General features: G+C 62.4%; 46 protein-coding genes and 1 riboswitch (2 of these 47 only partly in view). Of the genes, 15 read left to right on the top strand and 31 right to left on the bottom strand.

Annotated elements, in window-relative coordinates:
• Nucleotides 1-1,075, bottom strand: partial view of a GGDEF domain-containing protein gene (locus HNE05_RS05885; protein ID WP_240008822.1) — the 5' portion only. It extends 44 nt beyond the left edge of the window; only the first 1,075 of its 1,119 coding nucleotides appear in the window; the start codon lies at nt 1,073-1,075; the stop codon falls past the left edge of the window.
• Nucleotides 1,076-1,319: 244 nt separating this feature from the next.
• On the opposite strand from HNE05_RS05885, the gene HNE05_RS05880 reads away from it, so the two are divergent.
• Nucleotides 1,320-2,843, top strand: coding sequence for a fumarate hydratase (locus tag HNE05_RS05880; protein WP_173204269.1), 1,524 nt, complete (start codon nt 1,320-1,322; stop codon nt 2,841-2,843).
• A 302-nt stretch (nt 2,844-3,145) separates the two neighbouring features.
• Here the strand turns inward: HNE05_RS05880 and HNE05_RS05875 are convergent, their stop codons facing one another.
• Both HNE05_RS05875 and HNE05_RS05870 read right to left on the bottom strand, forming a co-directional pair.
• Nucleotides 3,146-4,924 carry an acyl-CoA dehydrogenase C-terminal domain-containing protein gene (locus HNE05_RS05875; protein WP_173204267.1) on the bottom strand — a complete coding sequence of 593 codons (1,779 nt, stop codon included), beginning with the start codon at nt 4,922-4,924 and terminating at the stop codon, nt 3,146-3,148.
• Nucleotides 4,925-5,212: 288 nt separating this feature from the next.
• On the bottom strand, nt 5,213-6,157 hold the full coding sequence (locus HNE05_RS05870; RefSeq protein WP_173204265.1) for a MerR family transcriptional regulator: 945 nt from the start codon (nt 6,155-6,157) through the stop codon (nt 5,213-5,215).
• Between the two features lie 246 nt (nt 6,158-6,403).
• Between HNE05_RS05870 and HNE05_RS05865 the strand changes: the two genes are divergently transcribed.
• The 7 genes from HNE05_RS05865 to HNE05_RS05835 all read left to right on the top strand — a co-directional run bounded on the left by HNE05_RS05865 (nt 6,404) and on the right by HNE05_RS05835 (nt 11,066).
• The gene (locus HNE05_RS05865; RefSeq protein WP_173204263.1) at nt 6,404-6,970 is read left to right on the top strand and encodes an antibiotic biosynthesis monooxygenase; all 567 of its coding nucleotides are present in this window, start codon (nt 6,404-6,406) and stop codon (nt 6,968-6,970) included.
• Nucleotides 6,971-7,481: 511 nt separating this feature from the next.
• The gene (gene folM, locus HNE05_RS05860; RefSeq protein ID WP_173204261.1) at nt 7,482-8,192 is read left to right on the top strand and encodes a dihydromonapterin reductase; all 711 of its coding nucleotides are present in this window, start codon (nt 7,482-7,484) and stop codon (nt 8,190-8,192) included.
• Nucleotides 8,193-8,213: 21 nt separating this feature from the next.
• On the top strand, nt 8,214-8,774 hold the full coding sequence (gene folE, locus HNE05_RS05855; protein WP_173204259.1) for a GTP cyclohydrolase I FolE: 561 nt from the start codon (nt 8,214-8,216) through the stop codon (nt 8,772-8,774).
• Nucleotides 8,775-9,146, top strand: coding sequence for a dihydroneopterin triphosphate 2'-epimerase (gene folX / locus HNE05_RS05850; RefSeq protein ID WP_173204257.1), 372 nt, complete (start codon nt 8,775-8,777; stop codon nt 9,144-9,146).
• Between the two features lie 94 nt (nt 9,147-9,240).
• Complete coding sequence (locus HNE05_RS05845) at nt 9,241-9,531, top strand: DUF1244 domain-containing protein (protein ID WP_173204255.1); 291 nt, start codon at nt 9,241-9,243, stop codon at nt 9,529-9,531.
• A complete protein-coding gene (locus HNE05_RS05840; RefSeq protein WP_173204253.1) occupies nt 9,531-9,869 on the top strand; it encodes a HopJ type III effector protein in 339 nt (112 codons plus the stop codon). The genes HNE05_RS05845 and HNE05_RS05840 overlap by 1 nt, the downstream gene beginning before the upstream one ends.
• A 285-nt stretch (nt 9,870-10,154) precedes the next feature.
• Nucleotides 10,155-11,066, top strand: a complete 912-nt coding sequence (locus HNE05_RS05835) for an acyltransferase (RefSeq protein WP_173204251.1) — start codon at nt 10,155-10,157, stop codon at nt 11,064-11,066.
• Here the strand turns inward: HNE05_RS05835 and HNE05_RS05830 are convergent, their stop codons facing one another.
• The 5 genes from HNE05_RS05830 to HNE05_RS05810 all read right to left on the bottom strand — a co-directional run bounded on the left by HNE05_RS05830 (nt 11,067) and on the right by HNE05_RS05810 (nt 19,690).
• Nucleotides 11,067-13,202, bottom strand: a complete 2,136-nt coding sequence (locus HNE05_RS05830) for a putative bifunctional diguanylate cyclase/phosphodiesterase (RefSeq protein WP_173204249.1) — start codon at nt 13,200-13,202, stop codon at nt 11,067-11,069.
• 55 nt (nt 13,203-13,257) lie between these two features.
• Entirely contained in the window at nt 13,258-17,010 is a 3,753-nt protein-coding gene (locus HNE05_RS05825) for a CHASE domain-containing protein (protein WP_173204247.1), read from the bottom strand.
• A gap of 183 nt (nt 17,011-17,193) precedes the next feature.
• Nucleotides 17,194-17,880, bottom strand: coding sequence for a YiaD family glycine zipper/OmpA-like lipoprotein (locus HNE05_RS05820; protein ID WP_173204245.1), 687 nt, complete (start codon nt 17,878-17,880; stop codon nt 17,194-17,196).
• Nucleotides 17,881-18,003: 123 nt separating this feature from the next.
• The gene (locus HNE05_RS05815) at nt 18,004-18,651 is read right to left on the bottom strand and encodes an MBL fold metallo-hydrolase (RefSeq protein WP_173204244.1); all 648 of its coding nucleotides are present in this window, start codon (nt 18,649-18,651) and stop codon (nt 18,004-18,006) included.
• Nucleotides 18,652-18,661: 10 nt separating this feature from the next.
• Nucleotides 18,662-19,690: an AraC family transcriptional regulator gene (locus HNE05_RS05810; RefSeq protein WP_173204242.1), complete on the bottom strand. Its 1,029-nt coding sequence runs from the start codon at nt 19,688-19,690 to the stop codon at nt 18,662-18,664.
• A 387-nt stretch (nt 19,691-20,077) separates the two neighbouring features.
• Here HNE05_RS05810 and HNE05_RS05805 point away from each other — a divergent pair, with 387 nt between their 5' ends.
• Nucleotides 20,078-20,911: a metal-dependent hydrolase gene (locus HNE05_RS05805; RefSeq protein ID WP_173204240.1), complete on the top strand. Its 834-nt coding sequence runs from the start codon at nt 20,078-20,080 to the stop codon at nt 20,909-20,911.
• A gap of 48 nt (nt 20,912-20,959) precedes the next feature.
• Here HNE05_RS05805 and HNE05_RS05800 read toward each other — a convergent pair whose 3' ends face one another.
• The 4 genes from HNE05_RS05800 to HNE05_RS05785 all read right to left on the bottom strand — a co-directional run bounded on the left by HNE05_RS05800 (nt 20,960) and on the right by HNE05_RS05785 (nt 29,059).
• On the bottom strand, nt 20,960-23,698 hold the full coding sequence (locus tag HNE05_RS05800) for a winged helix-turn-helix domain-containing protein (protein WP_240008821.1): 2,739 nt from the start codon (nt 23,696-23,698) through the stop codon (nt 20,960-20,962).
• Between the two features lie 132 nt (nt 23,699-23,830).
• Nucleotides 23,831-25,198, bottom strand: a complete 1,368-nt coding sequence (locus HNE05_RS05795; RefSeq protein ID WP_173204237.1) for a DUF1329 domain-containing protein — start codon at nt 25,196-25,198, stop codon at nt 23,831-23,833.
• A gap of 32 nt (nt 25,199-25,230) precedes the next feature.
• Nucleotides 25,231-27,159 carry a DUF1302 domain-containing protein gene (locus HNE05_RS05790; protein ID WP_173204235.1) on the bottom strand — a complete coding sequence of 643 codons (1,929 nt, stop codon included), beginning with the start codon at nt 27,157-27,159 and terminating at the stop codon, nt 25,231-25,233.
• Nucleotides 27,160-27,376: 217 nt separating this feature from the next.
• Entirely contained in the window at nt 27,377-29,059 is a 1,683-nt protein-coding gene (locus tag HNE05_RS05785) for a fatty acid--CoA ligase (RefSeq protein WP_173204233.1), read from the bottom strand.
• A 172-nt stretch (nt 29,060-29,231) separates the two neighbouring features.
• On the opposite strand from HNE05_RS05785, the gene HNE05_RS05780 reads away from it, so the two are divergent.
• Nucleotides 29,232-30,407 carry a thiolase family protein gene (locus HNE05_RS05780; protein ID WP_173204231.1) on the top strand — a complete coding sequence of 392 codons (1,176 nt, stop codon included), beginning with the start codon at nt 29,232-29,234 and terminating at the stop codon, nt 30,405-30,407.
• 151 nt (nt 30,408-30,558) lie between these two features.
• Here the strand turns inward: HNE05_RS05780 and HNE05_RS05775 are convergent, their stop codons facing one another.
• Nucleotides 30,559-31,188 (bottom strand): LysE family transporter, encoded by a 630-nt coding sequence (locus HNE05_RS05775; protein ID WP_173204229.1) that lies wholly within the window; start codon nt 31,186-31,188, stop codon nt 30,559-30,561.
• Nucleotides 31,189-31,267: 79 nt separating this feature from the next.
• Between HNE05_RS05775 and HNE05_RS05770 the strand changes: the two genes are divergently transcribed.
• The 4 genes from HNE05_RS05770 to HNE05_RS05755 all read left to right on the top strand — a co-directional run bounded on the left by HNE05_RS05770 (nt 31,268) and on the right by HNE05_RS05755 (nt 34,715).
• Nucleotides 31,268-32,236, top strand: coding sequence for a 2-hydroxyacid dehydrogenase (locus HNE05_RS05770; RefSeq protein WP_173204227.1), 969 nt, complete (start codon nt 31,268-31,270; stop codon nt 32,234-32,236).
• Nucleotides 32,237-32,270: 34 nt separating this feature from the next.
• Complete coding sequence (locus tag HNE05_RS05765; protein WP_173204225.1) at nt 32,271-33,269, top strand: class I SAM-dependent methyltransferase; 999 nt, start codon at nt 32,271-32,273, stop codon at nt 33,267-33,269.
• Between the two features lie 109 nt (nt 33,270-33,378).
• Nucleotides 33,379-33,493: riboswitch (yybP-ykoY riboswitch) on the top strand.
• 89 nt (nt 33,494-33,582) lie between these two features.
• Nucleotides 33,583-34,167, top strand: a complete 585-nt coding sequence (locus HNE05_RS05760) for a TMEM165/GDT1 family protein (protein ID WP_420826989.1) — start codon at nt 33,583-33,585, stop codon at nt 34,165-34,167.
• A gap of 104 nt (nt 34,168-34,271) precedes the next feature.
• On the top strand, nt 34,272-34,715 hold the full coding sequence (locus HNE05_RS05755) for an ester cyclase (RefSeq protein WP_173204223.1): 444 nt from the start codon (nt 34,272-34,274) through the stop codon (nt 34,713-34,715).
• A gap of 34 nt (nt 34,716-34,749) precedes the next feature.
• Here the strand turns inward: HNE05_RS05755 and HNE05_RS05750 are convergent, their stop codons facing one another.
• Nucleotides 34,750-35,571, bottom strand: coding sequence for a M48 family metallopeptidase (locus tag HNE05_RS05750; RefSeq protein WP_173204221.1), 822 nt, complete (start codon nt 35,569-35,571; stop codon nt 34,750-34,752).
• A gap of 180 nt (nt 35,572-35,751) precedes the next feature.
• Between HNE05_RS05750 and HNE05_RS05745 the strand changes: the two genes are divergently transcribed.
• The gene (locus HNE05_RS05745; RefSeq protein ID WP_173204219.1) at nt 35,752-37,890 is read left to right on the top strand and encodes a methyl-accepting chemotaxis protein; all 2,139 of its coding nucleotides are present in this window, start codon (nt 35,752-35,754) and stop codon (nt 37,888-37,890) included.
• A 111-nt stretch (nt 37,891-38,001) separates the two neighbouring features.
• Here the strand turns inward: HNE05_RS05745 and ispD are convergent, their stop codons facing one another.
• The 17 genes from ispD to ispC all read right to left on the bottom strand — a co-directional run.
• A complete protein-coding gene (ispD, locus tag HNE05_RS05740) occupies nt 38,002-38,712 on the bottom strand; it encodes a 2-C-methyl-D-erythritol 4-phosphate cytidylyltransferase (RefSeq protein ID WP_173204218.1) in 711 nt (236 codons plus the stop codon).
• Nucleotides 38,709-38,990 (bottom strand): cell division protein FtsB, encoded by a 282-nt coding sequence (gene ftsB, locus HNE05_RS05735; protein WP_173204216.1) that lies wholly within the window; start codon nt 38,988-38,990, stop codon nt 38,709-38,711. The genes ispD and ftsB overlap by 4 nt, the downstream gene beginning before the upstream one ends.
• A gap of 107 nt (nt 38,991-39,097) precedes the next feature.
• The gene (gene eno / locus HNE05_RS05730; RefSeq protein ID WP_173204213.1) at nt 39,098-40,387 is read right to left on the bottom strand and encodes a phosphopyruvate hydratase; all 1,290 of its coding nucleotides are present in this window, start codon (nt 40,385-40,387) and stop codon (nt 39,098-39,100) included.
• A gap of 42 nt (nt 40,388-40,429) precedes the next feature.
• On the bottom strand, nt 40,430-41,275 hold the full coding sequence (gene kdsA, locus HNE05_RS05725) for a 3-deoxy-8-phosphooctulonate synthase (protein ID WP_173204211.1): 846 nt from the start codon (nt 41,273-41,275) through the stop codon (nt 40,430-40,432).
• A gap of 10 nt (nt 41,276-41,285) precedes the next feature.
• Entirely contained in the window at nt 41,286-42,914 is a 1,629-nt protein-coding gene (locus HNE05_RS05720; protein WP_173204209.1) for a CTP synthase, read from the bottom strand.
• Between the two features lie 160 nt (nt 42,915-43,074).
• Nucleotides 43,075-44,391 (bottom strand): tRNA lysidine(34) synthetase TilS, encoded by a 1,317-nt coding sequence (tilS, locus tag HNE05_RS05715; RefSeq protein WP_173204207.1) that lies wholly within the window; start codon nt 44,389-44,391, stop codon nt 43,075-43,077.
• 56 nt (nt 44,392-44,447) lie between these two features.
• Nucleotides 44,448-45,398 (bottom strand): acetyl-CoA carboxylase carboxyl transferase subunit alpha, encoded by a 951-nt coding sequence (gene accA, locus HNE05_RS05710; RefSeq protein WP_173204205.1) that lies wholly within the window; start codon nt 45,396-45,398, stop codon nt 44,448-44,450.
• 118 nt (nt 45,399-45,516) lie between these two features.
• A complete protein-coding gene (gene dnaE / locus HNE05_RS05705) occupies nt 45,517-49,035 on the bottom strand; it encodes a DNA polymerase III subunit alpha (protein WP_173204203.1) in 3,519 nt (1,172 codons plus the stop codon).
• Between the two features lie 158 nt (nt 49,036-49,193).
• On the bottom strand, nt 49,194-49,790 hold the full coding sequence (rnhB, locus tag HNE05_RS05700; RefSeq protein ID WP_173204201.1) for a ribonuclease HII: 597 nt from the start codon (nt 49,788-49,790) through the stop codon (nt 49,194-49,196).
• Complete coding sequence (lpxB, locus tag HNE05_RS05695) at nt 49,790-50,923, bottom strand: lipid-A-disaccharide synthase (RefSeq protein WP_173204199.1); 1,134 nt, start codon at nt 50,921-50,923, stop codon at nt 49,790-49,792. The genes rnhB and lpxB overlap by 1 nt, the downstream gene beginning before the upstream one ends.
• A 3-nt stretch (nt 50,924-50,926) precedes the next feature.
• A complete protein-coding gene (gene lpxA, locus HNE05_RS05690) occupies nt 50,927-51,703 on the bottom strand; it encodes an acyl-ACP--UDP-N-acetylglucosamine O-acyltransferase (RefSeq protein ID WP_173204197.1) in 777 nt (258 codons plus the stop codon).
• Nucleotides 51,700-52,140 (bottom strand): 3-hydroxyacyl-ACP dehydratase FabZ, encoded by a 441-nt coding sequence (gene fabZ, locus HNE05_RS05685; RefSeq protein ID WP_173204195.1) that lies wholly within the window; start codon nt 52,138-52,140, stop codon nt 51,700-51,702. Before fabZ ends, lpxA begins: the two co-directional genes overlap by 4 nt.
• Nucleotides 52,141-52,187: 47 nt before the next feature.
• The gene (gene lpxD, locus HNE05_RS05680; protein ID WP_173211611.1) at nt 52,188-53,249 is read right to left on the bottom strand and encodes a UDP-3-O-(3-hydroxymyristoyl)glucosamine N-acyltransferase; all 1,062 of its coding nucleotides are present in this window, start codon (nt 53,247-53,249) and stop codon (nt 52,188-52,190) included.
• Nucleotides 53,249-53,752, bottom strand: a complete 504-nt coding sequence (locus HNE05_RS05675) for an OmpH/Skp family outer membrane protein (RefSeq protein ID WP_173204193.1) — start codon at nt 53,750-53,752, stop codon at nt 53,249-53,251. Before HNE05_RS05675 ends, lpxD begins: the two co-directional genes overlap by 1 nt.
• Before the next feature lie 42 nt (nt 53,753-53,794).
• A complete protein-coding gene (gene bamA / locus HNE05_RS05670) occupies nt 53,795-56,200 on the bottom strand; it encodes an outer membrane protein assembly factor BamA (RefSeq protein ID WP_173204190.1) in 2,406 nt (801 codons plus the stop codon).
• Between the two features lie 74 nt (nt 56,201-56,274).
• Nucleotides 56,275-57,627: an RIP metalloprotease RseP gene (gene rseP, locus HNE05_RS05665; protein WP_173204188.1), complete on the bottom strand. Its 1,353-nt coding sequence runs from the start codon at nt 57,625-57,627 to the stop codon at nt 56,275-56,277.
• 15 nt (nt 57,628-57,642) lie between these two features.
• Nucleotides 57,643-57,671 carry the final stretch of a 1-deoxy-D-xylulose-5-phosphate reductoisomerase gene (gene ispC / locus HNE05_RS05660; protein ID WP_173204186.1) on the bottom strand. Its footprint extends 1,162 nt past the window's final position, so only the last 29 of its 1,191 coding nucleotides appear in the window; its start codon lies beyond the right edge, outside the window; the stop codon is at nt 57,643-57,645.

Below are 57,671 nucleotides of genomic sequence, written 5' to 3'. Positions count from 1 at the left end.
CGCCACGCTTGGCCCGGTACAAGGCCTGGTCGGCCCGTTGCAGGGCCACATCGAGGTCATCACCTTCGCTGAGCAGGGTCATCCCGGCGGACAGGCTCAGGCTGGCCACCTGCACGCCCAACGGCTCGGCCGCGGCAAAGGCTTCGCGCAGGCGCTCGCAGCAGGTAGTCAGGCGATCGGCGTCGGCATTCGGCAGGAGCAGGACGAACTCTTCGCCACCGTAACGCGCCAACACGTCACCATCGCGTACGCAGGCCCGCGCCACCGCGGCAAACGTCTGCAGCACGCGGTCGCCGGCGGCATGGCCGTGCACATCGTTGATCCGTTTGAAATAGTCGAGATCGATCAGGGCCAGGCCGTGCTGGCGCCCAGGGCCGAGGTTCTCCAGCTCACGCAGGGCCAGACGCAGGAAGTGGCGGCGGTTGAACAGGCCGGTCAGCTCGTCGGTGGCCACCAGGTCCTCGAGCTGACGCATCATGCCGCGCAGGGTGTCCTGGTGCGCCTGCAGGGCGAAGCTGCGTTGGCGCATGCGCTGGCGCAAAGCTTGGATGTAACTGGCAAACAGGCTCTGCCAGGCGAGCGCGAGGAACAAGGCGCAGCACTGCAGCAGCGCCAGCCCCGGATCGGCCAGACGCATCTCATAGCCCTCCCACAGATTGAGGCTGGCAAAGGCGAAGAAGGCGAAGAAGGCACAGCGCACGAAGACTCGCGGCTGCAGCTGGAAAATGCCGAACAGCAGGATGATCAGGTAGAACATCAGCAGGCTGCCACGGGCGCTGTCGAAGCTGGCCAACACAAACGTATGCAGGGCCAGGGCGACCAGGATCTGCGCTTCCGTCAGGCTGGGATCGCGAAAGCGCAGGTTGTAACCCGTGCGAAACAGCAGCAGGAAGCTCAGCTGGGAAACAATCACCAGCCCGCTGCAGAACAGTGCCCAGGCTATCTGGCCACTGAACAGGTCGCTGAATACAGCCAGCCACAGCAACGCCAGAGCAAGCCCGTGGGTGGCTGCCGCCATGCCGAAACGCTTCAGCAACAGGCTTTGCAAGGTTCGTCTGGTTACCCGATGAGTCATTGTGCTCTGGGCTCCGTCCCGTACTGGCACCTGGCCTCACTCTACCCCCGCGGGCACAAAAAACCTAGGGTCATTGCACTGTGTCCGGCGCCTGAAAAATGGCGTCCATACGACCAGGGTCGACTGCCGGCGACTGTGCCGCAGCCCTCTACCGCGCTATACTTTGGCGCCTTTTTTGATGCAGTGCGCCGGGTCGTGGTCCGGCGCTTCCCTACCGATGTTCCCGTACTAGAGGAGCGCTTGCATGACCGTGATCAAGCAGGATGACCTGATTCAGAGCGTCGCCGACGCCCTGCAGTTCATCTCCTACTACCACCCCGTCGACTTCATCCAGGCCATGCATGAGGCCTACCTGAAGGAAGAATCGCCCGCCGCGCGCGATTCCATGGCGCAGATCCTGATCAACTCGCGCATGTGCGCCACCGGCCACCGGCCGATCTGCCAGGACACCGGTATCGTCACCGTGTTTATCCGCGTCGGCATGGACGTGCGCTGGGATGGCGCGACCATGAGCGTCGACGACATGATCAACGAAGGCGTACGCCGCGCTTACAACCTGCCGGAAAACGTCTTGCGCGCCTCGATCCTGGCCGACCCAGCCGGCGCGCGTAAGAACACCAAGGACAACACCCCGGCGGTCATCCACTACTCCATCGTCCCCGGCGACAAAGTGGAAGTGGACGTCGCAGCCAAGGGCGGCGGCTCCGAGAACAAGTCGAAGATGGCCATGCTCAACCCGTCCGACTCGATCGTCGACTGGGTGCTCAAGACCGTCCCCGAGATGGGCGCCGGCTGGTGCCCGCCGGGCATGCTCGGCATCGGCATCGGCGGCACCGCCGAGAAGGCCGCGGTGATGGCCAAGGAAGTGTTGATGGAGTCCATCGACATCCATGAGCTGAAAGCCCGCGGCCCGCAGAACAAGCTGGAAGAAATGCGCCTGGAGCTGTTCGAAAAAGTTAACCAGCTGGGCATCGGCGCCCAGGGCCTGGGCGGCCTGACCACCGTGCTCGACGTCAAGATCATGGACTACCCGACCCACGCCGCCTCCTTGCCGGTGTGCATGATCCCCAACTGCGCCGCCACCCGTCACGCCCACTTCGTGCTCGACGGTTCCGGCCCGGCCGAACTGGAAGCGCCGCCCCTCGACGCCTACCCGGAAATCGTCTGGGAAGCCGGCCCGAGCGCGCGCCGCGTCAATCTGGACACCATCACCCCGGAAGAAGTACAGAGCTGGAAACCGGGCGAGACCGTGCTGCTCAACGGCAAGATGCTCACCGGCCGCGACGCCGCGCACAAGCGCATGGTCGACATGCTCAACAAGGGCGAAGAGCTGCCGGTCGATCTGAAAGGCCGCTTCATCTATTACGTCGGCCCGGTCGATCCGGTACGCGAAGAAGTGGTTGGCCCAGCCGGCCCGACCACCGCCACGCGGATGGACAAGTTCACCCGGCAGATCCTCGAGAGCACCGGCCTGCTGGGCATGATCGGCAAGTCCGAGCGTGGCCCGATCGCCATCGACGCGATCAAGGACAACAAGGCCGTGTACCTGATGGCCGTCGGCGGCGCCGCCTACCTGGTCGCCCAGGCGATCAAGAAGTCGCGCGTGGTGGCCTTTGCCGAGCTGGGCATGGAAGCCATCTACGAGTTCGAAGTGAAGGACATGCCGGTAACCGTGGCGGTCGACACCAAGGGCGAGTCGGTGCACATCACCGGCCCGGCGATCTGGCAGAAGAAGATCCACGACAGCCTGGCGGTGGAAATCAAGTAACACCGCGCAGCAGTGACGAAGCCCGGCCCAGTGCCGGGCTTTTTCATGGGCCTGTCCCCGTTATGGGTTGAAGGCCTGAACCGTAGGAGCGACCTTGGTCGCGATGCTTTGTATGGCCCCAATCGCGGGCAAGCCCGCTCCTACAAAAGCGGCGGCGCCATTAGCTGGAGACGCTACCTTTCTGCCGGGCAAAAAAAGACCCGTCGGGACGGGTCATAAAGCTAGGCCAGAGACTGGCCGTGCAGGGATAAAAGACCGGCAGCCGAAAGGACAGGGGGAGGTGGCTGCCGGTTGCGCAGACGTTAAGCGGCGAACTCCTCCTCGCTGAAGGCCATCAGGCTGCTCTTGCCCGCCACTACCTCGGCCAGCAGGCTGTCGGTTTCAGTCAGCACGCGTGCCATGTAGAAATCCGCCGACTTGAGCTTGGCTCCGTAGAAAGCGCTTTCGCTGCTGCCCGCGGCCAGCTTGTGCTGGGCAGTCAGCGCCATGCGCGACCAGAACCAGGCCAGGGTGGTCAGGGCGAACAGGCGCAGGTAAGGCACGGAGGCAGCACCTGCCTGCTCCGGATCCTGCATGCCTTCAGTGGCGATCCACATCGTGGCCTGTTGCAGCTGCTTGAGCGCTTTGCCCACAGCCGCGGCGTGCGGCGCGTCAGCATTGGCCTTGAGCCAGCCTTCGACCAGGGCGAAATAGCTGCGCACCGCACGGCCGCCGCCCAGGGCCAGCTTGCGCCCGACCAGGTCGAGGGCCTGAATGCCGTTGGTGCCTTCGTAGATGCGGGTGATGCGGCAATCGCGCACCAGTTGTTCGATGCCCCAGTCTTCGGTGAAGCCCGAACCGCCAAGCACCTGCAGGCCGTCGTTGGCGCAGTTGAAGCCTTCATCGGTGAGGAACGCCTTGACCACCGGCGTCAGCAGTTGCACCAGGTCGTCGGACTGCTGGCGCAACTGCGGGTCTTCATGATCGTGGGCAACATCCAGATGCATGCCGGTGAAATAGGCCAAGGCGCGACAGCCTTCGATCATCACCTTCTGCCGCAGCAGCATGCGCCGTACATCCGGGTGCACGATGATCGGATCGGCCGGCTTGTCAGCCGCCTTTGGCCCGGACAGCGAACGGCTCTGCAGGCGCTCCTTGGCGAACCCCAGACTGACCTGGTAGGCGCTTTCGGCAATGCCGAGGCCCTGCACACCGACCATCAGGCGCGCCGAGTTCATCATGGTGAACATGCACTTGAGGCCCTTGTTCGGCTCGCCGATCAACCAGCCGCGGGCGCCTTCGAAGTTCATCACGCAGGTGGCCGAGCCCTTGATGCCCATCTTGTGTTCCAGGCCGCCGCAGAACGCCGGGTTGCGCGTGCCGTCTGCGAGGAACTTGGGTACCAGGAACAGCGAGATGCCTTTGACGCTATCCGGTGCATCCGGCAACTTAGCCAGTACCAGGTGGACGATGTTGTCGGCCAGGTCATGCTCGCCGCCGGTGATCCAGATCTTGGTGCCGCTGATGGCGTAGCTGCCATCGGCCTGAGGCAGCGCACGGGTGCGGATCAGGCCCAGGTCGGTGCCGCACTGCGGCTCGGTCAGGCACATGGTGCCGGTCCACTCGCCGCTGATCAGCTTGGGCAGGTATTGATCCTGCTGCTCGCGGGTGCCGTGCTCGGTCAGTGCATTGATCGCCCCGTGGGTCAGGCCCGGGTACATGCCCAGCGACAGGTTGGCCGAGCAGACCATCTCCTCGACCATCATGTTCAGCACATGGGGCAGGCCCTGGCCACCGAACTCCGGGGTGCAGGCCAATGCGGTCCAGCCGCCTTCGGCGAACTGCTTGTAGGCCGCCGGGAAGCCGTCCGGGGTTTTCACCGCCTTGCTTTGCGGGTCGTACTGGCAGCCCTGCTTGTCGCCTGGGCCATTGAGCGGAGCGAGGACATTTTCCGCCAGCTTGGCGGCCTCCTCGAGTATGGCGCCACCGAGATCGTTACCGAACTCGCGCTGACTGGGCAGCGACTGCAAGGTGGCATAAGCGTCGAGCACCTCGTCGAAAACGAAGCGCATATCACGTAAGGGAGCACGGTAGGCAGGCATTGATTCGAACCCTTAAGCTGTACAATAAAATTTAATGTACAGCTTTTGTATAGCCACAAGCCTGTGCAGTGCAAGCTTTTTTCGGAAAACAGGCAAAATCCGACGACGCCCCATTCGCTTGGGTCGTTAGCTGTACAAGGGGAAAAGGCTTTTAACGGCTAATTCGGATCGCCCGCAGGGTGCGCCATGTGCAGCAGAAAGCCCGCAGAGCGCACCCTACGGAAAAAGCGCGGTTGCGATGTCGCGCGCAGAAGAATTTTCAGCCCCGCGGAGATCCTGAAGAGGTTCTCAGGTATCCAGATGACCGGCGAGGAATTGCTGCAGCCGCTGGTGCATCAGACGGCCTTCATTGCCCAGGCAGGCAATCGGCGAACCACTGAGCTCATCTTCGATCAGCTCGGAGGCGTCACCGGCCAGCAGCAGCGGACAGGGCAACGCCAGGGCCAAACGACTGAGCTGACGCGGCAGATCGTCGGCCGGCGGTTGGTTGGAGAACAGCACCAGCGCCTGGGGCTGGACCTTCTCGCAGACCAGCGCCAGTTCCTCCAGCGGCTGGCCCAGCGCCAACACCTGTACCCGGCCTTCGGCACCACCCAGCAACAGGCCGGCCACCAGCAGCTCCAGCTCCCGGCAATGCCCGGGCAAGGCCGACAACAGCACCGTGCCCTGCCCTGCGGCAGCCAGTTGCAGGCGCTGCAAGGCGCGCGCACGGAGGAAGGCATCGAGGAACAACCAGGCACTGGCCTGGCCGTAATCGTCACGGTGCAGCAACAACTCCTGCCACAGCGGCACGAAGATATCCTGGAACACCACCAGCAGCGGGTAGGTGGAGAAAATCTGGCCGTACAGCCGCTCCAGCTGCACCCCATCGAATGCCGCCACCGCACTGCGAATACGCGCCTGCCACTCGCCCCACTCGCTGGCGGTGACTTCGACATAGACCGGCGTCGGCATCTTGATCGCGCTGCTGCGGGCGAGGATCTTGCCGACCTTGCTCACCGAGACGCCACGCTCGATCCAGGCGAGGATGCTGCGTACCGATTCGATATCCGCCGCCGAGTACAGGCGATGGCCACTGTCGGTGCGTGTCGGCTGGATCAGCCCGTAGCGTCGCTCCCAGGCGCGCAAGGTGACCGGGTGAACCCCGGTCAGCCGCGAAACCTCGCGAATGGGAAACAACTCTTCCTGTTGCAGGGAGTCGGAGACAAGAGCAGCACCAGCGCGTTCGGTCATGGAATGAATCGCCGAAAGAGAATGCCCGCAGTGTACCTCAGGCAGGGCCCAGGCCTGAAATGCCCAGGCCACATGCGGTGCAGAGCCCGCAACGCGTTCTACTGGCGACCAACGGCAGGCAACCCTCTGGCGTAATCGGCAAAAACCGGAATAATCGCGCCTGTCATTTTGCGCAGTGCCATCACCCCGGTGCTGCGTGATGCGCCAGCCCTATCCGGGCCGGCGTTCGCTGCAAGGAGATACACAATGTCTGCTGATCCCGTCACCCTGATGGTGGCCCGCCGCGTCCATCGCGAGCGCTTCCCCGAATTCCGCACCTGGCTGCATGAAGGCCAGCTGCTCGCCGCCGATTTCGCTGGGTACCTGGGCTCCGGCGTCCTGGCACCACCGGCAGGCGACGACGAATTCCAGATCGTCTTTCGCTTCGCCGACCAGGCCACGCTCGCGGCCTGGGAACACTCGGCCTCGCGCCGCGCCTGGCTGCAGCGCGGCAGCGGCCTGTTCGCCGACCCGCAGGAGCGGCGCATCCAGGGCCTCGACGCCTGGTTCGGCAACAGCCTGCGCCAACCGCCGCGCTGGAAGCAGAGCGTGGCTATCTGGCTGGCGTTCTTCCCCGTATCGCTGGGCTTCAACCTGCTGTTCGGCGGGTGGCTAGACGACCTGTCGCTGACCGTGCGCGTACTGCTCAGCACCCTGACGCTGACGCCCCTGATGACCTACTGGTTCATCCCGCTGTCGACCCGACTGCTCGCCCCCTGGCTGCAAGCGCGCAAAACCTCTGCGCCAACAGACCCGGCCCTGCAGGTACGCTGAGAACCTGCTTACGATCTCCTGACTCGCGGCCATACCGCGTTAAAAACGCCTCGGCAAGCGGCCTGCCGCTAACGCGCTTTAGCGCGACCCGAAGGGCGAGTGCAACGAGTCATGCTCATTTACAGCTCGTAAACTGCGCTTCCTCGGCCGTTTTTTCCTTGTCTGGCTCTAATTCAGAAGATCGTAAACAGGTTCTGAGCCGATAAAGGCAAAGCCCTGCGGCGGAGGCCGGCAGAACCGCCATCGCGGGACCCGTGCTGCAGGTGCGCCTATCTACACAAGCTGTACATAGACCGAAAAGCTGTACACGATCATATGCAGATGAAATCCACATCAATCTATTAACACCTTTATATATCATATAGTTACAGATTAATAAGACAGAAAAAGGCATCCCCACAAACTGCGCATGGTTGTACAAAGTCAGTAGCTGGTATAACTTTACCCTGTCATCGACAGCCTGTTTCACATGCCCGGGCTGCCACTTCACCCTCCTATCTGCGAGGCATCCATGAGCGGTTCCGCCGCCCCTATTCTGCTCACCGGTGCCAGCCAGCGTCTCGGCCTGCACTGTGCGCTGCGCCTGCTCGAAAGCGGACAAGCGGTGATCGTCAGCTACCGCAGCGAACGTCCCGGCCTTGAGCTGCTGCGTGAGCGTGGTGCACTGACCTTGCCAGCCGACTTCGCCAGCGAAGCCGGCATCCTGGCTTTCATCGAAACCCTGAAAAGCCACACCGACAGCCTGCGTGCGATCGTGCACAACGCTTCCGACTGGCTGACCGAGACACCCGGCAACGAAGCTGCCGTGTTTCAGCAGATGGTCAACGTGCACATGCTCGCGCCGTACCTGATCAATCTGCACTGCGAGCCGTTGCTGCGCCGCAGCACGCCTGCCGACATCATCCATATCAGCGATGACGTGGTCCGCGCCGGCAGTGCCAAGCGCCCGGCCTACTGCGCCAGCAAAGCCGGCCTGGACAACCTGACCCTGTCCTTCGCCGCGCGCTTCGCCCCGGCGATCAAGGTCAACGGCATCGCCCCGGCGCTGATCCAGTTCAACGAAGGCGATGACCCGGCCTACCGTGCCAAGCGCCTGGCCGAATCCGCGCTGGGTATCGAACCCGGTGCCGAGGTCATCTACCAGAGCTTGCGCTACCTGCTCGACAATCCTTATGTCACCGGCACCACGCTTGCCGTCAATGGCGGTCGCCACCTCGTCTGAGGGGCGCCGTGAGGGCTTTATATGAATCCGCAACTGCCGCAGCACTACCGTGAAATTCTCATTGGCGTGGGCGAAAACCCCGAGCGCGAGGGCCTGCTAGATACGCCCAAGCGTGCCGCCAAGGCCATGCAGTACCTTTGCCATGGCTACCAGCAGTCGCTGGACGAGATCGTCAACGGCGCGCTGTTCGCCTCCGATAACGACGAGATGGTGATCGTCCGCGACATCGAGCTGTACTCGCTGTGCGAGCACCACCTGCTGCCCTTCATCGGCAAGGCGCATGTCGCCTACATCCCCACCGGCAAGGTGCTTGGCCTGTCGAAGGTGGCGCGTATCGTCGACATGTACGCACGACGCCTGCAGATCCAGGAGAACCTGACCAAGCAGATCGCCGACGCCATCCAGAGTGTCACCCATGCCGCCGGCGTGGCCGTGGTGATCGAGGCCAAGCACATGTGCATGATGATGCGTGGGGTGGAAAAGCAGAACTCGGTGATGAGCAGCTCGGTTATGCTGGGTGCCTTCCGCGAGTCCTGCAACACTCGCCAGGAATTCCTGCAACTGATCGGACGGAGCAAGTAAATGCCACGCCTGGACCCCGGCATGGCGCGTATCCGCGTCAAGGATCTGCGCCTGCGTACCTATATCGGCATCAAGGAAGAGGAAATTCTCAACAAGCAGGATGTGCTGATCAACCTGACCATCCTCTACCCGGCCGACGAGGCGGTGCGTGACAACGACATCGACCACGCGCTGAACTATCGCACCATTACCAAGGCGGTGATCCGCCACGTCGAGGAAAACCGCTTCGCCCTGCTCGAACGCCTGACCCAGGAAATCCTCGACCTGGTGATGAGTAACCCGGCCGTGCACTACGCCGAAGTGGAAGTCGACAAACTGCATGCCCTGCGCTTCGCCGAGTCGGTGTCGATCACCCTCGCCGCCCAGCGCTGAGTCCAAACGCCCGCAGCCGGAGCGGCGGCGGGCGTTGCCGGGCCTGTTCCGGCCTTCTATCATCTGCGCCTCCATCGTCGTCCGGGAGCCCGCCATGACTGAACAACAACGCCTCGAACTCGAAGCCGCCGCCTTTCGCACCCTGGTCCAGCACCTGCGTTCGCGCCCCGATGTGCAGAACATCGACCTGATGAACCTGGCAGGCTTCTGCCGCAACTGCCTGTCCAAATGGTACAAGGCCGCCGCCGACGACCTCGAAGTGGAAATCAGCGTCGAACAGGCCCGCGAAGAGATCTACGGCATGCCGTATGCCGAGTGGAAAGCCAAACACCAGAAAGAAGCCAGCGCCGCACAACAGGCCGCCTTCGCCAAGGGAAAAAACTGATGAACCTGCAAGACTTCCGCGCCCGCCTGCACAGCGAGCAGTTCCTGTTTGCCGAGACCCTGGCCTTTATCGCCGCGCACTACGACTACCAGCCCAGCGCCTTTCGCAACGGCAGCGTGGACAACGCCAGCGGCCAGAATGAAGGCTCCTGCAAGACCCTCGGCCTGGCCCTGCTCGAAGGTTTGAGCCTGGAAGAAACCCTGCGCGCCTTTGGCGAGCACTACCGTGCCGTGCTAGCCAGCCCGGACGGCAGCGACCACGGCAATATTCGCGCCCTGCAGGACACCGGCCTGCACGGCGTGCAGTTTGAGCATCAGCCGCTCACGCGCAAGGCCTGAGAACCTGTTTACGATCTCCTGAGTCGCGGCATACGGCGTTAAAAAAGGCCCCACCAGCAACGCAGTTTCACCCGCCCAACGAGAGGCTTGCGCTAGAATCCGCCCCGGCTGAAAGCGGCGAAATGCGCCGGGCCGATTGACCCATAAGTCAAAGCCAGCGCTTGCCGGTCAGTGTACAAGCGTTAACCTTGGCAGCCGACCGCCTTGTGCAAGGGAACTGCCGCAGGTAACCCGACCGATCCGGGGCACACAGAATGCCCCCACTGTCAGGAGGCTCACGCCCCCATGCTGCACTTTCTGCCTGCCCCGCTACGTGGCCTGGTTGCCGGCCTGATGCTGGCCCTGAACACCCTCATCTGCTGCTGGCCGCTGTTCGCCGTGGCGCTGCTCAAGCTGCTCCTGCCGGTGCCGGCGATCCAGCGCGGCCTGCGTTCCGTCATGCACGGCATCGGCGAGTTCTGGATCAGCGTCAACAAGTTCTGGATGAACCTGGTCTGCCGCACCCACTGGGATGTCGCCGGTGCGCAGAACTTCGACCTCCAGCACTCCTACCTGGTAACCAGCAACCACCAGAGTTGGGTCGATATCCTGGTGCTGCAGTACCAGCTGAACCGGCGCATGCCGCTGCTCAAGTTCTTCCTCAAGCAGGAGCTGATCTGGGTGCCAGTGATCGGCCTGTGCTGGTGGGCGCTGGAGTTCCCCTTCATGAAGCGCTACTCCAAGGCCTACCTGGCCAAGCACCCGGAGAAGCTCGGCCAGGACCTGGCCACCACACGCAAGGCCTGCGAGCGCTACAAGACCAATCCGGTTTCGGTATTCAACTTCCTCGAAGGCACTCGCTTCACCCAGGCCAAGCATGATCAACAGGGCTCGGCCTTCCAGTACCTGCTCAAGCCCAAGGCCGGCGGCATCGCCTTCGTGCTGGATGCCATGGGCGAGCAACTGCACTCGATCATCAACGTGACCATCCATTACCCAGGCGGCAGCCCAGGCTTCTGGGATCTGCTGTGCGGCAGGCTGCAGAAGGTGGTGGTGCGTTTCGAGGAGCTGCAGATTCCGGCCGAGTTCATCGGCCAGAACTATGACCAGGATGAGGCCTACCGACTGTCCTTCCAACAGTGGGTCAACCAGCTCTGGGAAGCCAAGGATGCCAAGCTGGCGCAGTTGCACCAGGAGTTCCCGGCCACCCGCCGGTAATCAGGCCTCTGGCGCCCAGGTCGTCCAATCGAGCTGGGGCGGAAATGCCCCGGCCTTCTCCACCGATAACCCCGGCGCCACCAGAAACCCCTGCATGGTGCTGCACTGATGGGCGATCAACCAGTCGCGCTGGGCGATGGTCTCCACCCCTTCGGCAATGATCTCCAGACCGAGGTGATGACCCAGGTCGATGATGGTGCTGACGATGGCCGCATCCTTCGGGGAGTCGAGCATGTTGGAGATGAACAGGCGATCGATCTTCAGCGTATCCAGCTCGAAATGGCGCAGGTAGGCCAGCGACGAATAGCCGGTGCCGAAATCGTCGATGGCGATGCGCACACCCAGCTCGCGCAGCTGGCGCAATTGCTCGCGGGTGGTGTCGAGATCCTGCATCAGTGCACTCTCGGTGACTTCCACTTCCAGCTGTGACGGTTTGAGCTGATGGCTCTCCAGCACCCGGCGCAGGTCTCCGACCAGCTGCGGCATGCTGAACTGCACCGGACTGACGTTGAGACTGAGCAGCAGGTCCTCGCCGAATTGCGGGCGCCAGTCACGGCACTGCTGGATACCACGCTGGAAGATCCAATCACCCAGGCGGTTGATCAGCCGGGTTTCCTCCAGTAGCGGAATGAACACGCCCGGCGCAATGGTACCGGCGACCCGGTGCTGCCAGCGCAGCAACGCCTCGAAGCCGCGCAGGCGGCCGCTGGCCAGGTCAATCTGCGGCTGGTAGACGAGGACGAAATCGTCTTGGTCGATAGCCGTGCGCAGGCTCTCCTCGAGCATCAGCCGCGAGCGCGCGCGGCCATTCATTTCCGGGGAGAAGAAGCGGTACTGCTGGCGCCCGGCGCGCTTGGCTTCGTACATGGCCATGTCCGCTGCACGCAGCAGGCCATCGACGGTCTGCCCGCACTCGGGGAAGCAGGCGATACCGACGCTGGCCCCCAGGGTGAACTCGACGCCATCGACCTTGTGCCGCACCGACACCAGCTCGATCAGCTTCTCCGCCACCCGCGCCGCATCCTCCGGATGGTCCAGCGAATCGAGCAGCGCGGTGAACTCGTCGCCGCCCATGCGCGCGAGGATGTCGTAAGGACGCAGGCAGGTCTTCAGCTGCTCGGCCACCGTGCGCAGGATCTCGTCGCCAGCGGCATGCCCCAGCGAGTCGTTGACCCGCTTGAAGCCGTCCAGGTCGAGATAGAGCACGGCCATGCGCTTGCCGCTGCGGTCGATGCGCGACAGCGCCGCTTCCAGGGCCTGATTGAAGCCGCGGCGGTTGTACAGGCCGGTCAGCGCATCGGTGATCGCCTGCGACTCGAGCTGGGCATGCAGGTTGCTCACCACCGACATGTCCAGGGCAATCAGCACCATGGCGTTCTGGTACTGCGGCAGCGGTGAACAGGACAGCGCCACCGGCAGGAAGCTGCCGCTGAAGGTGTTGAGCACCGCATCATGCAGGCGATAGGTCTTGCCGGCCCGCCAGCTGAGGTAGAACTCAGAGATCTTCCAGTCCGCCGGCATCTGCGGTGCATGCAGGTAGGAAAGCAGCTGGGTGCCCTGCAAGTCGGCCACTTCGCCGTGGAGCATCTGCGCCATGGCCGGGTTGGCGAAGCTGATCAGGCCATCCTGATCCAGCACCAGGATGCCTTCGGAGGCATTCTCCAGCACCGAGGCATTGAAGGCGCGCGCGCTGTCCAGCTGCTGGCTGAGCTGGAGCAACTCGTGGCGATGGCGTTCATGCTCGAGCAAGGCACTGATCTTGTGGCGCAACACCTTGGGATCGAAAGGTTTGAGGATGAAGTCCACGGCGCCGATGGCATAACCGTGCAGCACCGAATCTTCGGTGTGGGCGATGGCCGAGAGGAAGATGATCGGCGTATGCCGGGTGTGCGGGCTGCCACGCATCAGGCGGGCGACTTCGAAGCCATCCATCTTCGGCATCTGCACATCCAGCAGGACCAGGCCAACCGGCTCCTCGATCATGCACTGCAGGGCGGCCTCGCCGGAATTGACGGTGCGCACATCCCACTCGCCATCACCGAGCAGGGCCTCCATGGCCACCAGGTTTTCTTCACGATCATCGACCACCAGCAGCACCTGGGAATCCACCTGCGTATCGAGCTCTAACTGCGCCATCTCGACCTCCTTGCGCGCGGCCCACGACAGACCATCGGCAACCTCTCCGCCCTGTTCATCCCAACGCCTGCCGCAAGGGTTGAGGGGCTTCGATCAACCAGCGATGCAGGTGCTCCAGCAACTCCTGGCGGCTGACCGGTTTGGCCAGGTAATCGTCTGCCCCGGCGGTGATGCATTTCTCGCGGTCGCCCTTCATCGCATGAGCGGTCAGGGCAATGATCGGAATCCGACAATCGTGTTCTTCCTTGAGCAGGCGCGTGGCGGTGTAGCCGTCCATGCGCGGCATCGCCATGTCCATCAGCACCAGATCGAAGGGCTGGCGCGCGAAGCGTTCCAGGGCTTCCACGCCATCCTTGGCCGGAGTGACGACCAGGCCGACCTCGTCCAGCAACGCGGTCATCGCGTAGATATTGCGAATATCGTCATCCACCAGCAGCACGCGCTTGCCGGCCAGGCCGGAACTGTCGCTCTGCGGCTCGCGCACGCCGGACAGGAAGCCTTGCAGGGCAGCACTCAGCGGGCCCAGATCGTCGCCGCTCTTGCGTACCACCACAGCCGAGTACCGGCGCAGGCGTTGCAGATCCTGGCGGGTTATATCCAGGCCGGTGTTGATCACCACCTGAGTCGCCTGCAGGGGGCGCTGCCGATCCATAGCCTCGAGCAACTCGAAACCATCCTGGTCCGGCAGGTCGAGGTCGATCACCAGGGCGCTGAAACCTTGCTCCGCATAGGCCTGGCGCGCCGCCTCGGCACTGCTCACCGAGGTGACGGTGAAACCCAGCTGCGTGAGGTGCTCGTGGTAATGCTCGCGCTCGATCTCGACATCTTCCACCAACAACAGTGGGCGTAGAGTCTGACCAAGGCCGGCGAGCCCGACGAAGACCTGCTCGAGGTCATTGCGCCCGATGGGCTTGACCAGATAGCGCGTGCCATCCTCGTGCCAGTCCTGGGGCTGTGGCACACAGGAGATGATGTGCACCGGTATGTCGCGGTACTGCGCCAGGCTGCGCAGGCGCCGGTAGATCTGCCAGCCACTGATATCCGGCAGGAGGATGTCGAGTACTACGGCGACAAAACGCTCGCTCTGCAGCAGGTTGATCGCCTGTTTGCCACTGCGGCAGAGCACGCTGGAAAAACCATGGACCTGGGCCTCTTCGGCAATCACCGCGGAGAAATTGAGGTCGTCCTCGATGATCAGCAGCGCTGGTCCCTGACCACTGCGCACGGGCGCGCTGCTCAGGGGCTGGTCCGGTTCGACCTGGGTCAGGGCCACCACCGGCAGCTGCACGATGAAGCGCGAACCTTGCCCGGGCACGCTCTCCAGGCTGATCTTGCCATCCAGCACTTCGACCAGCTGCCGGGTAATCGCCAGGCCCAGGCCAGTGCCACCGAAGCGCCGACTGGTCGAACCGTCGATCTGCTGGAAGGCCTGGAAGATCCGCTCATGCTGCTCCGGGGCGATGCCGATGCCGGTATCGCGCACGACGATTTGCAGGGTTTCGCGCTCATCATCCAGCGGCGTTGGCGAGCGGCTGATGGACAGTTCCACCTCGCCTGCCTCGGTGAATTTGAGCGCATTGGACAGCAGGTTGCGCAGGATCTGATGCAGGCGCCCGCGGTCGGTATGAATCACCCGCGGCACCCCAGGCTCCATGCTGTTGAGCAGACGCAGGCCCTTGAGCTCGGCCATCGGCCGCAGACTGGAGTCCAGCTCCACTAGCATGTCGTGAACATTCAGCGGCTCGAGCTTGAGCTGGACCCGACCGGCCTCGATCTTGGCCAGATCGAGTACATCGTTGATCAGCTGCAGCAGGTCGTTGCCGGCCCGGTAGACGATGTCGGCATGCTTGACCTGTTTCTCCGTGAGGTTGCCCGCCATGTTCTGCTTCAGCTGCTCGCTGAGGATCAGGATGCTGTTCAGCGGGGTACGCAACTCATGGGACATGTTGGCGAGGAATTCGGACTTGTAGCGGTTGGCCAGCGCCAGCTGCTCGGCCTGCTCACGCAGGCGCTGCTCGGCGGCCTTGCGCTCGCTGATGTCGATGATCACCGCCTGCACCAGCACATCGGTGCCGCTGCGCAGCGGCGAGAGGCCGACTTCCAGGGGAATCAGGTGACCATCGCGGTGCTGACCGAACAGCTCGCGGTTGCCGCCCATGCGCCGTGGCGATGGATCGTTGGTAAAACTTTCACGCAGGTGTGGGTGCATCTTGCGCAGAGACTCGGGCAGCAACTGCTCGACCGGCTGACCGAGCAACTCATCACGCGAGTAGCCAAACATCTGTTCGGTCTGACGATTGACCATGGCCACCAGGCCATGGCCATCGACCAGCACGATGGCGTTGGGTGAGGCCTCGACCACCAGGCGGAAGCGCTCCTCGGCGGCCTTGCGCTCGCTGATGTCGATAATCACCGCCTGCACCAGCACCTCATTACCCGCGCGGATCGGTGACAGGCCCACTTCCAGGGGAATCTGTCGACCCTCGCGGTGCTGACCGAACAGCTCGCGGCTGCCGCCCATGCGCCGAGGTTCCGGCGCTGCCTGGAAGTTCTCGCGCATGCCGACATGGGCCTTGCGAATGGACTCTGGCAGGAGCTTTTCCACCGGCTGGCCGAGGATCTCTTCGCGGCCATAGCCGAACATCAGTTCGGTCTGCCGATTGATCATGGCGACCCGGCCATGACTGTCGACCAGCACGATGGCGTTAGGCGATGCCTCGATCACCAGGCGAAAACGCTCTTCGCGCTCACGCACGCCCTGATTGAGACGTTCGTTGTTGGTCAGCGCCCGTTCGCGCAGGAACAGGTAACCGCCAATCAGCAAGGACAGCAACAGCGCGGCCAGCAAGCCGCTGCCCAGGCCGATACTCAGGCTGCTGTTGTGCAGTGTCTGCTCGTATTGGGGGGTGCTGCTGACCTTGAGCTGCCAGGTACGGCCGTAGATGTTCAGCGTGCGCTGGGTTTCGAAACGGGGTCGATGGGCGTCTGTCGAGACTGCCTTGAGCAGCGGGTTGGCGGCATCCTGGCTGTCGCGCAGCTCGACCCAGAACAGCTCGCTGCTGCTGCCGAGGATGCCGTGCATCAGGTCACCCATGCGGAAGACTCCAGCGACCATGCCAAGCACCGCAGCGCGCCGCTCATCGATATTGGTCTGCGGCGCATTCTGGCGATACACCGGCAGATACAAGAGTGCTCCGGCCTGCACATCCTGTTCGATTTCCTGCCTGAGCTTGAGCGGCCCAGTCAGCACCGCTTCACCACTGTCGCGGGCCTGACTGATGGCTTGTCGGCGGGTCGCCTCGCTGTACATGTCGAAGCCCAGGGCACGACGGTTGCGCCAGTCCAGCGGGTTGATGAAGTCGACGATCAGGTACTCATCACGCGGCCCAGGGGGATAGGCCTGGAACTCCGGCCGGCCGTTGCCACGCTCGCGCTGCACGAAGGCTTCCAGTTCACTGTTACGCAGGTAACGACCCCAACTCAGGGCCTGGATGCCGGGGTAGCGCTCCTGCAACTGCAACTGGTCCGCCGCACGCTGCCACTCTTCATGGGACACGTCGCTACTGCCGGCCATCAACCCGGACATGCCACGCAGGACCATTTCGTAGGCCAGCATGCGCTCGCGCACGCTTTGCTCGATGCCATCCACGGCCAGGGCAAAGCGGGCGTCCTGCTCGTCGCGGTTGCTGGCTCCCAGCACCAGCCACTGCCAGGTCACCAGGACACTCAGGCCGGCCAACAGCAACACGGTGACCAGCAGAGGAATCCAGGGTTTACGCGGTGAAATAGCCGGGGCGGTGTCGTCCATGAGCTCTCCTGATCCTTGATCGATGCGCAGCAATCGAAGGAGGCGCGCCTATCAGGAACGCGGACTGCGGAGCATATGTTGAGCAGTCTAGTCAGGAATTTAAGAGCGTCGAATCGTGCGACGGACGGCACACAGAATGCAAAAAGGCCCCGGTGATCGGGGCCTCTTGTACAGCAGCTGTAGTTATTGCTGGCCGGGCAAGGGGCGCAGGTTGATCTCCACCCGGCGGTTCTGCGAGCGCCCCTGTTCGCTGGCATTGCTGGCAATCGGTTGATCCGGGCCGGCGCCACGGGTACTCACCCGGCCGGCATTGACGCCTTGCGCCAGCAGGTAGTTAGCCACGCTCTGGGCGCGGCGCTGGGACAAGCTCATGTTGTAGGCATGGCTGCCGGTGCTGTCGGTATGGCCGATGATTTCGATGCTGTTCTGGTCGTACTGGCGGAACGAATTGGCCAGGTTGTTCAGCGGGTTGTAGAAATTGCTGGCGATATCCGCCGAATCGGTGGCGAAGGTGATGTTGCCCGGCATGATCAGCTGGATGTTGTCGCCCTGGCGTTCGACCTGCACCCCGGTGCCTTCCATGCTGCGGCGCAGTTCGGCTTCCTGCTTGTCGGCGTAGTAGCCGTAACCGGCACCGGCGGCACCGGCAACCGCGGCACCGATCAGCGCCCCCTTGCCACGGTTGTCATGGTTGATCGCCGCACCGGCGACCGCACCGGCCAGGGCGCCGAGGCCACCGTATTTGGCCGTCTTGCTCATGCCGCCAGAGTTTTGCTGGGAGCTTTGGTTGTCGTAGGGATTTTGCGAGGCACAGCCGGTCATCAAGGCAGCCAGGGTAGCGGCGAGGACGAGGCGTGAAGGGGTAAACATGCTTGAAGCTCCTGATACAGTCTTGCGTACAGAAAAACAGGTGCAGTTTAGAGCACTGGCCGGGCAGAAGATTCCCTCGCTACAGATGCACGTCACATTCGACCACAACCAGTGCGCCAGGCCTCAGGCACGAATAAATGGATTCTCGCGCATCTCCTCGCCCAGACGCGTGTCTGGGCCATGCCCGGTTACCACGGTGGCTTCCTCGTCCAGGCTGTACAGGCGCTGCTTGATCGAGCGCTCGATGGTGGCGTAGTCACCGCCCCACAGGTCGGTACGCCCGATACCGCGGCGGAACAGGGTGTCGCCGGCGATCAGCAACTTGTCCTGGGGGAACCAGAAGCTCATCGAACCTGGCGTATGCCCGGGCGTGTGCAGAGCCACGCCGCAGCCGCAGGCCAGCTCCTCATCATCGGCCAGCCACTGGTCCGGGGCCGGCACCGGCGTGTAGGGCACACCGAACATGCGGCACTGCATCTCCAGGTTGTCCCAGAGGAACTGATCCTCCTTGTGCAGATGCAGGGTGGCGCCAGTCTTCTCCTTCATCTGCCCCGAAGCGAGGAAGTGATCGAGGTGGGCGTGGGTGTGAATGATGCTCACCACTTGCAGGCCATGGGCCTCCAGGCGCGCCATGATCAACTCGGGATTGCCGCCCGGATCGACCACGATGGCCTTCTTGGTAAGCGGGTCGCCAATGATGGTGCAGTTGCACTGCAAAGGCCCGACCGGGAAGGTTTCGCGAATCAGCTTGGGCTGGGGGCTGGTACTCATCTGGCAATCCTCATCGGTGATCAGGGCCGGCACGATAATCGTTCGGCTGCCGCCCCGTCCATTTGCGGAAGGCGCGGCGGAAATTGGAGGGGTCGCTGAAACCCAGCAAGGCGGCGATTTCATAGAGCGGCAGGTGGGTGGTACCCAGGTACTGCAAGGCCAGGCGCTTGCGCACCTCATCGAGAATCTGCTGGTAACTGGTACCGGAACCTGCCAGATGACGCCGCAGGCTGCGACCACTGATATGCAGAGCCCGCGCGGCGCTATCCAGATCGGGAAACTCGCCTGGGCGCGCCAGCAGCAGACGACGCACCCGACTGAGCAAACCATCCTGGATATCGAGAGTCGCCAGCAGGGCCTCGCATTGCTGCTCACACATCTGCATGGTCGCCGGATTGGCCAGGGCCATCGGTCGATCCAGATAGGCGCGCGGCAGACTGAACCAGTGCCAAGGCTGCTCGAACGCCACTGCCGTAGCGAAAACATCGCGGTAACGCTCAGCATAGGTGGGAGCCGGATAGACAAAACCGACCGCCACGCCTTGCGGTGTCTCGCCGAGGAGGAACTGGGCGATGCTGTAGAGACTGGCAAACAGACCTTCGGCGGCAAAACGGCTCAGTGCCCCGAGCGGAATCGACTCGCTGGCCCGCAACTCCAGACGGTCGGAATGTTCGATCAGTTCCAGATCGAAGCTCAGCCCGAGGACGCGGTAATACTTGAGCGCAAAGTGCAGGGCCTTCTCCAGAGTGGCACTGGAGAGCAGTGCATAGCCGAGGATGCCATGAGCCGATGCATTCAGGCGCTGCCCCAGCAGCAGCCCCAGGGCCGGATCATCCGCGGCGAGCAACGCGGCGTTGGCCAACTGGCGGAAGTCGAGAAAAGACAGCCTGCCAGCTGGATTCTGCAGGACCTGCGGGGCGATGCCGGCGGCCAGCAAGAGCTGATCACGCGGCACGCCCAGCTCCCCGGCAAGCTCGATCAGGGCTTGTGCGTAAGCCAGCGGGACCAGCTGGGAGTTCAGCGTAAGCAGCTTCTTCATCAGTCTGCCGCCTATCAGCAGTGGCCGGAAATGACCCGAATAATGGCAGAAGATAACCTTGCCCGTTAAAAGCCGACAAGCCCATAGTCCAAGGGTCTGTTGCCGTTTCGTTCGCGAGCCGCGTTGCTGCGAAAAATCGCGCCAGACTAGGCGCGGGACGCAGGCAATGGTCATCCCTTGGCAAGTCCCGCAACAACGCATGGCGCGATTTTTCGCGCAACCCGAAGGGACGGGCCCGTTTTTGCGCGGAACGTCGTTACTCGACGACTCATTTGGACCACCAAACTTCGCGTCTCGCGCCTAGCTCCGCGCAAAAACGGGCTCCGTCGCGACCACGAACGAAACGGCAACAGACCCTGTAACCATAACAATTAAAGGGGAGGCGCCATGCCCAGCCCGACACCGCCAGACCTGCTGATCAAGGCACGCCAGCCCGGCTTTACCCTGCCCCACCCCTGGGTGCGCCACTGGCACGGCGACAATGCCTTCAAGAGCCACTTCTTCGATGCCATGTCGCTGCTGTTCCCGGATGGCGAGCGCTTCTTCATCGACTCGGTGCGGCATTACCGCGACCAGGCCACGGATCCGCACCTGCAGAAGCAGATCAGTGGATTTATCGGCCAGGAGGCACACCACAGCCGTGAGCATGATCGCTATAGCGAAGCCTTGCGCCACTGCGGCTACGACCTCGACTACCTGGAACATCGCCTGAAGCGCCGCCTGGCCTTTGTACGCAAGCATCTGCCGCCCAAGGTGCACCTGGCTTCCACCGTGGCCGTGGAGCACTTCACCGCGATCATGGCCGACGCCATCCTGCAGAACCCGAATTGGCTGGCCGGAGCCGAGCCGAACATGGCCAAACTGTGGCGTTGGCATGCGCTGGAAGAAAGCGAACACAAGGCGGTCGCCTTCGATCTCTACCAACAGGTCTGCGGCAGCGTCTGGCTGCGGCGGCGGGCCATGCTGCACAGCACGTTGTATTTCACCCTGGATACCTTCAAGGGCCTGGTGCACATGCTCAAGCGCGACGGGCTGCTGTGGAACTGGCGGGTATGGCGCGATGGACTGGGCTGGCTGTGGGGAAGTCGGGGCATCCTGCGTCCGCTGGTGCGCACCTACCTGGACTTCTACAAGCGCGACTTCCACCCCTGGCAGCACGACAACATGCAGGTAATTCTGCAGTACCGCCGCGAATTCGACGCTGTGGTTGAAGCCGCTTAGGGTCTGCTCCCGCTTCGTTTGCGAGCCCGCACGAAACGGAAACAGTCCCTAACGCAGCAGCCCCAGGCTCTTGGCTCGCGCCACGGCCTGGGTGCGCCGCTCCACCCCCAGCTTGCTGTTGATGTGGCGGGCATGGGTCTTCACGGTATGCAGCGAGATGAACAGACGCTCGCTGATTTCCTGATTCGAGCAGCCCAGCGCAATCAGGCGCAGAACCGCCAGCTCGCGAGTACTCAGGCTCTCTGCCACGCCCAGAGAAGCGAAGCTCTGCCCCACCTCCGCACTTTCCGGCAAATGCAGCTGCAAGGCCTCGGTCAGGGCGGTATGCGGCGCCGTCTGCAACTGCTCGCGCAGCCACCCCGGCTGATGGGCTAGCAATTCGTGAAAGGGTAACAGGCAGCCACCGGCAGCAGCCTCCAGGCAACTCAGCAACTGCTGCTGGGCTTCCCGCTCGCGGCCGGTGGAGCACAACAGCAGGGTCAACTGGACATGGGCAAACGTGCCGAGCAACTGCCCGCCGCAGCTCTGCGCTCTTATGACCAGAGCCCGCAGCCGACGCTCGGCAGCCTCCACCTGGCCCTGACGACGCTCCAGCGCAGCACGGTGGATTTCGATGTGCAGGGACAGCTGTGGATGAAACTCCGGCGCCGTCGCAGCCTGCTCGCCGCTGTAGGTATCCGCCAGACGCATCAACCAGGCATTGGCCAACTCGACCTGCCCCTGGGTCAGCCACAACTCACACTTGCTAAGGGTGATCATCGCCAGGTAGTAAACCGGCGGAACATCCCAGATATGCATCAGCCGCTCGGCCTCGGCGAGATAGGCAAAGGCCTCGGCGAAACGCCCCGAGCGCCCTTCCTGGCTGGCCAGGATGCAATAGCCGATCAACAGGCTGATGTCCCGACAACCACGGGCTTCGGCCACGCCGGCCAGCAAGCGACTCTTCGCCTCTTCGGGTTGCAGACGCAATGCCAGCATGAAGCCTTCATACAAGGTCAGCCGCGCCCGCACGGCATACAAGCGCTGCGCGGGTAGCTCGCGCAGGCATTGCAGACCGTGACGCACCTCTTCGAGCGCACGAGTCACTTCGCCACGCGCCTGGAGTACCCGGCCACGATCGTAGTGACAGAAGGCTTCGAACAACGGGTTACCCTGGCGCTGGGCCAATTCCAGGGCCTCCCGATTGAGACCGCGGGCGCGCCACAGATCACCGCTGACCACCGCCAGATTTGCCAGGGTCGACAGGCACAAAAGCCGCGGCCCGAAGCGCTGTATCGGCAAGGTCGCCAAGGCCGCCGTGCAATATTCCTCGGCCCGTGTGCTATCACCACGACCACGGGCAATCACGCCACTTACGGCCAGCCATTGGGCCAGCAGCGATTGTTGCTCCACCGCCGTGGGGGCGGGCAGGAAACGCGCAAGCTGGCTGACCAGGTCTTCCGCCGCATCCAGCTGACAGGCCAAGGCCAGAGCCCAGCTGTACAACACGATCAGGCGCGGCGTGCTGCTCAGCAGGCTATCGGGCAAGTCCATCTTCCAGCGCAGCAGCATGGCCACATTTTGCTCGGCCAGCAGATGCTCTTCGGAGAAGTTCTGCACCAGACTGGCTGCCACATCCGGTTGACCGGCGCGCAAGGCCTGCTCCACCGCCTCATCGAGGACGCCTTGCCCACTGAACCAGCGGCAGGCGCGCAGGTGCAGGCTCGATAGCGGCAGCGACAGACCGAGAGCCGGACTGGCGCGCAGCAAGTCGGAAAACAGGTGGTGATAACGGAACCAGCGCCCATGCTCATCAAGCGGTACCAGAAATATCTGGTTGGCCTGCAAGTGTTGCAGGATCGCCGCACTGTCATGACTCTCACGCACCGCATCGCACAGCTCGACGCAGAAACGCTCCAGGCACGCCGTATCGTAAAGGAAGCTCTGCACCTCGGCGGGCTGGCGCTCAATCACTTCTTCAAGCAAGTAGTCGCGGATCAGGCCCTGGGCGCCGTGCAGGTCCCGCACCGACTCGTCGCCACCCGCTTCATCCGCCGTCAGCAGCCACAGGCGCAGCCCAGCCACCCAACCCTCGCTGCGCTGCAAGAGATTGTGCAAGGCCTCACCATCGAGACTTGCCCCTTGGCTGGCCAGCAGCTCTTGGGTCTCCTCCGTGGTCAGACGCAGATCCTGCTCCTGCAACTCGAGCAGCAGCCGTGACAGGCGCAGGCGTGCCAGGTGCCAATCCGGACGCTGGCGGCTGGTAACCAGCAGCAGCATTCCGGCCGGCAAGTGATTGAGGAAAAACTGCAGGCAACGATCCAGCACCGCGCCCTGGGCCAGGTGGTAATCGTCCAGAACCAGCAAGAGGGGGGCCGCAGGATCCAGGCGTTGCCCCAACTCATCGAGCAGCCCATCCAGCAGCTCTTCGAAGGCAAACGGCTGATGCCTCTGGCGCATCTTCAACAGGCCCAGCGCTTCCTCGCCGATGGTCGGGAACGACTGGCGCAAGCCATCCAGTAGACGCTCCAGGAAACGCCCGGGATCGCTGTCGCGCCGACTCAGGCCAAGCCAGAGGCTCTGCCACTGTTCCGGCAAGCGCTCGCAAAACTCGATGGCCAGAGAGCTCTTACCAAAGCCTGCCGGCGCACAGACCAGCAACAAACGCCCCGCCATACCCTCGGCAAGCCGCTCACACAAACGTGGACGCAGAACGTACCCGTCTGGCAACGGCGGGCGAAAGAAACGCCCTTCCCCAGGATTGACAGGCAAACAGGCGATGCTGGGCGAGCGGGACAGGTCAGTCACTGGGCAGATTGCGGCTCATCGGCGGTTAAATGAGCGCAGCCTATCCCCTTGCTCCCCGTATTTGAAGTCCGCTTCGTCCCCGGAAAGAAAAAAGCCGGCACTAGGCCGGCTTTTCTTGTTGCGGGTAGCGAATTAACGCACGCCAGCCTGACGCAGGGCTGCCGGGGTGTAATCGCTGGTGCCAGCCTTGTAGTTGAAGTCGTAGGATTGTTTTTCCTCGTTCTTCATACCCAGGGCCAGGTAACGACCGGAGATGATGTCGTACAGGGTTTCCACGGTGTACCACGGTACTTCTTTGTCGTAGTAGTACTGAGCATGGGCCTCAGCCACACGCCACAGAGCACCACGACCGTCGTAGTGGTCGATTACCGCGGCCTGCCAGGTATCTTCATCGATGTACACATCACGCTTGGCATAGATGTGACGCTCGCCCGCCTTCAGGGTACCGGTCACGTGCCACACACGGTGCAACTCGTAACGGCTCAGTTCCTGATTGATGTGACCTGCCTTGACGATATCGGCGTACTTGACCTTCGGCGAATCCAGCGCGTAGGTGTTGTACGGGATATAGATTTCCTTCTTGCCGTTCAGCTTCCAGTCATAACGGTCAGGTGCACCGTTGTACATGTCGAAGTTGTCGGAAGTACGCAGGCCGTCGGCAGCAGTACCTGGCCCGTCGTAGGAAACCTGCGGGGCACGACGTACGCGGCGCTGACCGGCGTTGTACAGCCAGGCCAGACGCGGCTCTTTCACCTGGTTGAGGGTTTCGTGCACCAGCAGCACGTTACCAGCCAGACGCGAAGGAGCGGTTACACGCTGCTTGAAGTAGAACAGGATGTTGCTCGGCTTGCTCGGGTCATAGTCGGTCAGACTGGTCGGGAAGCTGAACTCGTCCTGGAAGTACACCAGGCTGTAGGAGCCGTTCGGCTGCGGAGTGGCCTGGGTGACCAGACGACGCACGCTGCCACCGCGGTAACGGGTGATCTGGTTCCAGATCGCTTCCAGGCCGTTCTGCGGCATCGGGAAGGGGTAAGCGGACTTGAAGTTCTCCAGGCCGTTACCACCTTCGACCAGCTTGGTGTTGGCGGCGTTGAACTTGGCATCTTCCTGCACGTTCTGCGGAACAGTGGCGGAACGATGGGTCTTGTAAACCGGGATCTTGTAGCTGTCCGGATAGCGCTTGAACATCGCGACCTGACCCGGGGTCAGTTTGTCCTTGTACTGATCCAGGTTCTGCGCAGTGATGGTGAACAGCGGCTGCTCACTGGCAAACGGGTTGGACAGGAAGCCGCGCTCATCAACGGTACCGGCAGATTTCGGCAGGCCGCCGGTCCACTCGGGAATAGAGCCATCGGCGTTACCGGCCTTCTCCGCCCCCAGCGGAGTCAGGCTGGTGCCCAGTTTGGCTACTTCATCGGCAGAAACTGCAGCCATCACACTGGTAGCCATCAGGGACAGAGCCAGAGCACCGGATTGCAGCAGGTATTTTGTTGTTTTCATTTGCATGTCTTTCCTCAAAGGATCCTGGTCGCTTAGAAGCTGGCACCGAAGCTCAGCGCAACGAAGTCACGGTCAATCTGGGTGTTGTAGTCGCCACCGAAGAAGTCGGTGTAGGACAGGTTGGCCGTGTAGGTGTTCTGGTACTCGGCTTCCACGGCCAGACTTATGCCCTTGCGACCTTCTTCGAAGTTGGCACCTGGACCCGGCGAGTAACCGTCGACGTCATGCGACCAAGCCACGCTCGGGCGCAGGTTCACACCAGCAAACACGTCCGGGTAATCCCAGATGGCGCGAGTGCGGTAGCCCCAGGAGCTGTGAGTGGTGAAGCCGTCATCGTTGCAGTCTTTAGTGGCGTTGCTGAAATCAGCATTGCCTTCGGCACCAGCAACGGTGACATTGTTCAGTGCTTCGCATGTGCCATTCGGCAGCTCACCTGGGCCGAAGATCGGATCACGGCCATAGCGCACGTCACTGGAGTGCTCCAGACCACCCACAAAGGTCGCCCCAATTTCGCCCACCAGAGTCAGACGGCTGGCGCCCATCACCTGATCCACGAAGTGGGTGAAGGTGGTTTGAATCTGGGTCACTTCTTTACGTTTGTAGCCGTGCTGAATAGCACCGGGGCTACCGGGAAGTACAGATGCATCCGCGAAGGGGTTACCGAACGCAGGGTCCGAACTCTCAATCGGGCGAACTGCTGAGTACAGGACGTCAGTAGTGTTGAGCGCCACTGGAGCATTGGGGCGATAACTGACTTCCCCGCTCCAGGCAGTACCTGTAGGCAGAGTGGTAGAGAAACTCAAACCATAAAGGCGAATATCCTCAGGGTATTCCATGAAATAACTAGAGTTACCTGCAATCGCAAGAGCGGCTGCCGGCCCAGCCAATCCCACAGCATTTAACCCAGGATTACCTAAAATCTGACCTGCGGCATCGTATGTTGCTTGATCAGGCGCCACGCCGCTAAGAATCGGTGCGCGACTGTGGTAGTTCATGGCGTAGGCGCCGAACTCGGTGTCCAGAGGCTCGTAGAAGTAACGGAATGCAAGCCCCCACTGACCATCATCACGAGCATCTTTATCGTCACTGCGGCGAACAAGATTGCCCTCAACGTTTGAGTCCAACGGATCGATACCATTGGCAGCCAGAATGCCACCAAGTGCGGCGAGTCGTGCCTGGTTATTAGTCAACAGACGCAGATTGTCATCGCAACCATCTGCCGCCACGTCCACCTGGGAGAAGAAGGTGCCGCAGTTGTCGACTACGGTCTGATCCCACTCCAGCTGATAGAAAGCTTCCATCGACAGGTTGTCGGTCAGGCTTTGCGACACGTAGAACATGTTGACCGGGATCAGGCCTTCCTTGATCTCGGCACCAGGACGACGGAATGCGGAAACGTCGACCGGGTTGATGGCATTGATACTGTTCTGGATGAAAGTACTTTCACCCCAGCTCACCACCTGCTTGCCCAGACGCACGGAGCCCGGCTGCTCGGCGATGGAGTAGTTGTGGTAGACGAAGGCGTCGAGGATTTCCGCACCGGATGCCTGGGCACCCTCTTTACGGTTGCTGTCGTCGATATCCTTGAACAGACGGCTCTCGTCCTTCAGTTCGAAGTCGTACCAGTACTTGCCACGGACGAACACGCCGGTGTCGCCGTACTTCAGCTCGAGGTCATGGATGCCCTTGAAGATCTTCGAGAAGGTTTCGCCCTTCTTGAAGTTCAGGCGACCGTCGTCGGTGGTCTGCGACAGGCCTTGGCCGCCGTTGTTGACACCGATCAGATCAGGATCGGCACTTTTTGTGGACCAGCTGGCACCCACGGAGAGAGAGGAGTCGAGCTGACCCTCGATCTCACCGATATTGAAGGTGACGCCGAATGCCGGGGCAGCCAGGGTTGAGGCGAGGCTGACTGCCAGAGGCAGTTTGGCCAGACGCCAGAACGGTTTAGTTGTTGTCATCGACGCTACTCCATGTGTTTTTTGTTATGGATGGTGCGGACTATAGCCAGTGGCCTCTTGAGCTTGATCCCCCGAAAGTGTGATTTCCGAGCCCAACCCCTCTAGACCGCTGAGTCACGAAACTCATACGAGCTCAAAGCACGCCATTGACAGCAATTTACAAGCCAAGCGTTTGCTCGGTTCTCGACAAAAGGCCGCGATTGGCGTGACAAGGCGCCTACAGCGTAGACAGGAATGCACTCCCCGCAGCCTGCCACTGGGCGATATCCAAGCGAATGCGTTTCTTATCCAGCTTACCCACGCTGGTCTTGGGAATATCGGTAACAAGTGCGATCTGACTGGGTATCGCCCACTTGTTGATGCTGCCCTGCTCGACGAAGGGTTTGAGATGCTCCTTCAACCCCCGCGCATCGAGGGTTTGACCCTCGCGAACGACCAGCAACGCAAATGGACGCTCCCCCCACTGCGGGTCGGCAATCCCCACAACTGCCACTTCACGCACGGCAGGATGGCGACTGATCAGATCCTCCAGCTCCAGCGAAGACAGCCATTCTCCACCGGTCTTGATCACATCCTTGATGCGATCGCGAATATCGATGAAACCGAAGTCATCCAGGGTCGCCACATCGCCGGTATGCAGCCAGCCGTGCTCCCACAGCTCAGCACTTTTCTGTGGCTCGTTGAAGTAGCCCATGGTCAGCCAGGGCGCACGCAGCACCAGCTCCCCCTGAGTCTCGCCATCGGCCGGCAGCAGACTCCCGTCCGCAGCCATGATGGCCGCTTCCACCAGCGGCACCGGGACACCCGCCTTGATCCGATAGCTGATGCGCTCGCTTTCGCTGCCCGCGAACAACTCGTCATTGATATGGCCACAGGAAATCAGCGGGCAGGTCTCGGACATGCCGTAGGCAGCCGTAAGCTGAATGCCGCGCGCCTTGGCTGCTTCGTAGAGGGCGCGATTCAGCGCGCTGCCGCCGATGATCACCTTCAGCCCACCGAAGTCATAGCCCTGAGCGCTGGGTGCATTGAGCATCATCTGCAGGATGGTCGGCACGCAATGTGAGAAGGTCACCTTCTCCTCGCGAATCAGCCGGCACAGCATGTCCGGCTCGTAGCGACCGGGATAAACCTGTTTGACGCCCAGCATGGTAGCCACGTAAGGAATGCCCCAGGCATGCACGTGGAACATCGGTGTGATCGGCATGTACACATCACTGGTACCGAGCAGGCGCACGCTATCCAGACTGCCCAACACACTGGCCTCGGCCAGGGTGTGCAGCACCAGTTGGCGATGGGTGAAGTACACGCCCTTGGGATTCCCCGTGGTACCGGTGGTGTAGAAGGTGGTGGCCACCGAGTTTTCGTCGAAATCCGGGAAGTCATATTTCGTGCTGGCAGCGGCCAGTAGGTTCTCGTACTCGCCCACCAGATTGGCGATGTCTGCGGTTTTTTCCGGCGCATCTGTCAGCAGAATGGTCTTGGCCACGGTGGTCAGCTGGCTTTCTATGCCCTTGTAGAGCGGCACGAACTCGCTGTTGACCAGGACGAACTTATCCTCGGCATGGTTCATGGTGTAGAGGATCTGATCGGCAGACAGACGGATGTTGATGGTATGCAGCACCGCGCCGATCATCGGAATGGCAAACATGCACTCCAGGTAGCGGTGGCTGTCCCAGTCCATCACCGCCACGGTATCGCCAGCCTTGACCCCGGCGTCGCTTAGCGCATTGGCCAGGCGCGCCACACGCTCATTGAAGGTGGCGTAGTTGTAGCGCACCAGATCGCGATAGACGATCTCGCGGGTCTTTTCATAGCGGACGCCGGAGAGCAGCAGACGCTTGATCAGCAGCGGCGCCTGGTTAGCACTTTCGGTTGGCGGGATGATCTTGGTCTGCAGCATGTCGGCACCTGATTTCTTGGAGTTGTTCTATGGCGCCCAATCTAGAGGGGCGCAACCCGTGCTAAATCAGCCCAAAGAATGATTTTCCCCATGACTCTTTGGCCACTTTTAGTCACGGAGTAGAATCGTCTCGAGTAAGTGGTATTAGGTTTTCCAACAAGAGGTAATACCGATGTCCGATATCGTCATCGTCAGCGGCGCCCGCACCCCCATGGGTGGCTTTCAGGGCAGCCTGTCCGGTGTGCCCGCCGTGGAGTTGGGCGCCATCGCCATCCGCGAAGCCGTGGCCCGTGCGGGCATCCAGCCCGCCGACGTGCAGGAAGTGATCATGGGCTGCGTGCTGCCCGCTGGCCTCAAGCAGGGCCCGGCCCGCCAGGCCTCGCTGGGTGCCGGCCTGCCTGCCGCCACCGGCTGCACCACTATCAACAAGCTGTGCGGCTCTGGTATGAAAGCCGTGATGCAGGCCTTCGACGCGCTCAAGGCCGGCAGCAACCAGATCATGGTCGCAGGTGGCATGGAAAGCATGTCCAATGCCCCCTACATCCTCGAGAAGGCCCGCACCGGCCTGCGCATGGGCCATGGCGAGATCAAGGACCACATGTTCCTCGACGGCCTGGAAGATGCCCGCACCGGCCGCCTGATGGGCTCCTTCGCCCAGGAAACCGCCAACAAGTACGGCATCAGCCGTGAAGAGATGGACGCCTACGCCATCGAGTCGCTAAAGCGCGCCCAGGCCGCCATCGCCGACGGCTCGCTGGCCAGCGAAATCGTCCCGGTCACCGTCACCAGCCGCAAGGGCGAAGTGCTGGTCAAGGACGACGAGCAGCCGCTCAACGCCAACTTGGAGAAGATCCCCGGCCTCAAGCCGGCGTTCAAGAAGGACGGCACCATCACCGCCGCCAACGCCAGCTCGATCTCCGACGGTGCCAGCGCCCTGGTGCTGATGACCGCTGAGGAAGCGGCCAAACGCGGCCTCAAGCCGCTGGCGAAGATCGTCGCTCACGCCACCCAGAGCCAGGACCCGAGCGAGTTCACCATCGCGCCGATCGGCGCCATGAGCAACCTGTTCAAGAAGTCCGGCTGGAGCAAGGCCGACGTCGATCTCTACGAGATCAACGAAGCCTTCGCCATGGTTACCATGCTGGCGATGCGCGAGCACGGCCTGGATCACGCCAAGGTCAACGTCTACGGCGGTGCCTGCGCCCAGGGCCACCCGGTCGGCTCGACTGGCTCGCGCCTGATCGTCACCCTGATCAACGCCCTGCAGAAGAAAGGCGGCAAGCGCGGCGTGGCCTCGCTGTGCATCGGCGGCGGCGAAGCCACTGCAGTGGCCATCGAACTGCTGTAACTAGTGCGCCAACGAAAAGCCCCGCCTAGGCGGGGCTTTTTTATGACATATGGCTTGAGAAGGTACACAGCACTTGTAGGAGCGAGCTCTGCTCGCGAATCAGGCCCGTAAAGCGCTTCGCGAGCAGAGCTCGCTCCTACAACGGCACCGCTCAGCGCAGCTCGGTAAAGGCCAGCTTAATGCCCAGACCAACCAGCACGGCGCCCATCATCCGGTCGAACCAGTGACCCATCCGCGCGAAACCTGCACGCACCCGCGCCTGACTGAACAACAGCGCGACCAGACAGAACCATAAGCCAGTAGCAAAGGCCAGGTAGACCCCATAACCCGCCTGCACGGTGAGCGGGGTATGCGGATTGATCACCACGGTAAACAGCGACAGGAAGAACAGCGTGGCCTTGGGATTCAGGCCATTGGTGACGAAGCCGGTCATGAACGCGCTGCGTGCCGAGCGCGCCAGCCCATCAGTCTGTACCTCCAGGGCACCCGCCGGCGCCGGGCGAGCGCGCAAGGCCTTGATGCCGATATAGAACAGGTAGGCCGCCGCCAGCCACTTCAGCGCGTTGAACAGCACGATCGACTGCGACACGATCAGCCCGATACCCAGCAGCGAATAGGCGACATGCACGAAGATGCCGGTGCCGACACCCACAGCGGTCCAGGTGCCGGCACGGCGGCCATGGGCCACGCTCTCGCGCACCACGATGGCAAAATCCGGCCCCGGGCTGGCCACGGCCAGCAGGTGGATCAGCGCCACAGTGAGGAACTCAGCCCAGTACATACAACCTCCAAATAGTGGGAAACATCCGTCCAGGCTGGCAACCTTACGCCAGCCCCCTTGCTGACGACAGGCACAGTTGATGAATAACAGCATCCGCGCGGTCTTCCTTGACCACGCCTCCCTCGATCTCGGCGATCTGGACATGACGCCACTGCGCCAGGGTTTCGCCGAGCTGACACTGCATGCCAGCAGCGCACCTGAGCAGGTGGCCGAACGCCTGCAAGGCGCCCAAGTGGCGATCAGCAACAAGGTGCCGCTGGATGCCGCCACCCTGGCCGCCTGCCCCGAACTCAAACTGATCCTGGTGTCCGCTACCGGCACCAACAATATCGACCTGGCGGCAGCCCGCGAACGGGGCATCGTGGTTGCCAACTGCCAGGGCTACGGCACGCCCTCGGTAGCGCAGCACTGCCTGATGCTGCTGCTCGCCCTGGCCACCCGCCTGCCGGACTACCAGCGCGCCATCCGCAACGGCGCCTGGCAGCGCGCCAGCCAGTTCTGCCTGCTGGACTTCCCGATCATCGAGCTGGAAGGCAAGACCCTCGGCCTGCTCGGCCACGGCGAACTGGGTGGCGCAGTGGCGCGCCTAGCCGAGGCCTTCGGCATGCGCGTACTGCTCGGCGCCCTACCCGGCCGGCCGCCACGCGCCGACCGCCTACCGCTGCACGAGCTGTTGCCGCAGGTCGATGCGCTGAGCCTGCACTGCCCGCTGACCGAAGACACGCGCCACCTGATCGGCGCCACCGAGCTGGCCCTGATGAAACCCCAAGCGCTGCTGATCAACACCGCCCGTGGCGGCCTGGTCGACGAACAGGCGCTGGCCGACGCCCTGCGCGCCGGCCATCTGGGCGGTGCAGCCTTCGATGTGCTCAGCGAGGAGCCGCCGCGCCATGGCAATCCGCTACTGGCGCCAGATATCCCGCGCCTGATCATCACCCCGCACAATGCCTGGGGCAGCCGCGAGGCGCGCCAGCGCATCGTCGGGCAACTGGCCGAGAACGCCACGGCGTTCTTTTCCGGCGCGCCCAAGCGAGTAGTCAGCGGGTAAACTACGCGCCTTTTTCAGCGGCCGGAGAACAGGAATGGACCCACGCAGCGAAGTACTCCTGCGCCAGGCAGAACTCTTCCAGGGCGACCTGCTGCTCGCCGGGCTGCCCGCCGATGATCTGCTCGGCCAGTTGCCGCACGCCCATGGCTGGAGCTGGCATGCCGGCGAGCAGCAGGTACTGGACGCACGCTTCGCCGGGCGCAGCCAGTTCGGCACTGGTGCACCGCAGCGCAGTTTCGACAGCGCCGTGCTGTTCCTGCCCAAATCACGCGAACTCACCGATTACCTGCTGCAGGCCCTGGCCGCCCGCCTGGGCGGACGCGAACTGTTTCTGGTCGGCGAGAAACGCGGCGGCATCGAGCGCGCCGCCAAGCAGCTGGCTGCCTACGGCAAGCCGCGCAAGCTGGACAGTGCCCGCCACTGCCAGCTGTGGCAGGTCAGCGTCACGCAAGCCCCCGCTGCTCCTGAGTTACACAGCCTGGCGCAACGCTATGAGCTGGAGCTGAGCGACGGCCCGCTGCAGGTGCTCAGCCTGCCCGGGGTGTTCAGCCACGGGCGCCTGGATCGCGGTAGCGCGCTGCTGCTGGAGCAGCTGGATGGCCTACCGAGCGGCCACCTGCTCGACTTCGGCTGCGGCGCCGGCGTACTCGGCGCGGTGCTCAAGCGCCGCTACCCGCAGAACCAGGTCAGCCTGCTGGATGTGGATGCCTTTGCCGTCGAAAGCAGCCGCCTGACCCTGGCCGCCAATGGCCTGGAGGGGACGGTGATTGCCGGCGATGGCATCGATGCGGCGCCCCAGGAACTGGCCGCCATCCTCAGCAACCCGCCCTTCCACCAGGGCGTGCACACCAACTACCAGGCCAGCGAACACCTGTTGCGCCAGGCGGCCAGCCACCTAGTGCGCGGCGGCGAGTTGCGCCTGGTGGCCAACAGCTTCCTCAAGTACCCACCGCTGATCGAGCAGCACCTGGGCAGCTGCCAGACGCTCAAGGACGCCGAAGGTTTTCGCATCTACCGCGCTATCCGTCGCTGACCGCGTAGGGCGGGTGCAACCCGCGGTGCTGCTGACGCGGGTTTCACCCGCCCTACTGATGACCGGTCGCCTTTGCGGGTTGCCCTACCCGGCCGAGTTGGGCAAAATGCCGCCCGTCCTAGGGGAGTAGTCTCCCGTGAGCGCCCGCTCACCCGGCATGCGTCAACACACTTGCTCCGCAGAGCATGGCGCATGCGACCCAAGGCCTTCACCGGCCGGGGTTTGACAAGACCTATGACACGCACACCTTACCCGGGGCGGGGAGGTCGTACGTGTCATAGCACAGTCAAACCCGCCCCTTAGGAACCGCCTGATGTTGGAATCCCTGTTCGTCCCTACCGCCATCGTTGCCCTCGCTGAAATCGGTGACAAGACGCAACTGCTCGCCTTGCTGCTGGCCGCGCGCTTTCGCAAACCCTGGCCGATCATCTGGGGCATTGTCGTCGCCACCCTGGCCAATCATGCCGCCGCAGGCGCCATCGGCAACTGGGTCGCCAGCTTCTTCTCGACCACCACCCTGAGCTGGATTCTGGCCGCCTGCTTTGCCGCCGTGGCCTTGTGGACGCTGATTCCGGACAAGCTCGACGATGACGAAGCCTCCAGCCTCAAGCGCTATGGCCCCTTCCTCACCACACTGGTGGCCTTCTTCCTCGCCGAGATGGGCGACAAGACGCAGATCGCCACCGTGATGCTGGCCGCGCAATACCCGGACTTCATCCTGGTGGTCATCGGCACCACCTTGGGCATGCTGCTGGCCAATGTGCCGGTCGTGCTGGCCGGCAACTTTGCCGCCGATCGTCTGCCGTTGACGCTCATTCGTCGCCTCGCCGCCCTGGCGTTTGCCGCCCTGGCCCTTTACGCAGCCGCTCAAGCGCTGGGCCTGGGCAGCGGCGCCTGAACAACGGCGCACCCGTGCTTTTTGCAGAGTTGATGACGGCATCCGCCAGACTGGTAATCTGTGCAGCAAGTTGCGCAGTTACCAACTCAGGCAAGGAGCAGTAGATGTCATTGGAAGAGATGAAGAAACGCGTTCGCCAGCATATCGACCTGTCTTGGAACAAGGGCCGCCTGGCCCTGGCCGAACAACTGCACAGCCAAGACTTTCTCTACAAGAGTTCGTTCATGGGCAAGCCGCTGAGCAGCAGCGGCTACGTGCAGATGGTGCAGGACATCCGCCATGCCATGCCGGATCTGGAAGTGGTGATCGAGGACTGCATCGCCGAGGGCTACAAGGTCGTCACCTGGAGCACCCTGATCGGCACCATCGAGAAACCAGCCCTGGGTTACCCGCCGAGCGACAAGGTCATGAGCATCTCCGCCATGGCCTTCTGGACCTTTACCCCGGCCGGCGATATCCGCGAGATCTGCACCATGTTCGACATGGAAAGCTTCCGCGCCCAGCTCGGTTTAGAAACCCGCCCGTTCGCGGAAAAGGCCCTGCCCTGATATGAAAACGGCGCCCTCGGGCGCCGCTGCTACTTCATTGCTTGCCCCTGGCCCGCTGATACAACGGCATGACCTTGGGGATGGCCGCCTGCAACGCGGAAATACGTGTGCTGGACGATGGGTGCGTACTCATGAACTCCGGTGGCGCGCCACCGCCGGCCTGACTCATCTTCTGCCACAGGCTGATCGCCGCATTCGGGTTGTAGCCGGCGCGCGCGGCCAGCTCCAGGCCGATGATGTCCGCCTCGTTCTCGTTACCACGACTGTTGGGCAAGGTCATGCCGTATTGCACGGCCGCATCGGCCAGCGCCAGGCTGTCCTGACCTAGCCCCAGCAAGGCCCCCGCGCCCTGTTTGGCCATTTCCATGCCATAAGCCTTGGACATCGCCTCGCGACTGTGTTCACGCAGCGCATGGGCAATCTCATGGCCCATCACCGCAGCGAGTTCATCGTCCGTAAGCTGCAACTGCTTGATCAGGCCGCTGTAGACGATGATCTTGCCGCCCGGCCCACAGTTGGCATTCAGCTCCTTGCTGTCGATCAGATTGACCTGCCAGTCCCACTGCGCCGCATCCGCACGAAACACCGGGGCCTGGGCGATCAGACGCCTGGCAATGGCATCGACACGCTTGGCATTCTTGCTGCGCTTATCCAACACACCCTGGTTCGATGCCTCGCTGAGGGTCTGCTGATAGGACTGCGCATACATCTGGTTGACCTCGGCGGTCGACAGCATGCTGAACATGTACTGCTTGCGCTCGACACCAACGGCGCCACCGCTGGTGGTATTCACGGCCTGGCAAGCCGTCAGCAGCGTGCAGAGCGCTAGCCCGGCCAGGCGAAAAGGGGTGTTCATAGCAGTCCTCCGTCAAAACAGGGCACGTATGCTAGGTCGGCCGCGATGACAGAACAACCCGCACTACTTGCACTATGACCCACGGCGTTCTTTGCTAGTTGCATGGCCCGCTAATGCTTTATTGCTCTGTGGCCGATAAACCAGGGACCGGTGCAACAACCAGACAGTTGTGGAGTCCCCATGCAATTCAAGTCGATCCAGTTTTCCGTCGTCACCCTGGCGGGAGCCAGCATTCTGGCTGTGGTCGTGGCACTGGTGCTGTATGCCCTGTTCGCCGGATCACGTACCCAGAGCCTGGTGCAGGAACGCACCCAGGCTCTGCTGGAGGAAGTGATCAATCAGCGCCTGGTTGCCCTGGCCGAAGCCCAGGTTGGCGACCTGCAGCGCCAGTTCGAAGCGCCGATGAACCTCGCCAAATCGCTGGCCACCCTCAACAGCCAGATGGGTGGCGGCGCGGATGGCGCACCTGCCATCAGTTTGAGCCGTGAAGAGCTCTCCGCACTGGTCGGTGTATATCTGGGCAAAAACCCCGAATTGATTGATCTCTATATTGGCTGGGAGCCCGATGCGTTTGATCAGGATGACGACCTGTATGCCGGACAGAAGGAAAACGGCTACGACGAAACCGGGCGTTTCATGCCTTGGTGGTACCGTGACGGCAACAATCTGAAGCTTGATCCGCTGACCGTAGCTCAGATGGAAAGCGAAAAAATACTGCCCACCGGGGTTCGTGAAGGTGAGTATTACCTGTGCCCGAAAGCCACCAAGCAACCCTGTGTAATCGACCCGGCCTCATTCGACTTCGGTGGCAAACAGGTACTGGTCGCCGCGTTCAACGCGCCCATCCTGGTCGACGGCCAGTTCAAGGGAGTCGTCGGCAATGACCTGGCCCTGGACTTCATTCAGGGTCTGCTGAACACCGCCAAAGGCGAGCTGTATGACGGCGCCGGCGAACTGGCGCTGATCGCCGCCAATGGCACCCTGATCGCCGCTACCAAAGACGCCAGCCTGATCGGCCAGCCCGCCAGCAAAGCCCTCGACAGCGAACTGCTCGACCGGCTCAAGCAGAGCAACAACGACCAGCCGATCAGCAACCTCGACGAGGAACATCAGCTGTTCGAACTGCTGCTGCCCTTTCAGGTTGCAGGCACTTCGACTCGCTGGACCCTGGCCATCGAGCTGCCGACCAGCGCGGTATTTGCCGACCTGAAAAAACTCCAGAGCGGCCTTGCCGAGCAAGCACAGGAAGACACCTTCGGCATGGCCCTGGTCGGCCTGTTGGTCGCCGGTGTCGGCCTGCTGGTGATCTGGTTCGTCGGCTACGGCATCGCCCAACCGCTGCGGCAAATGGTGCTGATGCTCGACGATATCGCCAAGGGTGATGGCGACCTGACCAAGCGCCTGCAGGTCGACCGGGTCGACGAACTCGGGCAGATCGCCAAAGGCTTCAACACCTTCCTCAACAAACTGCAGAACATGATCCGCGACGTGGTCACCTCGGTGCAGAAGGTCAGCGACTCCTCCGAACACACAGCCGACATCGCCATCCGCACCAACGAAGGCGTGCAGCGGCAAATGGCCGAGATCGACCAGGTCGCCACCGCCGTGCACGAGATGACCGCCACCGCCCAGGACGTGGCGCGCAATGCCACCCAGGCCGCCGAGGCCGCCAACCATGCCGACCGTTCGGCCAACGACGGCAAGAACATCGTGCAGAAAACCTCCAACGCGATTGCCTCGTTGGCCACCGAGATCGGCCGCGCCACCAGCGTGGTGCAGACCCTGGCCAAGGACAGCGAGAACATCAACGCCATTCTTACCGCCATTCGCGGCATCGCCGAGCAGACCAACCTGCTCGCCCTCAACGCCGCCATCGAGGCGGCACGGGCCGGCGAACAAGGCCGCGGTTTTGCCGTGGTCGCCGACGAGGTGCGCAACCTGGCGCAGAAGACCCAGCAGGCCACCGAAGAAATCCAGTCGATGATCCAGCAGCTGCAGCACGGCACCCGCGAAGTGGTCAGCGTCATGGAGCAGAGCCAGGCGCGCACCGACGACAGCGTGCAGCAGGCCGCCGCCGCCGCCCAGGCGCTGGAGTCGATCACCCAGGCGGTGTCGGTGATCAACGACATGAACACGCAGATCGCCAGTGCCGCCGAGGAGCAGAGCGCGGTGGCCGAAGACATCAACCGCAACGTCACCAATATCGGTCAGGTGGCAGGGGAAGTGGCTGGCGGCGCCGACGAAGCCAGCCAGGCCAGCGCCGAGCTGACCAAGCTGGCCGAGCAGCAACGCCGGCTGATCAATCAGTTCAGGGTGTAGCAGGCAATAGCGCGGTACCAAGCCGCGCGAGTCTTTGTAGGAGCGAGCTCTGCTCGCGAAGCTTGCGCGCTGCCAGGTTCGCGAGCAGAGCTCGCTCCTACAACGGCAGGCTCATACCTTGTGCGGCCAGCGCTGGCGCAGCCATTCCAGGTCTTCCGGGCGGGTGATCTTCAGGTTATCCGCCCGCCCCTCGATCAGGCGTGGGGCCAAGCCCGCCCACTCCAGCGCCGACGCCTCGTCTGTCACCGCCACGCCCGCGACCAGGGCGTCGGCCAGGGCACGATGCAACGCGGCGAAATGGAACATCTGTGGCGTGTAGGCCTGCCAGATCACGCTGCGATCCACCGTCTCCTGCACCCGACCATCCGCACCGGCGCGCTTGAGGGTGTCGCGTGCCGGCACGGCGAGCAGGCCGCCAACCGGGTCATCGGCCAGCTCAGCCAGCAGCAGATCGAGGTCAGCGCGCGCCAAGTTGGGCCGCGCCGCATCATGCACCAGCACCCAGTCGCCTTCCTGCGCACCCAGCTCGCGCAGGTGCAGCAGGCCATTGAGCACCGAGTCGGCCCGTTCGCCGCCGCCATCGACCCGCTGGATGCGTGGATCACTGGCTCCGGGCAGTACTGGCCAAAAGGGATCGTCCGCCGCCAGGCAGAGCACCAGGCCCTTGAGCTGCGGATGATCGAGAAAACAATCGAGGGTGTGTTCGAGAATGCTGCGTCCGGCCAACTGCAGGTACTGCTTGGGGCGGTCTGCACGCATGCGCGAACCGATGCCGGCAGCGGGAATTACCACCCAGAATGGTGGCAAGGCGGCAGCGGTCATTCGGCCAGCTGATAGAGGGTCTCGCCCTCTTTGACCATGCCCAGTTCGTGGCGCGCCCGCTCCTCGACGGTCTCGGTGCCCTGTTTGAGCTCCATGACCTCGGCTTCGAGAATCTGGTTGCGCTCCAGCAGGCGCTCGTTCTCGCCTTGCTGTTCGGCGATCTGGCGCTTCAGCTCGGTGACCTGGGCCAGGCTGCCATCGCCCACCCACAGGCGATACTGCAGGCCGGACAGCACCAGCAGCAGAGCGAGGAACAACCAGTAAGGAGCTTTAGCCATCGAACTCAGAATCCATAAGCAAAGGGCAGCTTGCGCTGCCCTTTTACCATTTCTAGCCCAGCTACTGAAAACGTCGCGAGCGACGATCAGACCGAGCGCAGCAGTTTTCAGCCGCGGAACTCGGCGCGGCCTTTATAAGGAGCCTTGCCGCCCAACTGCTCTTCGATACGCAGCAGCTGGTTGTACTTGGACACGCGATCCGAACGGCACAGGGAGCCAGTCTTGATCTGGCCGGCAGCAGTACCTACCGCCAGGTCGGCGATGGTGCTGTCCTCGGTTTCACCGGAACGGTGCGAGATCACCGCGGTGTAGCCGGCGGCCTTGGCCATCTGGATGGCTTCCAGGGTTTCGGTCAGCGAGCCGATCTGGTTGAACTTGATCAGGATCGAGTTGCCGATGGATTCGTCGATGCCGCGCTTGAGGATCTTGGTGTTGGTGACGAACAGATCGTCGCCAACCAGCTGGACTTTCTCGCCGATCTTGTCGGTCAGCACTTTCCAGCCAGCCCAGTCGGACTCGTCCATGCCGTCTTCAATGGAGATGATCGGGTAGCGCTGGGTCAGGCCGGCCAGGTAGTCGGCGAAACCTTCGGCGCTGAATACCTTGCCTTCGCCGGCCAGGTCGTACTTGCCGTCTTCGAAGAACTCGGAGGAAGCGCAGTCCAGGGCCAGGGTCACGTCAGTGCCCAGTTTGTAGCCGGCATTGGCCACGGCTTCGGCGATGGCCGCCAGGGCGTCTTCGTTGGAAGCCAGGTTCGGCGCGAAACCGCCTTCGTCACCGACGGAAGTGCTCAGGCCACGGGCCTTGAGCACGGCTTTCAGGTGATGGAAGATCTCGGTGCCCATGCGCAGCGCATCGGAGAAGGTCTTGGCGCCAACCGGCTGAACCATGAACTCCTGAATGTCGACGTTGTTATCGGCGTGCTCGCCACCGTTGATGATGTTCATCATCGGCACCGGCATGGAATAAACGCCCGGGGTGCCGTTGAGGTCGGCGATGTGCGCGTACAGCGGCACGCCCTTGGCCTGCGCGGCAGCCTTGGCGGCGGCCAGGGATACGGCGAGGATGGCGTTGGCGCCCAGCTTGCCTTTGTTCTCGGTGCCGTCCAGATCGATCATGGCCAGGTCGAGGGCTTTCTGCTCGCGGGCATCTTTACCCAGCAGCAAGTCACGGATCGGGCCATTGATGTTGGCTACGGCCTTCAGCACGCCCTTGCCCAGGTAACGGCTCTTGTCGCCATCACGCAGTTCCAGCGCTTCGCGCGAACCGGTGGAAGCACCGGACGGCGCACAGGCGCTGCCGATGATGCCGTTGTCGAGGATTACATCGGCTTCTACAGTGGGGTTGCCACGGGAGTCGAGAACCTCACGGCCCTTGATGTCGACGATCTTTGCCATTCTTGCTAGCTCCAACAGTTGAAAGATGCGTGATCGAGGGGCTTATGCCGTCTCGATCGGGGCAAAACTCTTGACCAGATCATCCAGCTGCTTGAGCTGGGTGAGGAAGGGTTCCAGCTTGTCCAGACGCAGGGCGCAAGGACCGTCGCACTTGGCGTTATCCGGATCCGGATGGGCCTCGAGGAACAGGCCGGCCAGGCCCTGGCTCATACCGGCCTTGGCCAGGTCGGTGACCTGGGCACGGCGGCCACCGGCAGAATCGGCGCGCCCGCCCGGCATCTGCAGGGCATGGGTGACGTCGAAGAATACCGGGTAGTTGAACTGCTTCATGATGCCAAAGCCGAGCATGTCCACCACCAGGTTGTTGTAACCGAAGGAGGAACCGCGCTCGCAGAGGATCAGACGATCATTACCCGCTTCTTCGCACTTGGTCAGGATATGTTTCATCTCCTGCGGTGCAAGGAACTGGGCTTTCTTGATATTGATCACCGCGTTGGTCTTGGCCATGGCCACCACCAGATCGGTCTGCCGCGAGAGGAAGGCCGGCAGCTGGATGATGTCGCACACCTCGGCCACTGGCGCAGCCTGGAAAGGCTCGTGGACGTCGGTGATCACCGGCACGCCGAAGGTCTTCTTCACTTCCTCGAAGATCTTCATGCCCTCTTCCAGGCCCGGGCCGCGGAAGGAGGTGATCGAGGAACGGTTGGCCTTGTCGAAGCTGGCTTTGAACACGTAGGGGATACCGAGCTTCTCGGTAACCCGCACGTATTCTTCGCAGGCCTTCATTGCCAGGTCGCGCGATTCCATGACGTTGATGCCACCGAACAGCACGAACGGCTTGTCGTTGGCGATCTCGATGCCGCCAACCTTGATGATCTTCTGGGTCATGTCCTTTGCCTTATGCCTTACCGGCCTGCTTCAGTGCGGCCTTGACGAAGCCGCTGAACAGCGGGTGGCCATCACGCGGGGTGGAGGTGAATTCCGGGTGGAACTGGCAGGCGACGAACCACGGATGGTCCGGTGCCTCGACCACTTCAACCAGAGCGCCGTCGGCGGAGCGACCGGTCACTTTCAGGCCGGCCTGCAGCAGTTGCGGCAGCAGGTTGTTGTTCACTTCGTAGCGGTGGCGGTGACGCTCGACGATCACGTCCTTGCCGTAGCACTCACGCACATTGGAACCGGCCAGCAGCTGGCAGTCCTGGGCACCCAGACGCATGGTGCCGCCCAGGTCGGAGGCATCGGTACGGACTTCGGTGGCGCCGGTGGCGTCTTGCCATTCGGTAATCAGACCGACCACCGGGTGCGCGCCATTCTGGTCGAACTCGGTGGAGTTGGCGTCTTTCCAGCCCAGCACATTGCGGGCGAACTCGATCACCGCGACCTGCATGCCGAGGCAGATGCCCAGGTAAGGGATCTTGTTCTCGCGAGCGTACTGCACGGTGGTGATCTTGCCTTCCACGCCGCGCAGACCGAAGCCGCCGGGCACCAGGATGGCATCGACACCTTCGAGCAGGCTGGTGCCTTTGTTCTCGATGTCCTCGGAGTCGATATAGCGCAGGTTGACCTTGGTGCGGTTCTCGATGCCGGCATGGCTCATCGCTTCGATCAGCGACTTGTAGGCATCCAGCAGCTCCATGTACTTGCCGACCATGGCGATGGTGACTTCCTTCTCCGGGTTCAGCTTGGCATCCACCACGCGGTCCCACTCGGAGAGGTCGGCCGGGTTGCATTGCAGGCCGAAGCGCTCGACGACGAAGTCGTCCAGGCCCTGGGCGTGCAGCACGGACGGAATCTTGTAGATGGTGTCGACGTCTTCCAGGCCGATCACCGCACGCTCTTCGACGTTGGTGAACAGGGCGATCTTGCGCCGCGAGGACTGGTCGACTTCATGGTCGGAGCGGCAGATCAGCACGTCCGGCTGCAGGCCAATGGAGCGCAGCTCCTTGACCGAGTGTTGGGTCGGCTTGGTCTTGGTCTCACCAGCCGTGGCGATGTACGGCACCAGGGTCAGGTGCATCAGCATGGCGCGCTTGGCGCCCACTTCCACACGCAGCTGGCGGATCGCCTCGAGGAACGGTTGCGACTCGATGTCGCCGACCGTACCGCCGATCTCGACCATGGCCACGTCGGCATCGCCGGCACCCTTGATGATGCGGCGCTTGATCTCGTCGGTGATGTGCGGAATGACCTGGATGGTCGCACCCAGATAATCACCACGGCGCTCTTTACGCAGCACGTCTTCGTAGACGCGGCCGGTGGTGAAGTTGTTGTTCTGGGTCATCGTGGTGCGGATGAACCGCTCGTAGTGGCCCAGGTCGAGGTCGGTCTCGGCGCCGTCGTGGGTGACGAACACCTCGCCGTGCTGGAACGGGCTCATGGTGCCCGGATCGACGTTGATATAGGGATCCAGTTTGAGCATGGTGACCTTCAGGCCCCGCGCCTCCAGGATGGCTGCCAGTGAAGCCGAAGCGATGCCTTTCCCCAATGAAGAAACAACACCACCCGTGACGAAGATGTAGCGCGTCATGAAAAATCCTAGAAGTCTGCGTTCAAGCGGTCAGCGCCGCCGGGGTGAAAGCGCAGGCCGGCACTCTTGGCCAACCTGAAATAAGCAAGCTTCCGCGGGTTCCGGGGAACTCGCAGAAAGCAGTAACAAGACGGGAGCGTAGTCTACCGGAAAGGCCCTTTCAGCTCAAACCTTGCTCGCTCGTCGGCGGCTGCCAGGACAATTGCCAATCGCCCCACTGCGAACCGTCCAAGCCAGGCAGGTTGGCCACGGCCAGCAGCTCCTCGCCGCGATACAGCAGCGGCAATCGGCCGCGGACAAAAGCCGGCACGCCGCGCTCGTTGAGCAAACGCTTCAGATCGCGATGACCGCGCCCCGGCAGCACCAGCACTTCACCGCCGATTCTGTAACGCACTTGCAACTCGCCCACGGGATATTCGCCACGCAAACTGAGCCGACCATTGCCCGGCAATTGCAGCGGCTGCGCCGGCTCCGACCAGGCTGCGGGCGGCGACGGAGCCTGCAGCCATTCACCCACCAGCCACCACAACCGTTCGTCGGCGCGCCTCAGCTCGCCCGCCGCCAGACGCCAGACCGGCGCACTGTCGACTGCCGCATCGCGCAGATCTTGCCAACCCTGCCAGTGCTCGCTGTCCGGCAGGCTTGTGCGTGGCGCCAGCCAATGACGCAGCGCATTGCGCTGGCGTGCTGCCGACAGCTGACGCAGCGGCCCAAGCGCCAGCGAAGGCAGCCCCAGCCAGGCATATTCCGAGGGTGGCGCAGCTGCCAGCAGATCCAGCTCGGCCAGCTCATCGAGCAAGCCCTGCGCCTCGCGCATGTGCTCGGCGCTGCGTGCCAGGTTTTGCCTGGCCTGTGGCCACTGGCGCGCCAGCAGGGGCAGCACCTCCGCGCGCAGGAAGTTACGGGCGAAACGCATATCGGTATTGGACGGGTCCTCGACCCAATGCAGCTCATGCTGCTGCGCATAAGTCTCCAGCTCACTGCGCGACACCGCCAGCAATGGGCGCAGCAACACACCCTGGCCAAGCGCGCGCTGCGCCGGCATGGCCGCCAGCCCCCGCACGCCGGCACCGCGCAACAGACGAAAGAGCAGGGTTTCGGCCTGGTCATCGCGGTGCTGCCCGGTCAGCAGCAGTTCGCCAGCCCCCAGACAGCGCTCGAGTGCGCCATAGCGCGCCTCACGCGCCGCCCGTTCGAGGCTGGCACCGGCAGCGACCTGCACATAGTCGATCTGCAGCGGTACGCCCAGCCCATCGCACAACTGCTGGCAGTGCTGCGGCCAGCTATCGGCAATCGCCTGCAGACCATGGTGCACATGAATAGCCGAGAGCGGCGGCAAGGCCTGACGAGCACGCAGACGCGCCAGCAGGTGCAGCAACACACTGGAATCCAGACCGCCGGACAGCGCCACCCGCCAGGCCGGGGCTGCCAGCCAGGGCTGTAGTGCTGCGAGCAGTCGGTTTTCGAGGGGAATCATTGGCCTAGCTTAAACAACAACGGGCCCGAAGGCCCGTTGTGCGTGCAGCAAGATGATCAGGCGATGCCGTAGCTCATCAGACGCTGGTAACGACGCTCCAGCAGCTTGTCGTTATTGAGTTTCTTCAGCCCCTTGAGTTGCGACAGCAGCTCCTTGCGAATACTCGCCGCCGCCGTTGCTGGATCACGATGGGCACCGCCCAATGGCTCGCCGATCACCTTATCGACGATGCCCAGGCCTTTCAGGCGCTCGGCGGTGATGCCCATGGCTTCGGCCGCATCCGGCGCCTTCTCCGAGGTTTTCCACAGGATCGAGGCGCAGCCTTCCGGCGAGATTACCGAGTAGGTGGAGTACTGCAGCATGTTCAGCTGGTCGCAGACGCCGATGGCCAGCGCACCGCCGGAACCGCCCTCGCCGATCACGGTGGCGATAATCGGGGTTTTCAGGCGCGACATCACGCGCAGGTTCCAGGCGATGGCCTCGCTCTGGTTACGCTCTTCGGCGTCGATCCCCGGGTAAGCACCGGGTGTGTCGATAAAGGTCAGGATCGGCAGCTTGAAGCGCTCGGCCATTTCCATCAGGCGACAGGCCTTGCGGTAGCCTTCCGGACGCGGCATGCCGAAGTTGCGGCGCACCTTCTCGCGCACTTCGCGGCCCTTCTGGTGACCGATCACCATCACCGGCTGATCATCCAGACGGGCAACACCGCCGACCAGGGCGGCATCGTCGGAGAAGTGCCGGTCGCCATGCAACTCGTCGAACTCGCTGAAGATGTGCTCGATGTAGTCGAGGGTATAAGGGCGATGCGGATGACGGGAGAGCTTGGATATCTGCCAGCTGCTGAGATTACTGAAGATGCTCTCGGTCAGCGCATTGCTCTTGTCCTGCAGGCGGGCAATCTCGTCGCTGATGTTCAGCGCATTGTCGTTACCGACCAGGCGCAACTCTTCGATCTTGGCTTGCAGGTCGGCGATCGGCTGTTCGAAGTCGAGAAAGTTCGGGTTCATAGGCGTCCGTCTTGCATCGGCGGCCGAGTGGCCGGGCGGCTGATTCCATCTGGCGCAATACCTTAAGGGATAAGGCGCCTGGGGTCGAGACCGAGAAGCCAGGCCGGTGGCCTGCTACTCAGCGGTATTGGAGGAAGACGTTGTCTTTGCCGAACTGGTCACGCAGGCTTTGGATCAGACCATCGGCCGGATCGATGCGCCACTGCTCACCAAACTGCAACACGGCCTTGGCGTCGCTGCCACTGTAATCCAGGGTCAGCGGGCAGGCGCCGCGGTACTTGCCGAGCAACTCACCCAACCAGCGCAGACGATCACCCTGCAGCGCCTCACGCCCGACACACAGGCGTAGGCTTTCCGCCAGGCCGGTACGCGCCTCTTCCAGGCTCATTACTCGTTTGGCGCGTAGGCGCAGGCCGCCGGAGAAGTCGTCGTTGCTCACCTCGCCCTCGACCACCACCAGCGCATCGCTCTGCAGCAGCGCCTGGTTGCTGGCGAAAGCATCGGCGAACAGCGAGGCCTCGATCCGCCCGGAACGGTCGTCGAGGGTGATGAAGCCCATCTTGTCGCCCTTCTTGTTCTTCATCACCCGCAGGTTGACGATCAGACCAGCAATGGTCTGGCTCTCGCGCGCCGGACGCAGGTCGATGATGCGCTGACGGGCGAAGCGCCGCACTTCACCTTCGTATTCGTCGATCGGGTGACCGGTGAGGTACAGGCCGAGGCAGTCCTTCTCGCCCTTCAGGCGCTCTTTCAGCGACAGCTCGCGGGCGTTGCGGTGGTTGACGTAGACATCCGCCTCGGGCTCGGAGAACAAGCCGCCAAACAGGTCGGCATGCCCGCTGTCATGGCTGCGCGCCGCCTGCTCAGCAGCCTGCGCCGCCTCCTCCATGGCTGCCAGCAACACCGCACGATTGCGGTCGATGCCGGCCTGGTAGGCCTTGAGTTCGTCATCGAAGTAAGGCCCCAGGCGATCCAGCGCGCCGCCGCGGATCAGCGCTTCCAGGGTGCGTTTGTTGATGCGTTTGAGGTCGACCCGCGAGCAGAAGTCGAACAGGTCCTTGAACGGGCCATCCTGACGCGACTCGACGATGGCCTCCACCGGCCCCTCGCCCACGCCCTTGATTGCACCCAGGCCGTAGACAATGCGCCCGTCATCATCGACGGTGAACTTGAACTCGGAGTTGTTCACATCCGGGGCGAGGATGCGCAGCTTCATGCTGCGGCACTCCTCGATCAGGGTCACGACCTTCTCGGTGTTGTGCATATCCGCCGAGAGCACCGCGGCCATGAACGGCGACGGGAAATGCGCCTTGAGCCAGGCGGTCTGGTAGGAGACCAGGCCATAGGCGGCCGAGTGGGATTTGTTGAAGCCGTAGCCGGCGAACTTTTCCACCAGGTCGAAGATGTTGCCCGCCAGGTCCGCCGAGATGTTGTTACTGGCACAACCCTCGATGAAACCGCCGCGCTGCTTGGCCATCTCCTCGGGCTTCTTCTTACCCATGGCGCGACGCAGCATGTCCGCACCGCCGAGGGTGTAGCCGGCCATGACCTGAGCAATCTGCATCACCTGTTCCTGGTACAGGATGATGCCGTAGGTCGGCTTGAGCACCGGCTCCAGGCCCGCGTACTGGTAGTCCGGATGCGGGTAGGAGAGCTGCTCGCGACCGTGTTTACGGTTGATGAAGTCGTCCACCATGCCCGACTGCAGCGGACCGGGACGGAACAGCGCCACCAGGGCGATCATGTCTTCCAGGCAGTCCGGCTTGAGCTTCTTGATCAGCTCCTTCATGCCGCGCGATTCAAGCTGGAACACCGCAGTGGTCTCGGCCTTCTGCAGCATGTCGTAGGTTTTTTTGTCATCCAGCGGGATGAAGTCGATGTTCACATCCGGCAGGCCCTTCTTCGCCTGCTCGCGGTTGATCGTCTCCATCGCCCACTTGATGATGGTCAGGGTGCGCAGGCCGAGGAAGTCGAACTTGACCAGGCCGGCCGCCTCCACGTCGTCCTTGTCGAACTGGGTGACCAGGCCGCCACCCTCTTCATCGCAGGCAATCGGCGAGAAGTCGGTGAGCTTGGTCGGCGCGATCACCACGCCCCCGGCGTGCTTGCCGGTACCGCGGCAGATGCCCTCGAGCTTGAGCGACATCTCCCAGATCTCTGCGGCCTCCTCGTCGACCTTGAGGAAGTCGCGCAGCGGCTCCTCCATCTCGTAGGCCTTCTCCAGGGTCATGCCGACCTCGAAGGGAATCATCTTCGACAGGCGATCGGCCAGACCGTAGGACTTGCCCTGCACCCGCGCCACGTCGCGCACCACAGCCTTGGCCGCCATGGTGCCGAAGGTGATGATCTGGCTCACCGCGTTACGCCCGTATTTCTCGGCCACGTAGTCGATCACCCGGTCGCGGCCGTCCATGCAGAAGTCGACGTCGAAGTCGGGCATGGAGACGCGTTCGGGGTTGAGGAAGCGCTCGAACAGCAGGTCGTAGGCCAGCGGGTCGAGGTCGGTGATCTTCTGCACATAGGCCACCAGCGAGCCGGCACCCGAACCGCGGCCCGGGCCGACCGGCACGCCGTTGCTCTTGGCCCACTGGATGAAGTCCATAACGATCAGGAAGTAACCGGGGAAACCCATCTGGATGATGATATCCAGCTCGAAATTCAGCCGGTCGATGTAGACCTGCTTCTTCGCCTCGTAGTCCGGGGTGTCCTTGGGCAGCAGCACTTCCAGGCGCTCGTCGAGGCCATCGAAGGAGACCTTGCGGAAGTACTCGTCGATGGTCATGCCATCCGGCACCGGGAAGTCAGGCAAGAAGTACTTACCCAACTGCACTTCGATGTTGCAGCGCTTAGCGATTTCGACGGTGTTTTCCAGCGCCTCGGGGATGTCGCTGAACAGCTCGGCCATCTCGGCCGGAGTCTTCAGGTACTGCTGGTCGGAATAGGTGCGCGGGCGGCGCGGGTCATCCAGGGTGCGGCTCTCGCCGATGCACACGCGGGTCTCGTGGGCCTCGAAGTCGCCCTGCTTGAGGAAGCGCACATCGTTGGTCGCCACCAGCGCCGCACCGCAGCGAGCGGCCAGGGCCACGGCGGCATGCACATGCTCTTCGTCGTTGATGCGATTGCAGCGGTGCAGTTCGAGGTAGAAACGCTCGGGGAATACCGCCTGCCATTCGCCCAGCAGTGCCTCGGCACGCGCCTGCTCGCCGGCCAGCAAGGCATGACCGATCTCGCCGTCGCGCGCACCGGACAGGGCGATCAGGCCCTCGGCTGCTTCCTTGACCCAGTCGCGCTGGATGATCACCAGGTCGTTGCTCTGCCCATCGCTCCAGCCGCGCGAGACCAGTTCGGTGAGATTGCGATAGCCCTTGGCATTCATCGCCAGCAGGGTCATGCGCGTCAACGGGCCGTCTTCTTCGGCGCTGGCCAGCCAGATGTCGGCACCACAGATCGGTTTGATCCCGCCGCCCTGCGCCGCCTTGTAGAACTTCACCAGCGAGCACATGTTGCTCTGATCGGTGACCGCCACCGCCGGCATGCCGGCACCGGCCACCGCCTTGACCAGGGGTTTGACCCGGACCAGGCCATCGACCAGGGAAAACTCGGTATGCAGGCGTAGATGGACGAAGGTGGTGGTCATGACGATCCTGTACAGAACACAAAAACAATAAGGCCCGGATTGTACCGGGCCAAGGTGCAAACAGCAGCATGCGGATCAGGGGATCGCAGCGTAGGGTGGCTGTCGCTCTCTACATCCACCGACGCGCCGTTCGGCGGATCGATAAAGCGTGATCCACCCTACTCTTCCAGCACCGCGCGCACCGGCGCGAAGGAGCGCCGGTGGATCGGCGTGGCACCCAGGCGCTTGAGCGCTTCCAGATGCACCGGTGTGGGATAGCCCTTGTGCCCGCCGATGCCGTAGCCGGGGTACAAGGCCTCCAGCGCTTGCATCTCACGGTCACGGCTGACCTTGGCCAGGATCGAGGCGGCGGCGATGGCCGGCACCTGGCTGTCACCTTTGACCACTGGCGCGCTAGGCACTGCCAGCTTGGGACAACGATTGCCGTCGATCAACGCCAGGCGTGGCGTCACGCTGAGCCCTTCCACTGCGCGCTGCATGGCCAGCATGGTGGCGTGCAGGATATTCAGGCGGTCGATCTCTTCCACCTCGGCGCGGGCGATGCACCAGGCCAGGGCTTTTTCGCAAATTTCGTCGAACAGCTTCTCGCGGCGCGCCTCGCTGAGCTTCTTCGAGTCATTGAGCCCGAGGATCGGCCGCGCCGGATCGAGGATCACTGCGGCGGTGACCACCGGGCCACAGAGTGGGCCACGGCCGACTTCGTCGACGCCGGCGACCAATTCCTCGACCAGAGTGAAATCCAAGCCCATCTGCATCAGGCCAGCCCTGCCAGCTTGAGCACCGCATCGGCGGCCTGTTCGGAGGCATCGTGCCGCAGGGCGCGATGAATCACATCGAAGCCTTCGGTTTGCACCGCGCCGTCATCCAGCAGCGGCGCCAGGGTCTGCGCCAGGGCATCCGGGGTGGCCGCATCCTGGATCAGCTCAGGCACCAGCAGGCGCTCGGCCAGCAGGTTGGGCAGGGAAATATAGGGGCTGGTCACCAGGCGTTTGAGAATGCGATAGGTCAGCGGCGCCACCTTGTAGGCCACCACCATTGGGCGCTTGTACAGCAGCGCTTCGAGGGTCGCCGTACCGGAAGCGATCAGCACGGCATCGCAGGCGGCCAGAGCTTCATGGGACTGGCCATCGAGCAACAGCAACGGCAGGTCACGGTTACCCAGCAGCTCTTCCAGTTGCTGGCGGCGCTCACGACTGGCGCAGGGCAGGACAAAACGCACGCCCGGCCGCAGGGCGCGCAGGCGCTCGGCGGCGTCGAGGAACAAAGCGCCCAGACGCGCCACTTCGCCGCCACGGCTGCCCGGCAACAGGGCAACGACCATCGCATCGTCATCCAGCCCCAAGACTTCGCGGGCGGCTTGGCGGTCGGCCTGCAGCGGGATGGTATTGGCCAGCGGATGGCCGACGAAACGTACCGGCACCTGATGATCGAGATAGAAACGCGCCTCGAAGGGAAACAGAGTCAGCATCAGGTCGCAGGCTTCGCGAATCTTCAGCACGCGCTTCTGCCGCCAGGCCCAGACCGACGGGCTGACGTAGTGCACGGTCTTGATCCCGGCCTGGCGTAGCTTGAGCTCGAGGGTCAGGTTGAAGTCCGGCGCATCGATACCGATGAACACATCCGGCTTGGCCTCGATCAGCGTGCGGATCAGGCGCTTGCGCCGTGCCAGCAACTCCAGCAGGCGGCCGAGCACCTCGACCAGGCCCATCACCGCCAGGCGCTCCATCGGGAAGTAGGACTTGAGGCCTTCGGCCTCCATGCGCGGCCCACCAATGCCGATGAACTCGACCTGCGGATGCTGACGCTTGAGCGCCTGCATCAGGCCGGCGCCGAGAATGTCGCCGGAGGCCTCGCCGGCCACCAGCGCTATGCGAAGAGGACGCGCCATGACTTAGCGGGTGATGCCGCGGGTGGAAGCCTGGATGGAGTCGCGGAATACCGCCACTTCCGGGAATTGCGCAGAGGATTCGGCCAGCTCGGCCAGCGCCTGCTCGACAGTCAGGCCCTGGCGATACACCACCTTGTAGGCGCGGCGCAGCGAAGCAATGGCTTCTGCGCTGAAACCACGGCGGCGCATGCCTTCGAAGTTCATGCTACGCGCCTCGGCCGGATTGCCGAACACGGTGACATAGGCCGGCACATCCTTGCCGATCGCCGTGCCCATGCCGGAGAAGCTGTGTGCGCCGATGCGGCAGAACTGGTGAACCAGGGTGAAGCCCGACAGGATCGCCCAGTCGTCCATCTTCACGTGGCCGGCCAAGGCGGTGTTATTGACCAGAATGCAGTGATTGCCGATCACGCTGTCGTGACCGATATGCACATAGGCCATCAGCAGGTTGTGATCGCCTATGGTGGTTTCCGAGCGGTCCTGTACGGTCCCGCGATGGATGGTGACACCCTCGCGAATCACGTTGTTATCGCCGATCACTAGGCGAGTCGGCTCGCCGTTGTACTTCAGGTCAGGGGTATCTTCACCGACCGACGAGAACTGATAGATACGGTTGTGCTTACCAATCTGGGTCGGGCCCTTGATGATCACATGGGGGCCGACCACGCTACCCTCGCCTATTTCCACATCGGGTCCAATGATCGACCAGGGGCCGACCTGAACGTCATCCGCCAGCTTGGCCGACGGATCGATGATGGCGCGAGGGTCAATCAAACTCATAGTTTGCGTTCCGCACAGATGATTTCTGCCGAGCAGACTTCCTTGCCATCGACGCTGGCCTTGCACGCGAACTTCCAGATGCTGCGCTTGTTACTCAGGTACTTGGCTTCGAGCATCAGCTGATCGCCCGGTACCACTGGCTGACGAAAGCGTAGCTTGTCGGAGCCGACAAAGTAATACAGGGTGCCATCGGAGGGTTTCAGATCCATCATCTTGAAACCGAGAATCCCAGCGGCCTGGGCCATTGCCTCGATGATCAGCACGCCCGGCATGATCGGATGTTCGGGGAAATGCCCGTTGAAAAACGGCTCATTGATGCTGACATTCTTGTAGGCACGAATGGTCTTGCCCTCGAGATCCAGCTCTGCCACCCGGTCCACCAGCAGGAAGGGGTAACGGTGCGGCAAGTATTCGCGAATCTGGTTGATGTCCATCATGTACGGAAAGCCTGTTCTAAAGAATGGGGACGTGCGTCAGACGCGGGTCAGGCATCTGATGAGGCATCGGCGCCCGGGGTCACGGCAGCCAGGCGCTTTTCCATGTCGCGCAGGCGTCGTGCCATATCGTCCAACTGGCGAATGCGCGCAGCGCTCTTCTTCCAGTCGGCCGCAGTTTGCATTGCAGTACCCGAGGAGTAGGCCCCAGGTTCGGTAATCGAACGGGTGACCATGGTCATGCCGGTGACGAACACGTTGTCGCACACCTCGATGTGCCCAACCATGCCCACCCCACCGGCGATCATGCAGTTCTTGCCGATCTTGGTGCTGCCGGAAATACCCGCGCAACCGGCCATGGCGGTGTTGTCGCCGATCTGCACGTTGTGCGCGATCATGATCTGGTTATCCAGCTTGACCCCGTTGCCGATCAAGGTATCGGCCAGGGCACCGCGGTCGATGGTGGTGTTAGCACCGATCTCGACATCGTCGCCCAGGGTCACGCCACCGATCTGCGCGATCTTCTGCCAGACACCTTTTTCGTTGGCGAAGCCGAAGCCCTCACCACCGAGCACGGCGCCAGACTGGATGACCACACGCTTGCCGATGTGCACGTCGTGATACAGGGTCACGCGCGGCGCCAGCCAACCATGCTCACCGATAGAGCTGCGCGCACCGATCACGCAATGCGCGCCGATGGTCACGCCAGCACCGATCTGCGCAGCGCTTTCAATCACCGCATAGGCGCCGATACTGGCGCTCGCATCGACCTGCGCATCGGCAGCCACCACGGCCGTCGGGTGAACCCCGGCAGTGGCAACGGGCTTGCGATCGAACAGATGGGAAAGCTGGGCATAGGCCAGATAGGGATTGGCCACGACCAGAGCATCACCCGCGAAGCCATCGGCATCCGCCGCGGTGAGCAGCACTGCGCCTGCCTGCGTATCGGCGAGGAACTTGCGGTACTGGGCATTGGCCAGAAAGCTCAACTGCTCGGCGCCGGCATCCTGCAGGGACGCCAGGCCACGAATCGGCTTGTCGGCGGCACCACGCAAGGTGGCGCCCAGCTGCTCGGCCAGCTGACCGAGGGTAAACGACACTGCGCTCATGATCAGCGCAGCTTGTTCATGCGCTCGATGACCTGACGGGTAATGTCGAGCTGAGGCTTGACGTCGATTACCGCGCCACGTTCCAGCACCAGGTCAAAATTGCCGCCCTTGATCACTTCCTCGACCGCCTTGTCCAGCTTCGGCTTGAGCTGCTTGAGCATGTCGCGATCGGAGATGGCCTTGGCTTCGTTGAGTTCCTTGGACTGGAACTGGAAGTCACGGGCCTTCTGCTTGAACTCAAGCTCCAGGCGCTCACGCTCGGCTTGCTGCATACGCTCGCCTTCTTTGACCAGGCGGTCCTGAATGCGCTTGGCGTCGGTTTCCAGCTGCTTCAGCTTGTTCAGTTGCGGACCGAATTTCTTCTCGGCATCCACGGCGTATTTCTTCGCAGCGTCAGACTCAAGCAGGGCCATTTGGTAGTTCAGTACTGCCACCTTCATCTCGGCAAACGCCGGAGTCGCCACCAGGGCCATGGTGATCAGAACCAGTTGAGTCAACTTACGCACGATGCACTCCTGCAACAAACACTGTTGTCATTTATCAAGCAATTAGAAAGTCTGGCCAAGAGAGAACTGGAAGACCTGTGTGTCGGCATCGTCCGGCTTCTTGATCGGTGCTGCCAAGCTGAAACTCAGTGGGCCCAGGGCAGTAACCCAGGTCACACCCAGACCCACGGAACTGGCCAGCTCGCCAATATCCAGGTCGCAGGTGCTGCCATTCTGTTTCTGGGTCTTGGAACAGTTGGTGTCGTACACATTACCCACGTCCCAGAACAGCGCGGTACGCAGGGAGCGCTGATCCTTGATAAACGGCAGCGGGAAGAGCATTTCCACGCCGCCCTGGATCAGCACGTTACCACCGAAGGGCAGCGGATCCTGATCGTCGGTATAACGCCCGTCGACACCAGGGCCAGCGCCCTCGCCACCCGGCAACGGGTTGCCATTAGCGTCTCGAGCCACGCTGGGGGTACTGCGTGGGCCCAGGCTGCTGTCCTCGAAACCACGTACGGAGTTGAAACCACCGGCGTAGTAGTTCTCGTAGAACGGCAGATCAGAGGTGGAACCGTAGCTATCGCCATAGCCCAGCTCAGTGTGGAAGCGCAGGGTGTAGTTCTCGGTTACCGGCTTGAACAGCTGACCCCGGTAGTCGATCTTGAAGAACGACAAGTCGCTACCCGGGATAGTGCTTTCCAGCACCAGGCTCTGCGAGTGGCCGCGGGTGGCCATCACGCCACGGTTCAGGGTCGACTCGGACCAACCGATCGAACCTTTCAGGTTCAGATAGTCATCCCCTTCTTCCTCAAGGAAGTCGAGAATCTCGTCCACGGTGTAGTCACCGGTATCGATGCTGTCCTGCTGGATGGTCAGGCCATAGGTCAGGCGCGAGGTCTCGCTGATCGGGTAACCGATGCTGACGCCGGCACCATAGCTGTCCACCGCATAGCTGGATACGTCGACATCGAGATCGTCGTAGTCGGTGGTGCGGTAGAAGGCGTTGTAACCCAGGCTGACACCATCGGCAGTCCAGTAGGGGTCGACGAAACCAAAGTTGTAGCTGGTCTGGTATTCGCTGCGGGTCAGACCGACGCTGACCTTGTTACCGGTGCCAAGGAAGTTGTTCTGGCTGATCGAGCCACCGAGGATCAGACCGGCGTTCTGCGCAAAACCGACGCTGGCGGTGATCGAACCGGAAGCCTGTTCTTCGACGCTGTAATTGACGTCGACCTGGTCGTCGGTACCCGGAACCTGCGGAGTCTCGACGTTGACTTCCTTGAAGTAACCGAGGCGCTCGAGGCGGGTCTTGGACTGATCGATCAGGTAGGTCGACGCCCAGCCACCTTCCATCTGGCGCATTTCGCGGCGCAGCACTTCGTCTTCGGTCTTGGTGTTGCCGCGGAAGTTGATGCGATTGACGTAAGCGCGCTTGCCCGGATCAACCACGAAGGTGATGGCAACGGTCTTGTCTTCGTCGTTGGCCTGAGGCACGCCGTTGACGTTGGCGAAGGTATAACCTTCGTTACCCAGGCGACGGGTGATCAGCTCGGAGGTGGTGGTCATCACTTTGCGCGAGAACACCTGACCCTGCTTGACCAGCATCAGCTTCTGGATTTCCTCTTCCGGAACCTTCAGGTCACCAGAGAGTTTGACCTCGCTGACACTGTACTTCTCGCCTTCCTCGACGTTGACCGTGACGTAGACGTGCTTCTTGTCGGGAGTAATGGACACCTGGGTAGAGGAGATATCCATGTTGATGTAGCCGCGATCCAGGTAGTAGGAACGCAGACGCTCCAGGTCACCGGAGAGTTTTTCGCGGGCGTACTTGTCATCGTTCTTGAAGAAGGACAGCCAGTTGGTGGTCTTCAGCTCGAACAGGCCAATCAGGTCTTCGTCGGGGAATACGCTGTTACCCACCACGTTGATGTGCTGGATGGCGGCAACCGAACCTTCGTTGATCTCGATCTTCAACGCCACACGGTTGCGCGGCTGCGGAATGACCTCGGCCTCGATGGTGGCCGAGTAACGACCCTGGGCCACGTACTGGCGCAGCAATTCGTTACGCACGCCTTCAAGGGTAGCGCGCTGGAAGATTTCGCCTTCCGCCAGACCAGACTGCTCAAGCCCTTTCATCAGGTCTTCGGTGGTGATCGCCTTGTTGCCTTCGATCTCGACACCGGAGATGGACGGGCGCTCGACCACATTGATGACCAGCACATCGCCTTCGCGACCCAGCTGGATATCCTGGAAGAAACCGGTCTTGAACAGGGAACGAGTGGCTTCAACCAGACGATTATCGTCCGCCTGCTCACCTACGTTGAGCGGCAGAGCGCCGAACAGGCTGCCGGCGGAAACCCGCTGCAGGCCGTTGACACGAATATCTGAGATGGTGAAGGACTCGGCGTGAACTTCGGCGATCATCAATGCGGCGAGCACCGCAGGTAGCAGCAGACGTTTCATGAAGTCCTTTCTTATTCCAACTGGCAATAAAGAAACTGCCGCGATACGCGGCAGCTTCACAATTCAGCGATTTGTTACAGACGGCCCAGGTCGTTGATCAGGGCCAGCAACATCACCCCAAGCACCAGACTGATGCCGATCTGCATTCCCCAACCCTGCACCCGTTCGGAGAGTGGACGCCCACGCACCCATTCCACCAGGTAAAACAGCAGATGCCCCCCATCCAGCACGGGGATGGGCAACAGGTTGAGAACCCCCAAACTAATGCTCAGCAGGGACAGGAAATAAAGAAAATCCCCCACTCCCGACTGGGCTGAAGCGCCCGCCACTTTAGCAATGGTTATCGGCCCACTCAAGTTTTTTACCGAGAGCTCGCCGACCAGCATTTTCCTCACCGAATCGAAGGTCAGCAGGGTCATGTGCCAAGTCCGCCGCAGCCCCTCGACCGCACCATCCAAAGGCCCGTAGCGAACCTCACGGAGCATTTCTGCCGGCCACTCGACAGAGCCGACGCCCACCCCGAGGTAGCCGCCACGCGAATCACCCTCGCCACGCACACCCAGGCTGGCGGATAACTCCAGCCGCTCACCCGCACGCTCGACAACCAGGGTGACCTGTTTGGCAGGCAATTCGCGCAGCACATCGAGCACCTGCTGCCAGTCATCGATGCGCTGCTCACCGATAGCCAGCAAACGATCCCCTAGACGCACGCCCGCTGCATGCGCCGGGCCATCAGGATCGATTTCCTTCAATATCGGCACAATACTCGGGCGCCAAGGCTGAATACCCAGGGAGCGCAGCGGATCAGGCTCATCCGCCCCCTTCTGCCAATCACGCAGAATCACCTGACGGGTACTTTGTGCCGTCGAGCCAGGTTCCTGCAGCAACAACTCCAGCGTGCCGCTCTCACCGAGACGACGCACCAACTGCAGATTGACCGCACCCCAACCCTGGGTCGGTTCACCGTCCACCGCCAGAATTTCCTGCCCCGGCAACAGACCGGCGGCCGCGGCCAGGCTATCCGGCTGCACACTACCGATTACCGGCTTGATCTGCTGACTGCCTAGCATGGCCAGCAGCCAGAAGAACAGAATGGCCAGGAGGAAGTTGGCGATCGGTCCGGCTGCAACAATGGCGATGCGCTGCTGCACCGGCTTGCGATTGAAGGACTGCTCGAGCTGATCAGCAGGCACATCGCCCTCACGCTCATCGAGCATTTTCACGTAGCCGCCCAATGGAATGGCGGCAACGACGAACTCGGTGCCCTGGCGATCATGCCAGCGCAGCAGTGGGCTACCGAAGCCCACGGAAAAACGCAGAACTTTGACGCCGCAGCGGCGGGCCACCCAGAAATGACCGAATTCGTGGATCGTGACCAGCACCCCGAGAGCGATCAGGGTGCCAAAAATCATGTACAACGCGCTCATCGTCTTCCTCCGGACTCAACGCCCGTGGCGATTCAACCACTCAC

The organism is Pseudomonas campi, from assembly GCF_013200955.2.
GTDB classification, from domain to species: domain Bacteria; phylum Pseudomonadota; class Gammaproteobacteria; order Pseudomonadales; family Pseudomonadaceae; genus Aquipseudomonas; species Aquipseudomonas campi.
This window is presented reverse-complemented; position numbering and strand designations above follow the sequence as displayed.

Coding starts and splice junctions, on each gene's coding strand:
- HNE05_RS05750 (WP_173204221.1), bottom strand. CDS start 35,571: ATGAACACCCCTTTTCGCCTGGCCGGGCTAGCGCTCTGCACGCTGCTG.
- HNE05_RS05810 (WP_173204242.1), bottom strand. CDS start 19,690: ATGAAGAAGCTGCTTACGCTGAACTCCCAGCTGGTCCCGCTGGCTTAC.
- folX (WP_173204257.1), top strand. CDS start 8,775: ATGCCACGCCTGGACCCCGGCATGGCGCGTATCCGCGTCAAGGATCTG.
- eno (WP_173204213.1), bottom strand. CDS start 40,387: ATGGCAAAGATCGTCGACATCAAGGGCCGTGAGGTTCTCGACTCCCGT.
- HNE05_RS05865 (WP_173204263.1), top strand. CDS start 6,404: ATGTCTGCTGATCCCGTCACCCTGATGGTGGCCCGCCGCGTCCATCGC.
- HNE05_RS05835 (WP_173204251.1), top strand. CDS start 10,155: ATGCTGCACTTTCTGCCTGCCCCGCTACGTGGCCTGGTTGCCGGCCTG.
- bamA (WP_173204190.1), bottom strand. CDS start 56,200: ATGAAACGTCTGCTGCTACCTGCGGTGCTCGCCGCATTGATGATCGCC.
- fabZ (WP_173204195.1), bottom strand. CDS start 52,140: ATGATGGACATCAACCAGATTCGCGAATACTTGCCGCACCGTTACCCC.
- HNE05_RS05870 (WP_173204265.1), bottom strand. CDS start 6,157: ATGACCGAACGCGCTGGTGCTGCTCTTGTCTCCGACTCCCTGCAACAG.
- HNE05_RS05760 (WP_420826989.1), top strand. CDS start 33,583: ATGTTGGAATCCCTGTTCGTCCCTACCGCCATCGTTGCCCTCGCTGAA.
- HNE05_RS05820 (WP_173204245.1), bottom strand. CDS start 17,880: ATGTTTACCCCTTCACGCCTCGTCCTCGCCGCTACCCTGGCTGCCTTG.
- dnaE (WP_173204203.1), bottom strand. CDS start 49,035: ATGACCACCACCTTCGTCCATCTACGCCTGCATACCGAGTTTTCCCTG.
- accA (WP_173204205.1), bottom strand. CDS start 45,398: ATGAACCCGAACTTTCTCGACTTCGAACAGCCGATCGCCGACCTGCAA.
- folE (WP_173204259.1), top strand. CDS start 8,214: ATGAATCCGCAACTGCCGCAGCACTACCGTGAAATTCTCATTGGCGTG.
- HNE05_RS05765 (WP_173204225.1), top strand. CDS start 32,271: ATGGACCCACGCAGCGAAGTACTCCTGCGCCAGGCAGAACTCTTCCAG.
- HNE05_RS05745 (WP_173204219.1), top strand. CDS start 35,752: ATGCAATTCAAGTCGATCCAGTTTTCCGTCGTCACCCTGGCGGGAGCC.
- ftsB (WP_173204216.1), bottom strand. CDS start 38,990: ATGGCTAAAGCTCCTTACTGGTTGTTCCTCGCTCTGCTGCTGGTGCTG.
- HNE05_RS05815 (WP_173204244.1), bottom strand. CDS start 18,651: ATGAGTACCAGCCCCCAGCCCAAGCTGATTCGCGAAACCTTCCCGGTC.
- HNE05_RS05805 (WP_173204240.1), top strand. CDS start 20,078: ATGCCCAGCCCGACACCGCCAGACCTGCTGATCAAGGCACGCCAGCCC.
- HNE05_RS05840 (WP_173204253.1), top strand. CDS start 9,531: ATGAACCTGCAAGACTTCCGCGCCCGCCTGCACAGCGAGCAGTTCCTG.
- kdsA (WP_173204211.1), bottom strand. CDS start 41,275: ATGACCCAGAAGATCATCAAGGTTGGCGGCATCGAGATCGCCAACGAC.
- rnhB (WP_173204201.1), bottom strand. CDS start 49,790: ATGCAGATGGGCTTGGATTTCACTCTGGTCGAGGAATTGGTCGCCGGC.
- folM (WP_173204261.1), top strand. CDS start 7,482: ATGAGCGGTTCCGCCGCCCCTATTCTGCTCACCGGTGCCAGCCAGCGT.
- HNE05_RS05775 (WP_173204229.1), bottom strand. CDS start 31,188: ATGTACTGGGCTGAGTTCCTCACTGTGGCGCTGATCCACCTGCTGGCC.
- HNE05_RS05875 (WP_173204267.1), bottom strand. CDS start 4,924: ATGCCTGCCTACCGTGCTCCCTTACGTGATATGCGCTTCGTTTTCGAC.
- HNE05_RS05785 (WP_173204233.1), bottom strand. CDS start 29,059: ATGCTGCAGACCAAGATCATCCCGCCAACCGAAAGTGCTAACCAGGCG.
- HNE05_RS05795 (WP_173204237.1), bottom strand. CDS start 25,198: ATGAAAACAACAAAATACCTGCTGCAATCCGGTGCTCTGGCTCTGTCC.
- tilS (WP_173204207.1), bottom strand. CDS start 44,391: ATGATTCCCCTCGAAAACCGACTGCTCGCAGCACTACAGCCCTGGCTG.
- lpxA (WP_173204197.1), bottom strand. CDS start 51,703: ATGAGTTTGATTGACCCTCGCGCCATCATCGATCCGTCGGCCAAGCTG.
- HNE05_RS05720 (WP_173204209.1), bottom strand. CDS start 42,914: ATGACGCGCTACATCTTCGTCACGGGTGGTGTTGTTTCTTCATTGGGG.
- HNE05_RS05790 (WP_173204235.1), bottom strand. CDS start 27,159: ATGACAACAACTAAACCGTTCTGGCGTCTGGCCAAACTGCCTCTGGCA.
- rseP (WP_173204188.1), bottom strand. CDS start 57,627: ATGAGCGCGTTGTACATGATTTTTGGCACCCTGATCGCTCTCGGGGTG.
- HNE05_RS05845 (WP_173204255.1), top strand. CDS start 9,241: ATGACTGAACAACAACGCCTCGAACTCGAAGCCGCCGCCTTTCGCACC.
- HNE05_RS05770 (WP_173204227.1), top strand. CDS start 31,268: ATGAATAACAGCATCCGCGCGGTCTTCCTTGACCACGCCTCCCTCGAT.
- HNE05_RS05830 (WP_173204249.1), bottom strand. CDS start 13,202: ATGGCGCAGTTAGAGCTCGATACGCAGGTGGATTCCCAGGTGCTGCTG.
- HNE05_RS05825 (WP_173204247.1), bottom strand. CDS start 17,010: ATGGACGACACCGCCCCGGCTATTTCACCGCGTAAACCCTGGATTCCT.
- ispD (WP_173204218.1), bottom strand. CDS start 38,712: ATGACCGCTGCCGCCTTGCCACCATTCTGGGTGGTAATTCCCGCTGCC.
- HNE05_RS05880 (WP_173204269.1), top strand. CDS start 1,320: ATGACCGTGATCAAGCAGGATGACCTGATTCAGAGCGTCGCCGACGCC.
- HNE05_RS05780 (WP_173204231.1), top strand. CDS start 29,232: ATGTCCGATATCGTCATCGTCAGCGGCGCCCGCACCCCCATGGGTGGC.
- lpxB (WP_173204199.1), bottom strand. CDS start 50,923: ATGGCGCGTCCTCTTCGCATAGCGCTGGTGGCCGGCGAGGCCTCCGGC.
- HNE05_RS05755 (WP_173204223.1), top strand. CDS start 34,272: ATGTCATTGGAAGAGATGAAGAAACGCGTTCGCCAGCATATCGACCTG.